Origin of the sequence: Rheinheimera faecalis (assembly GCF_021290965.1) — a bacterium.
Taxonomy (GTDB): Bacteria; Pseudomonadota; Gammaproteobacteria; order Enterobacterales; family Alteromonadaceae; genus Pararheinheimera; species Pararheinheimera faecalis.
Window position 1 is genome coordinate 57,672 of record NZ_JAJOYT010000012.1, and the last position, 57,671, is coordinate 115,342.

General features: G+C 45.9%; 45 protein-coding genes (2 of these 45 cut by a window edge). 30 read left to right on the forward strand and 15 right to left on the reverse strand.

Translation table 11 applies throughout. The features are described 5' to 3' along the window. Positions 1-839 carry the 3' portion of a GlxA family transcriptional regulator gene (locus tag LSG34_RS17075; RefSeq protein ID WP_233010316.1) on the forward strand. It extends 121 nt beyond the left edge of the window, so 839 of the gene's 960 nt are visible here — the last part of the coding sequence; its start codon lies beyond the left edge, outside the window; the stop codon is at positions 837-839. A 130-nt stretch (positions 840-969) separates the two neighbouring features. Then, positions 970-1,260, forward strand: coding sequence for a putative quinol monooxygenase (locus LSG34_RS17080; protein ID WP_233010317.1), 291 nt, complete (start codon positions 970-972; stop codon positions 1,258-1,260). Positions 1,261-1,296: 36 nt separating this feature from the next. Here LSG34_RS17080 and LSG34_RS17085 read toward each other — a convergent pair whose 3' ends face one another. The 6 genes from LSG34_RS17085 to LSG34_RS17110 form a co-directional block, all read right to left on the reverse strand. Next, entirely contained in the window at positions 1,297-2,043 is a 747-nt protein-coding gene (locus LSG34_RS17085) for an SDR family oxidoreductase (protein WP_233010318.1), read from the reverse strand. 22 nt (positions 2,044-2,065) lie between these two features. Beyond that, a complete protein-coding gene (locus LSG34_RS17090; protein WP_233010319.1) occupies positions 2,066-3,610 on the reverse strand; it encodes a methyl-accepting chemotaxis protein in 1,545 nt (514 codons plus the stop codon). 170 nt (positions 3,611-3,780) lie between these two features. Next, the gene (locus LSG34_RS17095) at positions 3,781-4,176 is read right to left on the reverse strand and encodes a rhodanese-like domain-containing protein (protein WP_233010320.1); all 396 of its coding nucleotides are present in this window, start codon (positions 4,174-4,176) and stop codon (positions 3,781-3,783) included. Between the two features lie 130 nt (positions 4,177-4,306). Then, entirely contained in the window at positions 4,307-5,356 is a 1,050-nt protein-coding gene (locus LSG34_RS17100; protein ID WP_233010321.1) for a hypothetical protein, read from the reverse strand. Beyond that, positions 5,356-6,411: a hypothetical protein gene (locus LSG34_RS17105; RefSeq protein ID WP_233010322.1), complete on the reverse strand. Its 1,056-nt coding sequence runs from the start codon at positions 6,409-6,411 to the stop codon at positions 5,356-5,358. The genes LSG34_RS17100 and LSG34_RS17105 overlap by 1 nt, the downstream gene beginning before the upstream one ends. 599 nt (positions 6,412-7,010) lie before the next feature. Next, positions 7,011-8,198, reverse strand: coding sequence for a serine hydrolase domain-containing protein (locus LSG34_RS17110; RefSeq protein ID WP_233010323.1), 1,188 nt, complete (start codon positions 8,196-8,198; stop codon positions 7,011-7,013). Between the two features lie 373 nt (positions 8,199-8,571). Here LSG34_RS17110 and LSG34_RS17115 point away from each other — a divergent pair, with 373 nt between their 5' ends. Continuing rightward, entirely contained in the window at positions 8,572-8,892 is a 321-nt protein-coding gene (locus LSG34_RS17115) for a hypothetical protein (protein WP_233010324.1), read from the forward strand. 235 nt (positions 8,893-9,127) lie between these two features. Here the strand turns inward: LSG34_RS17115 and LSG34_RS17120 are convergent, their stop codons facing one another. Further along, on the reverse strand, positions 9,128-12,322 hold the full coding sequence (locus LSG34_RS17120; RefSeq protein ID WP_233010325.1) for a DEAD/DEAH box helicase: 3,195 nt from the start codon (positions 12,320-12,322) through the stop codon (positions 9,128-9,130). Between the two features lie 311 nt (positions 12,323-12,633). On the opposite strand from LSG34_RS17120, the gene LSG34_RS17125 reads away from it, so the two are divergent. The 12 genes from LSG34_RS17125 to LSG34_RS17180 are packed head-to-tail and all read left to right on the forward strand — an operon-like array spanning position 12,634 to position 28,586. Then, positions 12,634-14,547: a 3-dehydroquinate synthase gene (locus tag LSG34_RS17125; RefSeq protein WP_233010326.1), complete on the forward strand. Its 1,914-nt coding sequence runs from the start codon at positions 12,634-12,636 to the stop codon at positions 14,545-14,547. Next, positions 14,544-15,449: a UbiA family prenyltransferase gene (locus LSG34_RS17130; protein WP_233010327.1), complete on the forward strand. Its 906-nt coding sequence runs from the start codon at positions 14,544-14,546 to the stop codon at positions 15,447-15,449. The genes LSG34_RS17125 and LSG34_RS17130 overlap by 4 nt, the downstream gene beginning before the upstream one ends. Positions 15,450-15,481: 32 nt before the next feature. Next, on the forward strand, positions 15,482-16,276 hold the full coding sequence (locus tag LSG34_RS17135; RefSeq protein ID WP_233010328.1) for an EboA domain-containing protein: 795 nt from the start codon (positions 15,482-15,484) through the stop codon (positions 16,274-16,276). Continuing rightward, positions 16,270-17,166, forward strand: a complete 897-nt coding sequence (locus tag LSG34_RS17140) for a TatD family hydrolase (protein WP_233010329.1) — start codon at positions 16,270-16,272, stop codon at positions 17,164-17,166. Before LSG34_RS17135 ends, LSG34_RS17140 begins: the two co-directional genes overlap by 7 nt. Next, a complete protein-coding gene (eboE, locus tag LSG34_RS17145; RefSeq protein WP_233010330.1) occupies positions 17,163-18,395 on the forward strand; it encodes a metabolite traffic protein EboE in 1,233 nt (410 codons plus the stop codon). The genes LSG34_RS17140 and eboE overlap by 4 nt, the downstream gene beginning before the upstream one ends. After that, on the forward strand, positions 18,385-19,830 hold the full coding sequence (locus LSG34_RS17150; protein ID WP_233010331.1) for an alkaline phosphatase family protein: 1,446 nt from the start codon (positions 18,385-18,387) through the stop codon (positions 19,828-19,830). Before eboE ends, LSG34_RS17150 begins: the two co-directional genes overlap by 11 nt. After that, positions 19,818-20,972, forward strand: coding sequence for a hypothetical protein (locus LSG34_RS17155; RefSeq protein WP_233010332.1), 1,155 nt, complete (start codon positions 19,818-19,820; stop codon positions 20,970-20,972). Before LSG34_RS17150 ends, LSG34_RS17155 begins: the two co-directional genes overlap by 13 nt. A gap of 10 nt (positions 20,973-20,982) precedes the next feature. Further along, complete coding sequence (locus LSG34_RS17160) at positions 20,983-23,349, forward strand: hypothetical protein (RefSeq protein ID WP_233010333.1); 2,367 nt, start codon at positions 20,983-20,985, stop codon at positions 23,347-23,349. A 58-nt stretch (positions 23,350-23,407) separates the two neighbouring features. Further along, positions 23,408-24,370 carry a hypothetical protein gene (locus LSG34_RS17165; protein ID WP_233010334.1) on the forward strand — a complete coding sequence of 321 codons (963 nt, stop codon included), beginning with the start codon at positions 23,408-23,410 and terminating at the stop codon, positions 24,368-24,370. Then, on the forward strand, positions 24,367-25,659 hold the full coding sequence (locus tag LSG34_RS17170) for a hypothetical protein (protein WP_233010335.1): 1,293 nt from the start codon (positions 24,367-24,369) through the stop codon (positions 25,657-25,659). The genes LSG34_RS17165 and LSG34_RS17170 overlap by 4 nt, the downstream gene beginning before the upstream one ends. A gap of 3 nt (positions 25,660-25,662) precedes the next feature. Next, positions 25,663-27,486: a hypothetical protein gene (locus LSG34_RS17175; RefSeq protein WP_233010336.1), complete on the forward strand. Its 1,824-nt coding sequence runs from the start codon at positions 25,663-25,665 to the stop codon at positions 27,484-27,486. A gap of 44 nt (positions 27,487-27,530) precedes the next feature. Then, positions 27,531-28,586 carry a hypothetical protein gene (locus tag LSG34_RS17180; RefSeq protein ID WP_233010337.1) on the forward strand — a complete coding sequence of 352 codons (1,056 nt, stop codon included), beginning with the start codon at positions 27,531-27,533 and terminating at the stop codon, positions 28,584-28,586. Here LSG34_RS17180 and LSG34_RS17185 read toward each other — a convergent pair. Then, entirely contained in the window at positions 28,583-28,900 is a 318-nt protein-coding gene (locus tag LSG34_RS17185; RefSeq protein WP_233010338.1) for a hypothetical protein, read from the reverse strand. The genes LSG34_RS17180 and LSG34_RS17185 overlap by 4 nt on opposite strands. A 270-nt stretch (positions 28,901-29,170) precedes the next feature. Here LSG34_RS17185 and LSG34_RS17190 point away from each other — a divergent pair, with 270 nt between their 5' ends. Together LSG34_RS17190 and LSG34_RS17195 are read left to right on the forward strand one after the other, a co-directional pair. After that, positions 29,171-29,347, forward strand: coding sequence for a DUF1328 family protein (locus LSG34_RS17190; RefSeq protein WP_233010339.1), 177 nt, complete (start codon positions 29,171-29,173; stop codon positions 29,345-29,347). Between the two features lie 29 nt (positions 29,348-29,376). Further along, positions 29,377-29,658 (forward strand): hypothetical protein, encoded by a 282-nt coding sequence (locus LSG34_RS17195; protein ID WP_233010340.1) that lies wholly within the window; start codon positions 29,377-29,379, stop codon positions 29,656-29,658. A 61-nt stretch (positions 29,659-29,719) separates the two neighbouring features. Here the strand turns inward: LSG34_RS17195 and LSG34_RS17200 are convergent, their stop codons facing one another. After that, positions 29,720-31,054 carry a sigma-54 interaction domain-containing protein gene (locus LSG34_RS17200; RefSeq protein ID WP_233010341.1) on the reverse strand — a complete coding sequence of 445 codons (1,335 nt, stop codon included), beginning with the start codon at positions 31,052-31,054 and terminating at the stop codon, positions 29,720-29,722. 138 nt (positions 31,055-31,192) lie between these two features. Here LSG34_RS17200 and LSG34_RS17205 point away from each other — a divergent pair, with 138 nt between their 5' ends. The 4 genes from LSG34_RS17205 (at position 31,193) to LSG34_RS17220 (ending at position 33,919) form a co-directional block, all read left to right on the forward strand. Beyond that, complete coding sequence (locus LSG34_RS17205; protein ID WP_233010342.1) at positions 31,193-31,657, forward strand: hypothetical protein; 465 nt, start codon at positions 31,193-31,195, stop codon at positions 31,655-31,657. Positions 31,658-31,846: 189 nt separating this feature from the next. Then, positions 31,847-32,395 (forward strand): BON domain-containing protein, encoded by a 549-nt coding sequence (locus LSG34_RS17210; RefSeq protein WP_233010343.1) that lies wholly within the window; start codon positions 31,847-31,849, stop codon positions 32,393-32,395. A 156-nt stretch (positions 32,396-32,551) separates the two neighbouring features. After that, positions 32,552-33,019, forward strand: coding sequence for an RrF2 family transcriptional regulator (locus tag LSG34_RS17215; protein ID WP_233010344.1), 468 nt, complete (start codon positions 32,552-32,554; stop codon positions 33,017-33,019). Positions 33,020-33,025: 6 nt separating this feature from the next. After that, positions 33,026-33,919 carry an NAD(P)/FAD-dependent oxidoreductase gene (locus tag LSG34_RS17220; RefSeq protein WP_233010345.1) on the forward strand — a complete coding sequence of 298 codons (894 nt, stop codon included), beginning with the start codon at positions 33,026-33,028 and terminating at the stop codon, positions 33,917-33,919. A 27-nt stretch (positions 33,920-33,946) separates the two neighbouring features. Here LSG34_RS17220 and LSG34_RS17225 read toward each other — a convergent pair whose 3' ends face one another. Then, positions 33,947-34,402: a cupin domain-containing protein gene (locus LSG34_RS17225; protein WP_233010346.1), complete on the reverse strand. Its 456-nt coding sequence runs from the start codon at positions 34,400-34,402 to the stop codon at positions 33,947-33,949. 215 nt (positions 34,403-34,617) lie between these two features. Here LSG34_RS17225 and LSG34_RS17230 point away from each other — a divergent pair, with 215 nt between their 5' ends. Beyond that, on the forward strand, positions 34,618-35,907 hold the full coding sequence (locus LSG34_RS17230; RefSeq protein WP_233010347.1) for a hypothetical protein: 1,290 nt from the start codon (positions 34,618-34,620) through the stop codon (positions 35,905-35,907). Between the two features lie 283 nt (positions 35,908-36,190). Here the strand turns inward: LSG34_RS17230 and LSG34_RS17235 are convergent, their stop codons facing one another. From LSG34_RS17235 to LSG34_RS17250, 4 genes are all read right to left on the reverse strand, one after another. Then, complete coding sequence (locus LSG34_RS17235; RefSeq protein WP_233010348.1) at positions 36,191-37,135, reverse strand: hypothetical protein; 945 nt, start codon at positions 37,133-37,135, stop codon at positions 36,191-36,193. A 350-nt stretch (positions 37,136-37,485) separates the two neighbouring features. Next, on the reverse strand, positions 37,486-38,460 hold the full coding sequence (locus tag LSG34_RS17240) for a hypothetical protein (RefSeq protein ID WP_233010349.1): 975 nt from the start codon (positions 38,458-38,460) through the stop codon (positions 37,486-37,488). Positions 38,461-38,633: 173 nt separating this feature from the next. Continuing rightward, positions 38,634-42,533, reverse strand: coding sequence for a PGAP1-like alpha/beta domain-containing protein (locus LSG34_RS17245; protein ID WP_233010350.1), 3,900 nt, complete (start codon positions 42,531-42,533; stop codon positions 38,634-38,636). Positions 42,534-42,868: 335 nt separating this feature from the next. Then, a complete protein-coding gene (locus tag LSG34_RS17250) occupies positions 42,869-43,072 on the reverse strand; it encodes a hypothetical protein (RefSeq protein WP_233010351.1) in 204 nt (67 codons plus the stop codon). A gap of 474 nt (positions 43,073-43,546) precedes the next feature. Here LSG34_RS17250 and LSG34_RS17255 point away from each other — a divergent pair, with 474 nt between their 5' ends. Then, positions 43,547-46,186 carry an AAA family ATPase gene (locus LSG34_RS17255; protein ID WP_233010352.1) on the forward strand — a complete coding sequence of 880 codons (2,640 nt, stop codon included), beginning with the start codon at positions 43,547-43,549 and terminating at the stop codon, positions 46,184-46,186. A 152-nt stretch (positions 46,187-46,338) separates the two neighbouring features. Beyond that, the gene (locus LSG34_RS17260; RefSeq protein WP_233010353.1) at positions 46,339-50,658 is read left to right on the forward strand and encodes an NACHT domain-containing protein; all 4,320 of its coding nucleotides are present in this window, start codon (positions 46,339-46,341) and stop codon (positions 50,656-50,658) included. Between the two features lie 595 nt (positions 50,659-51,253). On the opposite strand, the gene LSG34_RS20910 is transcribed toward LSG34_RS17260, so the two are convergent. Further along, positions 51,254-51,367, reverse strand: coding sequence for a DUF3703 domain-containing protein (locus LSG34_RS20910; RefSeq protein ID WP_147904863.1), 114 nt, complete (start codon positions 51,365-51,367; stop codon positions 51,254-51,256). Between the two features lie 268 nt (positions 51,368-51,635). Here LSG34_RS20910 and cadR point away from each other — a divergent pair, with 268 nt between their 5' ends. From cadR to LSG34_RS17290, 6 genes are all read left to right on the forward strand, one after another. Then, the gene (gene cadR / locus LSG34_RS17265) at positions 51,636-52,055 is read left to right on the forward strand and encodes a Cd(II)/Pb(II)-responsive transcriptional regulator (protein ID WP_233010354.1); all 420 of its coding nucleotides are present in this window, start codon (positions 51,636-51,638) and stop codon (positions 52,053-52,055) included. Positions 52,056-52,123: 68 nt separating this feature from the next. Beyond that, positions 52,124-53,008: a cation transporter gene (locus tag LSG34_RS17270; protein WP_233010355.1), complete on the forward strand. Its 885-nt coding sequence runs from the start codon at positions 52,124-52,126 to the stop codon at positions 53,006-53,008. 47 nt (positions 53,009-53,055) lie between these two features. Next, on the forward strand, positions 53,056-53,370 hold the full coding sequence (locus tag LSG34_RS17275) for a hypothetical protein (protein WP_233010356.1): 315 nt from the start codon (positions 53,056-53,058) through the stop codon (positions 53,368-53,370). Between the two features lie 51 nt (positions 53,371-53,421). Continuing rightward, positions 53,422-54,699 (forward strand): TolC family protein, encoded by a 1,278-nt coding sequence (locus LSG34_RS17280; RefSeq protein WP_147904819.1) that lies wholly within the window; start codon positions 53,422-53,424, stop codon positions 54,697-54,699. A gap of 4 nt (positions 54,700-54,703) precedes the next feature. Beyond that, positions 54,704-55,948 (forward strand): efflux RND transporter periplasmic adaptor subunit, encoded by a 1,245-nt coding sequence (locus LSG34_RS17285; protein WP_233010357.1) that lies wholly within the window; start codon positions 54,704-54,706, stop codon positions 55,946-55,948. A 9-nt stretch (positions 55,949-55,957) separates the two neighbouring features. Next, positions 55,958-57,671: the 5' portion of an efflux RND transporter permease subunit gene (locus LSG34_RS17290; RefSeq protein WP_233010358.1), read on the forward strand. The gene runs 1,403 nt beyond the window's last position; the window shows 1,714 of its 3,117 coding nt (coding positions 1-1,714); it begins with the start codon at positions 55,958-55,960; its stop codon lies beyond the right edge, outside the window.

The following is a 57,671-nucleotide window of genomic DNA, read 5'->3' on the forward strand; positions in this document are numbered from 1 at the left end:
TGTCTGTGGAAGGGGGAGCAGTCAGAAGCTCCAGCGGGGTAGTCATAGAGACTCAGCCCATAGGCTTTGGCACTTATGACACCTTGGTAATAGCCGGAGCTTTGCTTATTCCAAAAGCCATGCCGGCTTTAGAAGCAAAATTAAACGAAGCGGCCTCTGGTACAAACCGTATTGCCAGTATTTGCAGTGGCGCTTTTGTGCTGGCGAAATCAGGTTTATTGGATGGCAAAAGAGCCACAACCCACTGGGCCTGGGGCAGGCATCTGCAGGATCAGCACCCTGCGGTTTTGGTGGATGAAGATAAAATTTATGTCAAAGATGGTCAGGTCTGGACATCAGCCGGAGCAACAGCCTGTATCGACTTAGCCCTTGCATTAGTAGAGGCCGACTTAGGCGCTGAAGTGACAAAAAGCATAGCGCGCCTGATGGTGGTGCATCATAGACGTACTGGCGGACAGTCTCAGTTTTCGGCTATGACAGAACTGGAACCCAGTTCAGATAGGGTCAGAGATGCGCTTAGATTTGCTAAAGAAAACCTGCAAAAAGATTTAACAGTGGACGATCTAGCAGAGCATGTGCACTGGAGCCCGCGCCATTTCAGCAGAGTCTTTCATAGCCAAACCGGCATGGCACCAGCCAAAGCTATAGAAAAACTAAGGCTGGAAGCAGCCAAATCTTTGATAGAACAAGGCCATTCCTCCATCAGCCGTATTGCAACTATGACAGGCTTCGGCGACGAAGAACGGATGCGCCGCGCTTTTTTGCGCACCTACGGCCAGTCGCCCAAAGCCTTTGTGCATTTGTCACGGCTGCAGCAGGATAATGTGTATTTGTCTTAAGTCTATTATCAAATAATTTTTGAAACTGATTCGGGATATCCGCTCTTTTACTGCTGAATCATACCTTTTATTCTGCTGCCTTAGAAAAACTGTATTAAGCCACTTTCATTAAGCGTTAACGGAGCAAAACATGGTGTATTTACTGGCAGAAATTCAGGCCAAACCAGGCAAAGAACAGATAGTTAAACAGGCGTTGTTGCAGTTGCTTGAACCAACACGCCAGGAAGAAGGGTGTCAGCAGTATGAGTTATTTGCGGATGAGACTGTCACTGGATTATTTTTAATGCAGGAGATCTGGACAACTGAGCAAGCATTGGAAGGACATAACAATACTGCTCATCTGCGCCATTTTGGCGAGTATTGCAAACAACAGGATGCGTTGGCGCATGTCACATTAAGACGACTTGGGTTTGTTGGTTAAGTGAATTCAGGTGGTAAAGCTCAGTCTATATGAGCTTTACCTTCCTCCGGCCAAATCAATAAAAGTGCCAGTAGCATAAGATGCCTGAGCAGATAACAGCCATAAAATCGCTTGTGCAACTTCTTCCGGCTGCCCTCCTCGTTTCATTGGAATGGAGTCTTTGATGCGATCAACCCGACCTGGTTCGCCGCCGCTGGCGTGAATATCTGTGTAGATAAAACCTGGTCTCACAGAATTGACTCTGATGCCTTGATCGGCGACTTCTTTGGATAATCCCAGAGTGAAACTATCCAAAGCACCTTTGGACGCAGCGTAATCAATGTATTCACCCGGTGCACCTAAACGGGAGGCCACAGAAGATACATTTACAATAGCGCCGCCTTTGCCGCCCAACTTTACCGACATCCGCTTCACAGCTTCGCGGGCACATAACATAGGACCAATCACATTGGCAGCAAAGACACGCTGTAAACGGCCTTGATCCATATCCAGCAAGCCGCTTTGCTGTTCCAGAATACCAGCGTTATTCACCAATGCAGTTAAAGGCCCCAACTCCTGATCAACACGTTCAAATAAAGCTTCTATTTGCGCTTCAACAGCAAGGTCAGCCTGCATCGCTATGGCAATGCCGCCTGAAGCCTGAATATCGGCCACAACAGCATTTGCAGCCTGTTGATTATGAAGATAATTTACACATACTGCGTAACCCTGAGTTGCAGCAAGTTTTGCAGTAGCAGCGCCAATACCTCGACTGCCTCCTGTGACTATCAGCACTTTTTTCATTTTATTTCTTTTGATGAGCAGCTCAAACCCGCTTAAAGCCTATTCTAAACCCACCCCAATGCCGGCCTTTGACCATAATGGGCACCGACAAATCATGCAAAATTTCGCCTGTGTCACGTTTATAGGTTTGCAGCAGCATAGGTTGAGTGTTGCTGCCACAGCGGCTGCCGGTGCGGTCGCCAAAGACCCGTTTGGTACGGTTTTGCAGCAAATCTTTTTCGTAATTCCCTGTGAGCGCCTGACTGTATTTTTTATTATGAGTCGGGAAATAGCCCTTACGATCCACACCACCAGCGTACAACACATTGCTATGACGCTCTAAAATAGGCTCCTGGATCAAAGGGAAAAACTGGTCGGTAAAACTGTCGTAGGCAGTATGGAATTTTTGTGGATTGGTATTGGCGATGGCCTGATACTGCTCGGCAAATAACTGTTGTTCAGTCAACTTGCCCTCGCTCAGCGCTTTTTCAAATAAAGCGCCAATAGCAGCTGCTGCTTGTTGAGCTTCTTTAAGTACAGGATTGAAGAAACTTTGCTCAGTAACAGTGCTGAGCTCACGGTAAATACTTTCAGTTTCTACTGATAATTCAATGGCTTGATCGGCCACTGTGCTGCCTTTATGTTCTATCGCTGATAAGGCTTTATTAATACTCTGAATAGACTGGCCCAATTGCTGGCTGGTGTTTTCCAGACCAGTACTAACCTGCTCTATTTGCTCCAGCGCAGCGGACACCTGCCCCACTTCGGTATTGATGCCGTTAAAACCTGCGGCCACACTTTGTAATTCCTGCTGCACATCACCACTTAACAGCACCAACTGCGCCATGACATCAGCGGTTTGTTCGCTCTGGCTACGAATGTCAGCCAACATTTTCGCTATGTCTTTGGTCGCTTCTGAGGTTTTACCTGCTAAAGCCCGCACTTCATCCGCCACTACGGCAAAACCACGGCCCTGTTCACCGGCCCGAGCCGCTTCAATAGCTGCGTTTAACGCTAATAAGTTGGTTTGATTGGCCACGCCTGTGATCACTTCAGTAATACGCTGAATATCGTCGGCACTGCCTTTGAGTTGTTCCAGCCGGGCAGCTGCATCACTGACCGCATTAGCTAACTGGTTGATGTTACCTACACTTTTTTGCAGGCGCTGATCGGCTGCACTGCAGGCATTGGCGGTGTGGGTAATGCTATGGCTGATTTGTTGCAGATTATCTGTCAGTTGACCGCTGGTATCGGCTAAGCCTGTAGCTGCGCTGCCAATTTGGCCGCAGTCGTCGCCGCTGTGTTTGATGTCTTTAATTAACCCATCGATATAAAAGGAAACCTCTGCTGCGCCTATCGCCATTTTTGAAGTGGCTTCGGTAATGTGGTGAGCGCTGTTGGCCAGCGTATTGGATTCTTGCACTGGCTGCACTGTTGGTTGTTGACGCCCTGCCCATAACAAAAAACCACCTACAGCCAGCAGATTGAACAGCACTAACAGCCAGCTGTTGAAGTCCAGCCACAGGTACAACACCTGCGCCGCCAGCCAAAGCACAACAAAAACCACTGCAGCACGTACATTTTCCATAACGACTTCCCATTCGACAAAGGCCAGAGACAAGATGGCAGAAGAAAACATGACAGAGCTGATGACTCTGCGGCATTTCGGTTCTGGCAGTGTTTCTGTTATGCAAGCAACTGTCAAACCATCCACAGGGGAATGCGACTAAAGTCTAGGTCGCTTGGGTATATATGCCATTATTGCCGGATAGGAAAACCGCTGTCCGTCCAGGCCTGCATACCACCTGCTATTGAGTATAAGTCACGAAAGCCCATACGTTGCAGTGACTCCACAGCCAAAGCAGAACGGGCACCGGAGCGGCAAATTAAATACAAAGGTTGAGTGGCCAGTTCCGTTAAAGCTACTACGGCGTCCTTATGCTCAACAACAGCAGGATGCTGCGGCAACTGCATTTCCAGCACACCCCGGGGCATATTTACAGCAGTCGGAATATGGCCAGTGGCAAACTCAGCAGGTTCACGCACATCAATAATACGAGCCTGACTGGTTTGTAATAAAGCAGCCAACTGCTGCACTGTCAGCTCCTGAATTTTGGCTTTGGCTTCGGCCACAAGCTGGGCTCCGGTTTTCATAAAAGCAGTCCTGTGTAGTGAGTTGGATTTACTATATACCGAAATACAGTGGAGGTGGAGTTATGGGTAAAGGTTCAGGTGGCTAGTTGCTCCAAGCTCCCAAAACGAAGACAGGTCCGAGTGTGGAATATCACCGCCCTCCCGCCATCTGCTGTAAAAATTGTAACCGCTGCTTTTCCTCGTCACTTAACACAAAAGGCTCGTCGCTAAGTTGGCCAAAGTTAATAGCCTCCACCACAAAACCTGGCTCTTTGCTGTCGCCGTATCTGTTGGCTTCACCTGGCATGGCGGATCGTAATTCCAATACAAAAGTACCGAGCCAATAAGGACCGCCTTGTTGCTGTAATACCTGTTTAAAAGCCCGCAGTTCGAGCTTGGCTGAACTCTCTGTTAGCTGTTCTTCTGCCGTCAGCACAGCTAGCGGCTGTTTGCTTTCAGTAAATAAATTGGCTCTTAGACGATACATACCGGCTTTTTTTACCTCCAGCTCAACTGGTATCACTAAATCAGCGCCACGCGAACTGCTGCTTCCAATGCCCGTGATAGTGGCAACCGGATAGCTGTAGTCCAGCCCTGTTTGTAGTTGTTGGGTTTTGCCTTGGGCTTCAAACAGCACCACCAGCTCCATAGCTCCATCCCAGTTTTCTGTGGCATCAAACTGATGTGTCCATTCATTGGCATCCGCACCTGCTGTTAAATCGGCCTGCGCCAACACTTTACCGCTTTGTTGTTGACGTAATTCCGCTTTCACATTTTGTGGCGATAAGCCCGCCATTACCAGTTTAAACACCACAGCTTCAGGGTAGCTGAATCGGTATTTGGGCAAGATCAGACTGGCGCTGGCGCCGCCTTCCAGCGGCAAGGCCACAGTGTCAAAGTGATTAGGGTTCAGCAGTTGATGATCAGCCGAAGTTAAAGGCCTTGAATAGGCTGGGTAGCTCAGCTCAGCTGCATACGCCTGCGACAACAAACTAAAACTTTGCTGTAGTTCCTCCTGTTGATACTGATCCATTTGCACTGGCTCGGCAGTTTGCACCACAGCTTTTTGCTGAGGTTCAGCAATAGCATCAGACTGTGGTTTATCCAATACCACAACAGCTGTTTCAGCTTTAGGCCAAAACCAAAAAGCTGCCAGTGCCATCAGCACCAGCAGCAAGGTAAGCAAAACTTTCTTCGGCATTAATCAGCAGCCTGACTGACTAAAGACGACATACTCTGGCGATCTGAGCCTGTCACCAATAAATAGTTAGAGGCAAAGACCCACCAACCTCGTGATTGCTGATAAGTCTGGAACTGCAAAGCCTCTGCATTTAAATAAGTGGCTCTGGCATTAGCAGCTGTCACTTCGCCATCGCGGCTATCTTCAATCAGGCCACTGTGGCTGTAATCATTGCCCATCAGCATGGGGTAGTGATAAGGCATAAAGCCCTTAACGCCACTGCTTTGACTGGCCAGTTTGCCATCAAAAGCCACGTTCGCACTGCAACTGTCAAAAGAGCCGACAGCAGAAGAGCCACAGGTCGAATGACTGGCTACAACGCCGTCGTCAGTACCAGGTAAAAATGGCCCTGTGGCATTTAAAAAGTCAGAGCCAGCGCCAGCAAAACGTAAACGTGGCACCCGGCTGGTTGGGAAGCTTGCCAATTGACGCGCCGTATTGACGCGCAAATCATTCAGCACACCAATGTTGGAAGGTGAAGGCATTTGGCCTAACCATAAAGATAAAGCTGCACGTAAGGCTGCATCTGTCCAGCTACCCCCTCCAGCTACATTGACGGCTAAATCAGCCAATTCCACCCCACCACCTGCTCCTGCAAAGTCAAAGCTGGCGATGATATTCAGTGGCTGTAAGCCGGCGTTTTTCAGCCATAAAGCCTGGTTGTCGATGATATAACGGGTGACCAGATCGCCTGTGGAATGGCTGACGAAAATACAACCGCTGTTGCAGGTGCCAGCACGGGATAACTGCTGCAGTTTTGGCCAGACATAATCTGTGGCAATTTTGCCTGTTATACGTTCTTGTGAAGGCCAGTCAATACGTGCATCGGCGCGGCTTAACCAAAAACCAGCCCAATAGTCGGCGCCGTTACTGCTGACATCAGCGCCTGTTGGTCGCTCAGCTAAATTAGCCGGCTGAAAACCATGCACTAAGACTACAGGATGACCATTTAATGCAGCAGAAAGAGGTAAGCTCAGCAGCGCCAAGCCAGCTGCTGCCATTTTCAGTAGTTTCATTCGTTTGTCCTTGTTCTTGTCTTTGTGAATTTATTGTTTTATTTGCATCATTTCCGTGATGCCAAGTTACAAATCCCAGTACAAGATAGAACAGCTCAATGACAATGCAATGCCGGATTTGCTGTAAATGGCGCAGATGAAGCAGCAAAGCCAGAGTGTTGTGTTTGAATTTTCAGCAACCTTATTTGTTAACAAATAGCTAAAACTTCAGGCTAAAGCAGCAGCCAGACCAGCGGACTTTTTGATTTGAATTGGGCTGGTGTTTAAAGTGATTACTCAAATTATTTTTTGAGTTGGATTAAAAGAACCAGCTTTGCTTAATAGGTCAACTCAATAACTTTATACGCGAGCTGAAGGGCGAAGAAAACGCAACTCAAAGCCAATATAACAGCAACCATGGTTAGTTTTCCCATGTCCATTTTCTTTAATTCGAGAACTAAATCCGTAATTTCAAGCATATAAACCTCCACTATTTGTAAGACACAAAGCCATTTAAACAGCACAACGCTAACTTTATGGATTAAAGCGTTTTGCTCAGTAATGAGCTTCAGAATCGAAAAAACTCAAAGCAGTAAAAATACTGGCTTCTATAGTGCGGGTTAATTATTTGGGGATTTATTCAGAGACACAGCTGATGCCACTATATTCGCCAGTTTAGCGCGCAGGTCGGTGATGGAGGTATCGCGGTTTGGGTGAACTCTGTTGGATAACAGAATGATATAGGTGCGACTTGCCGGGTCTAGCCAGATACTGGTGCCGGTAAAACCTGTATGGCCAAAAGAGCCTGTTGGTAATAAATCACCTTTAGGCGCTGAGTAGCCCGTCTGCATATCCCAACCTAAAGCCCGACTTTGGTTGCCTATCACAACCGGGGTTAATAAACGTTGCACTGCCAGTGGCGACAACACTTTTTGGCCTTTTAACTCACCGCCATTCAGCAGCATTTGGGCAAACAACGCCAGATCGTCCGCTGTACCAAAAACTCCGGCATGACCAGCTACTCCGCCTAAACGCAAGGCTGTTGGGTCATGCACCACTGCATGTAAATAAGGCTGAGCGTAGTTTGGCAGTAGCTTTTGATAATCCGCATCCCCTTTCAAGTTTTCGGTGGGGGCTATACGTTGTATATAAGCGACATCTTGCGAGGGCTTATCCAGAGGCAAATAGCGGCTGTCTTTCATTTCCAACGGCTGAAAAATACGTTGCTCTGCTAATAGATCCAAAGACTGTTTTGTAATTTGCTCAGCCACTAACCCCAATAAAATAAAGCCTATATCTGAATACACAAACTGCTGACCCGGTTTGGTTTTTAACTTAAGCTTTGCCAGCGCGCCGTCTAATCCTGCTTTACCTTGCCAGAATTCACGTCGGTCAAAACCATCAGCTAAACCTGAGCTGTGGGTTAGCAATTGCAGCATAGTGATTTTCTTCACTTCCGCATCGTTAAGCTGCTGCAGGTACTTGCCGACAGGATCAGTTAAGCGCAACTCGCCCTGCTCGACCAGCTGCATTATTAAGGTTGTTGTCACTAAAGGCTTGGTTAGGGAGGCTAAATCAAAAACTGTATCTGGTGTAGTGACAGTCGCTGCAGGTGAATAGGTGATAAAACCAAAAGCCTTACGATATAAAACCTTATCGCCTTGCCCAACCAATACCACAGCACCAGGTAATTGCTTATCTGCAATAGCCTTTTCGAGCAAAGGCGCTATGCGATCATAAGGTTCAGTTGCCACGACAGAGGCACTGATACCACAGAGCAACAGAAACGCTAAGCTTTTGATCATCATCGCCTTTTTCTTCCCTATCTAATATCTATACCCAAATATAGAGCCGACCTCTGACATACCATTACAAAATATCTATTGGAAACAAAAAGATGAGGTAAGAAGGAACATTCATGGCGTTTGGCGCTCTGATCTATCGCCAACAAATATTACCTTTTACTCTTATGCCTGAATCAGCTATTGATAGCAACTGCAATCCAGTAGCAATGATAGCTACTCTTTATCTTCTGCGGGTAAGGCCTATTATTCAGGTATAGGTATGCTCTTTATGGCAATAGAGTATGCAATATCAGATACACCGGAACAGTGAGTGAGGGAGTGATGAAACCTCAACTGGTGTGTTATTAATATCCGCAGGATGATATAGAGGTTTCCTATGACAAGCCGTAATTTAAAATCGATTGTTAAAGGCAGTATCTTTGCTTTACTATTTTTCGCCTTGGGTGTCCTTACTACAGTACTGTATAACATATATGACTACCATCAATGGAGATTGAAATTTAATATTTATCAGGCAATGCATAGATTGGAACAGGTACATAAGGTGTCATCTGATGCTGAGGCATTGCATCAGATGAAAAAAGATGTTGCTTGTGAAGTAGACAATTATGTAATGAGAAATAGGGAATTAGCTTTCCCTGTTGACCAGGAGTTTGTTGATAAAACAAGACTTCAAATCAATGTGTCGTGCGAATAAAGTAGATTGAATTTAGAAGCAGATCCCAGTTAAGAGCATATGGTACACCCTAGCGTACCATGCGCTATAACGGTACCTAATTTACAAGCAAGTCTGTTCTTATGGAGTAAAAAGCCGTGCAAGTTGCGGTCGTGATGAATTAGCAAGTCTTAGAGAAACTTGGTTACTGGCCACCAGCCTGGATTTAGATAATTCGGGCTTGCCCTTGTTACGTTTAATCCTAAACCAGAGCTAATTAGTCCTCGCTAAACAGTGCCAGTAAGTCCTGCGCCTCACCCTGCCAGATATGGCTTTGACCCAGACTGAAAATCTGATCGGCCAGCCCTTGTTTAAACTGCTGTAACTGCTGCACTTTTTCTTCCACAGTTTTGCTGATAATCAGCTTATAGACAAATACCTGCTTATCCTGGCCAATACGATAAGCCCTGTCTGTCGCCTGATTTTCGGCTGCCGGATTCCACCATGGGTCGTAGTGAATGACAGTATCAGCTGCTGTCAGGTTTAAGCCCGTACCACCAGCTTTTAAGCTGATTAAAAATACCGAATTGTCGCCCTGCTGGAATTCGTCTATTTGTTCCTGCCGTTTTTTCGTCTGGCCTGTCAGCTTACTGTAGCTGATATCCATATACTGCAGTTCCTGCTCTATCAGGCTCAGCATGCTGGAGAACTGGCTAAAAATCAGCACTTTACGACCTTCTTCGATCATCTCAGGTAAAGTGTCCCGCAGCCACTGCAACTTAGCATTATTCTGCACCAGCTGCGCCTGCTCTATGGGCAATAACCGCGCATCACAACAGGCCTGGCGTAACTTTAACAGCGCATCCAGATACTCCATCTGGCTGGCGGCAACGCCTTTACGCAAAAACATTTCCCGTACTTTGGTTTCCATAATTAAACGGATACTTTCGTACAAATTGCGCTGATCCGATTCCATATCCAGCAGCTGCAGAATTTCGGTTTTATCCGGTAATTCAGTCGCGACCTGCTTTTTAGTGCGGCGTAACATAAAAGGCGCAATACGCTGACGCAATGCGTGTGCCCTTTCTGCATCGGCTGACTTTTCGATTGGCTTGCGGAACACCTGGGTAAATCGTGCTTCTGTGCCTAATAAACCCGGCAAGACAAAATCAAATAAAGCTTTAAGTTCACCTAAATGGTTTTCCAGTGGTGTGCCTGTTAACGCCAGCTTAAAGTCAGCTTTGACCAGCCGTGCACTTTGCGCCGACTGCGAACCGGCATTTTTAATATGCTGAGCTTCATCAAGCGCCATCAGGCTAAAGTGATGGGTCTGGTAATAAGCTAAATCCCGTACCAACAGCGGATAGCTGGTGACTATTAAGTCGTATTTTTCCAACTGGTCAAACAGCGCCTGACGTTTAGGGCCGTATAGAGTCAGTACTTTCAGTGAAGGTGCAAAACGCGCCGCTTCCTGCGCCCAATTGCCCAATAAACTGGTAGGACAGACGATTAAAGCCGGGTGCTTCAGCAAACCCAATTCTTGCTGATGCAGCAAAAACGCCAGCGTTTGCACAGTTTTACCCAAACCCATATCGTCCGCCAGAATGCCACCCAAACCAAAACGACGTAGAAAGCAAAGCCAGCTTAAACCCTGCTGCTGATAAGGCCGCAACTGAGCTTTTAAAGTGAGCGGCGCTGGGACATCTTCAATACCATCAAAATGATGCAGCTGAGTCACCAACTGCTGCAAACGACCGGCATTTAGATAACGGATTTCTTCGGCACCAGGCCCTGGCAATAAGGCGGCTTTATAGTCCGGCAGTTCGATTTCGCTGGGTGCTTTTTTCAGGTTCAGCAGCTCAACTATGGTGTCGATCAAAGGCTGGATCAGGCTAACTGGCAAAGGCAATTTGCCTTGAGGTAAACTCAGCCACAAGGTTTCATCGGCCGCTGGCAAACCAAAACTACGTAACCACTGAGTGATTAAAGGCAATAAAGGAATTTGCTGACCATCAATTTCGACCTGAATAGCTAAACCAAAACCACCAGTGTGTTTGTCTGTCACTTCCAGATAAGCTTTGGCGTGGATCACCGCCTGATTAAAAGCTTTGTCCTGTTCGATGCGCCAACCTTGTTGTTTTAACTCTGGAATGGCTTGCAATAACGGCTGCCATAACAACGGGTTTTCCGGCCCTTCGCCACAGTCAAAATAAGGTGTTGTAGATTGTTCAACAGGCACAGAACGTAAACCAAACTGCGATAGAGTTTCCAGCGCTTTGATTTCGCTGTCACGGTCGCGGCGGATAAATACCGTCTGGTTATCCAGTTGCAACTGAGTTTGGGATTGCTGTAGATCCAATGGCAATAAATGCGGGCCATACGCCATTTGCAATACAGCCACAGCTTTACTGACTTTGTTTTTTTGCGTCAGTAACTTCAGCTGTAATACAGGCACTGGTTTGCTTTCAATTTTTTGTACCGCACTGTCGTCCGGCACAGGTAAATTCAGCTTAGGGAAAATTTGCTGCAGCCGTTTCATACTGTCCTGCAATACGGCAGCTGGCACAGGCGGCATGCGCATTAATAGCTTCAGTTCACGACCACTAATGTCACTGTCGAGTAAACCCAGCTGATTATTGACTAAATCGAGGTAACAAGGCGGATCAGTAAACACCAGTTCAAGTTCGCGATCTTTCGGCATCAGTTGTAATAACTGCCAGCCAGCTTTGCTTTTTAACCAGCGTAATTGCAGCGGCAAAGTATCACCCCAGAATAACTCCCGGCGCTCTTCATCCAGCACACAGCGGCCTGTTTCCAGCATTTTTAAAAGCAGCTGATAACCCCACTGATCTTCAATTAAGGCCTGACGGCGTAAATCAAAAGCAAAAAACTGTTGTAATAAGCGGTAGTCGTCTTCGGCCAGCCATAAAGGACGGACCTGCCCGGAAAGCTCACTTTGAGCAATAATTTTGCCTTTGCTGTAACTGCCATTTTTAGCTTGTTTCACACGTTTGGGCAGTAGTTGTAAACCTAAGCTACTGGGGCGCAGTTCATACAAAACTGTATCTTCAGTGGTCGTTGCTGCAACTGGAGGATTATATTGCTCAGCTTCGCTAAACCATTGGTTAAGCTGTCGTACTGGCTGTTGCACCGACTTTTGCTGCAATTGGTCCAGTTGATGTTTCAGCTTCAGCAAGGCCGCCAGCACATGTTTGCATCTGTTGCCCTCAGAGCAGGTGCAGGAATCTGTCAGTTGCACCTGACCATCCCGCTCAGAGATAGAAATCAGCTGCTTAAAAGGGCTAAAGCCATCGCCCCAGACCTGACTGCGGATTTGAGAAAAGTCAGGTTCATAATCCAGCTGCACCACTTTCCCTGCCAGAAAATAAGCCCGCGCCTTATGAAAGGTGGCAGGGTGAAACCAGAGCTGTAACTGCTCCGCAGAGACAGGAAAAACAAAATCAGCAGTCATACGCCAAATTTTTTAAAACCAAATGGCGTTCATGCTACCTCAAATTACTGAGCAGCCAAAGCAAAGTCCTTTTACTTTGCGCTGGACGGACAAAATGCTGTTCACACCAAAGTAGAAACGCAAAAACGACACTAAAAATATAACCATAAAAATCAACAACATATCAAATATAAGGAAAATATAAACTTTATAACACCTTTATTTTGACCTGAAAAATGAAACATCGTCTAAGCTCAGAGCGGCTGATAAATACCTGTTATCTAAACAAAAAACCACCAGCAGAATAAAACAAGCACACAAGGGATTGCCGCATGCTTCAGCGCTACAACTCAGAAAAACGGACCACACAGCCTGATTTATCTCCAACTCAGTTCTGGGTTTCAATTTTATTATTTGCCAGTCTGGTGCTCCTCAGCTTTCTGCTGTTTGAACAACAAATTCTGTTCTGGTTTACCGAATTAGGCCAGATGAATACAGACAATCCTTATACCTTGCTTGCATTTGCACTGATCCTGGTGTCGATATTGGCGCTGGATGTATTGTTGCCGGTGCCATCCAGCATGGTGGGTTTGGCCGCTGTCGCTTTGCTGGGGCCTGTAGTGGGCAGTCTGGTGATTTTTTCTGGCCTGACTCTGGGCTGTATTCTGGGTTATCTGCTCGGCGCAGGTTATTTCCGCCTTATAAGCAGGGTCTGGATCAGCCCTGCGGAAAAAAACAAAGCCAGCAAGATGAAGTCTAATCTCGGAGCTACAGCTTTGGTATTGCTCAGAGGTGTGCCAGTACTGGCAGAAACCTCAGTACTTGCAGCTGGTATGCAAGCTTACCCTGTACGGCAATTTTTACTGCTGACTATGCTGGCCAATTGTGGATTGGCAGTAGCTTACGGTTATATAGGCACTGTGCTCTCTGGCAAGGAGGCGTTTTGGCTGATTGTGATATCCGCCATGGTGCTACCCGGATTACTGATGCTGGGTTCATGGTTATGGTCCAAAAGAACAAAGAGTTTAACCCCTCCGACCACTGCTGTAGCGCAGGACTTAACAGCGCAGTTTGAGATCAGCTATCAGTTTCCGGTGATTTTCAGTGAGCAGATTTTTTCCCCCGCTAACCCAACTTTACTCGAATTACTGCATCCACAGTCCACAGTGGCCACTCCCGCCACTAAGGTTTTGCTGTTTGCTGACGCCAGTCTGTTGCAGGCCAATCCGGATTTAGCCAAAGACATTCAGCGCTATTTTGCCTTTCATCAACAGGAATTATTGCTGCTGGCCGAGCCTGTCGCACTAGTTGCAGGTGAACAGGCCAAACAGCAAGCTGTGTTGGACCAGCTGTATCAGCAGTTGCTGCACCATGGCATAGACAGACACAGTTGGGTGTTAGCGCTGGGTGGCGGAGCCACTTTGGATACTGTGGGTTACGCCTGCGCAACCTTTCACCGGGGCATACGTTTAGCGCGGCTCCCAACCACAGTGCTGGCACAAAACGATGCAGGTATTGGGGTTAAAAACGGTATTAACGCCTTTGGCCACAAAAACTTATTAGGCAGCTTCTGCCCTCCTCATGCTGTGATTAATGATTTTTCACTGCTGAAGTTTTTACCCCAGCGGGACCGTATTGCAGGTCTGGCGGAAGCTATCAAAGTAGCGGCTATTAAAGACGCAGAATTTTTCTGCTGGCTGGAACAGCATCAACAGGAACTGCGTTTATTTGCGCCAGAAGCCAGCAAATACGCTATTTATCGCTGTGCACAACTGCATCTGGAAAAAATCACCCAAGGTGGCGATCCATTTGAGCGCGGCAATGGCCGGCCATTGGACTATGGTCACTGGTCAGCTCATAAACTGGAAAATTTATCCCACTACAGAGTGCGGCATGGCGAAGCCGTTGCTATTGGTATGGTTTTGGATGCTTTGTATGCAGTGCAACTGGGCTGGCTCAGTCAAAGCGAAGCGCTGCGGCTGATTCAGTTGATCAGGCAACTTGGATTCAGTTTATGGCAACCTGAACTGGCCGCCACAGACACAGAAGGCATGCCACTGATCCTCGCAGGTCTGGAAGAATTCAGACAACATTTGGGCGGCGAGCTGTCCATCCCACTGCTCACTCATCTTGGTGCTTATCAGAATGTCAGCGAAATTCAGCTGCCGCTGATGCAACAAGCGCTGGCGCAACTGGCAGAGCTTGGACAACAACCAGACACTCAATGGCAGTGGTGCACGTTATGAGTGGCAGCATGAAAGTCTGGCTGGATTTAGGCCGGGTCTCCAACTTGCCCAGTGTCTGGACCAATGTACTGGCGGCAGCCCTGCTGGCAAGTGCGGGGCAAAATTATACGAACTGGGACTGGTCTTTCAGCACAACCACTCTGTTGCCTGGCGCTATGCTGGCGTTATCTCTGATGTATCTGGGCGGCATGCTGCTGAATGATGTGGTGGATGCTGATTGGGACAGGCAACATCAAAATCCACGACCTATTAATCAGGGCCGGATCAGCCAACATCTGGTGCAAAAAGCCGCAATTTTTTGTCTTGCCAGTGCTGTGGCTCTGATCCTTGGACTGGCCTGGTTGAAAGCTGGCACAGCTCATCTGTGGTCAAATCTTGCAGCGGCCTTGTTTTTACTGCTGGTGATTTGTGGCTACAACCTCTGGCATAAAAAATTCCGCCACAGCGTCTGGCTGATGGGCTTGTGTCGTTTTGGCGTCTATCTGGTGGCCGCTACTTTACTGGCAGCTCCTGATCCTCAGCTGTTGCTGGCAGGAGCCGTGTTAGCTGGTTTTATTGCCGGTGTGACCTACCTGGCGCAACAAGAACATCTGAATCAACTGCATCAGCGCTGGCCTGTACTGCTGCTGTTTTCTCCTTTGTTGCTGGCACTACAGCAGCCACAACAACCGTTGTTCTGGGTGTTGCTGCTGTTTTTCAGCCTATGGCTCCTATGGAGCACCAGCCATTATTTAAAAGCAGAGCAGCTTAGAGTCCGCCCTCTGATCGGACTGCTGCTGGCCAGTATTCCACTACTGGATGCTTTGGTACTGGCCAGCATAGGCCAATGGCAGGCCAGTTTGTTTTGTGTCGTTGTTTTCCTGCTGTTGCCACGATTCCAGCTATGGGTAAGGGCCAGTTAAATGCACCAGAGCAACGATAGAGAGCAACTCAGATGCTGATCCTGAACAGCCAACAAACTCAACAGTTGCATGCTGAAGTCAATGCAGAGCTTTCGGTCTCTGCCAGCGATTGGCTACAGCAACAAGTGCAGCACATCACTGCAACACAAGCAAAATCCGAAGCCCTGTTGCTTGCCAGCGCACAAACCAGACGCCAACTTGGCAACTCTTCTGTCCACAGTTTTTTACCGGGTGAATGGACTTTAACTCAGCTAGCCAGAGTGCTGCTGCTGGCGCAGGCCCTGCATACCCATCCTCTGTCTGAACGTGAACAGCTATTCCGGCAGGTATTTCGCAGCTCAGACGATGATGAAAAAATCTGCTGGCTCAAAGCTCTGAGCTTTTTTGATGCCAATGGCTTAGTGCTGGATCTGGCGTTGCAGGCAGGACGCACCAATAACAGCCTGGTGTTTTCCGCTATTGCGCTTAGCAATAATTATCCGGCCCATCATTATGAGCCTCATGCTTTTCATCAGTTGGTACTCAAAGCTTTGTTTATGGATTTGGATATCAGAGCCATAGCAGGACTGAAAGAACGGCTGGATAAGGATTTAAGCCGCTTAGCTTTTGAGCTGGTTGCAGAACGGCTGGCCGCTGGCCGTAACCCACCTGCCACCATAGCTTTTGCCATTCTGTTTGTGCATCTGGACAGCAGACAACGACAACTTATTAGCCAGTTTTTAACCAGTTCAACCCATCAGCATTTCTGGCGCCAGGCCGCGCAACAACAAGGGGTTGACCAGCTCCCACTTTTTCAATTTACCCAACAAGGACCAGATTTATGCTGAAGTTTTTCGATCCTCATATCCATATGGTATCCAGAACCACAGATGACTATCAGAATATGGCTGCAGCTGGTATTACCGGTGTGATTGAACCCGCCTTCTGGCAAGGCCAGGCGCGCACTTCTGTCGGCAGTTTTATTGATTATTTTGACACCCTGCTCGGCTGGGAAAGATTCCGTGCCAGCCAGTTTGGTATTCATCACTTTTGCACTATGGGTTTAAATCCTAAAGAAGCCAACGACTTATCGCTGGCGGAAGAAGTGCTGGCATTGTTGCCCCGTTATCTGCAAAAAGACGGTGTACTGGCCGTAGGTGAAATAGGTTATGACGACATTACCCCCGAAGAAGACAGATTTTTAGCAGCCCAGCTGGAGCTGGCCAGAATTCATAATCTGCCTGTGTTGGTGCATACCCCACACCGAGACAAAATTGGCGGCACCAAACGTACGCTGGCGGTGATCCGCGAAGTGGGTATAGCTGAACATATGGTGGTGATTGACCACCTCAACGAGCTGACCTTACCGCTGGTGCTCGACACCAACTGCTGGCGTGGTCACTCCATTTATCCCAATACCAAAATGTCTGAGCAACGTATGGTGGCGTTGCTGAAGCAATATGGTACAGAACAAATGATCGTCAACAGCGCCGCCGACTGGGGGATCAGCGATCCACTGAAAGTACCAAAAACCGGGCAGGCCATGCTGGACGCGGGTTTTACAGAGCAGCAGGTTGAACTGGTGCTGTTTCACAATCCAGTGGATTTTTTTGCACAAAGTGGCCGGCTGGATAAACAGCTGGTCAGCAGTCCTTTGCGTATTGACCAAAGTCAGCAATGGCAGGAGAACTCCGCGCTGCGTGGCCAGGAACCCATCATAGAAAGAACAAACAAATGAGTGGACAGGCTTCCTCGTTCTGGCAGCCCGGCGAACTGGGTTATTGCAGCAATGTGCATGCTGGCGAAAGCCTGACTGAAGTCATTGCCAACTTCAGCCGTTTTATCGCGCTTGTGCGGCAGCAACAACAACTGGAGCAGCTGGATTCAGGTTTGTGGCTCAGTGCAGCAGCTGCCGCTGAATTACAGCAACCCGCGGCATTGTTGTTGTTTCAACAGCAACTTAAGCAGCATGCCATTCGATTAACCTCACTCAATGGTTTTCCTTTTGGCAACTTTCATCAGGCGAAAGTAAAAACCAGTGCTTATTTGCCGGATTGGTCTGAACCAGAGCGTCTGCACTACAGCAAACAACTAGCTGCTATTCTGGCCAGTTGCCTGCCGGATGACTGCGAGCGAGGTGTTATTTCCACTGTGCCTTTGGGTTATCAGGCACACTGGACTGCAGAAAAACAGCAACAGGCAGAGCAACAGTTGCTGCAACTGACCCACTATCTGGCTGAATTAAAAGCCACTACAGGCAAACACATTTTGTTTTGCCTGGAAATGGAGCCTGATTGTGTGCTGCAGACAACAGCTCAAAGCCTGGAGTTTTTCCGTCATTGGCAACAGCTTGACCCCAATCAAGAGTTTTTAGGCTTATGTTTTGATGTCTGTCATCAGGCCGTATTGCATGAAAACTGCTACCAGTCACTGACAAAACTGCATGGCTCTGGTATTCCAATCGGCAAAATTCAGCTGTCCAGTGCGCTGGTGTTGAAACTGGACAAACTGAACTGGGCCAGACGCTCAGAAGTGCTGGCATTGCTGGCCGATTTTGCCGAATCCACTTATCTGCATCAGGCCAAAGCTTTGTCAGCTGAAGGCCAGTTACAACACTGGGCCGACTTACCTGAAGCCTTGTGGCGGCCTGATCAATGGCTGGAACAGTACAAAGAATTGAGGGTGCATTTTCATTTGCCGCTGTTTCATCAGCAATTGCTGTTGCCCGAACTTTGTGGCACCCAAGCCGCGTTACAACAATGTTTTGATTTTCTGCGGGATCACAAAGACTGCCATCCAGTGCTGGAAGTGGAGACTTACAGCTGGAACGTATTACCCCAAGCCTTAAGGCCTGATGGAGATGCAGCTTTAATTGCTGGCATAGCGCAGGAGCTGAGTTGGGTCTGGCAACAACTGCAACAACGCCAATTGCTGCAACTGCCTAAAGGACTCAGCCATGTCAGCTAAACCCAATCGGCTATCGCGCCAACCTTTAATAGTGGTTAATGTTGTGGCCTTAACTCCGGCTTTGCTGGGGGAACATAGCCCAAGGCTGAATCAGCTGATAGCACAAGGCGAGAGTTGTGCTTTAGAAGGCGTATTTCCGGCGCTGACCACCACAGCTCAGGCCAGTATGCTGACAGGTTTGCCGCCTGCCAAGCACGGCATAGTAGGCAACGGCTGGTATTTTCGCGATCAGGCTGAAGTGCGCTTCTGGTTACAACCGAACAGCCTGATGCAAGGTGAAAAAGTCTGGCAGGAACTGAAAAAGAACATCCCGGATTTTCGCTGCTCACAACTGTTCTGGTGGTACAACATGTACGCCGATATCAGCGCAGCCATTACACCAAGGCCCCACTATCCGGCTGATGGCCGTAAGGTGTTTGGCCTCTATTCAGAACCCGCTTCTTTGCAGCAGTTTGTCGAAAAAAAGCATGGAGCCTTTCCATTCCAGCACTTTTGGGGACCCGCAGCTGGTATAGCCTCAAGTCGCTGGATAGTGGACTGTGCCATCAGTGAATTTTCGTTAAACCAGCCAGATTTACAGCTGGTATACCTGCCCCATCTGGATTACAACCTGCAACGACTGGGCCCTGATGATCCTTCAATTAAGGAGGATGTGCGGGCAATAGACACCGAAATAGGCCGGTTGATCGACTTTGCACAAAGTCAGGGGGCGGCTTTGATGCTGCTGTCTGAATACGGCATAGAGCCAGTGCAACAATCTGTATCACTGAACCGTATATTACGGGCTGAAGGCCTGTTGCAGGTGCGCCAGTCTTTGCACTGGGAATTATTAGATCCGGGGGCCAGCCAGGCTTTTGCCGTAGCCGACCATCAGATTGCTCATATTTACCTGAAATCCCCCAGGGACGCTGGAAAAGTAAAAGCTTTGCTGGAGCAAGTACCCGGAGTTGAGCGGGTATTGGATCAATCGGAACAGCAGGAACTGCAAATAGGCCATAGCCGTAGCGGTGATCTGATCGCGGTCGCTCAGGCTGGTTACTGGTTTGATTATTACTATTGGTTTGACGACAACAAAGCGCCAGACTTTGCCCGCACTGTCGATATTCACCGCAAACCAGGTTATGACCCGCTGGAACTCTTTATTGACCCTGATATTCGGTTTCCAAAACTGCGGGTACTGCAGCGTTTGTTGAAGAAAAAGCTGGGGTTTCGTATCTATATGGACCTGATCCCACTGGACACCAGTCTGGTCAAAGGCAGCCATGGCCGCCCTGCCAGCTCTGCCTTTACAGGCCCTATGTTGATCCAGAGTAACAAAACCGGCCTTGCGGCCAGCCTACCTATGACAGCAGTAAAACAACTGATCCTACAGCATTTTTTAGGATGCCCTCGCGAACAAAAAAAGCCATCTAAGGAGATTTTATGTGGAGAATAGTAGCTATTTTTCTGCTGGCATTAGCGCCCGCTGCTTGTCAGGCTCAAAGCCAGCAAAGCCGTTTTGACTGCAATAATTTTTTTAACTACGGCACTTCAGCTTCTGCGACTTTGCAGCAATTTAATACCAGCCCTGAAACCATGGCCTGGAACTGGTTTACCTGCCTGAACCAGCCCGCTGACGCTTATGGTCTGAACAGAGTCTGGGAGTTACTCAAACCTACAGATCAGGTGTATTTACCCAATGGTGCTGTGCCTTTGCCTTATGACCAAAGAGAACCTACACCAGCTGCAGTGCTGGCTCAGGCCAACACTTTAGGCATGGACCCACGCAAAGTGTTCCATAACCTCGACAGTATCCAACAGGTGGACGGTTTAGTGCTGGAAATGGGTGGCGCTGTGCCGCCGGAGCAGCAAGGGCGGCCAGTACGTTTTCAGTTATTGATGGGCAGTGATACCTTTAACTACATCAACGCGCAGAAGGTATACAACGTCAACGGCCAGGCGGCTTTGACCAGTGATCTGAATTTCCCTAACACCGCATGGGAGCTGAAAACCTCCTGGATCTGGATTGGCACCAATCAGACCTTTATGAACCTGTTGCAGTCGGACGGTTACTACACAGTGCAGGCCTATTATCTGCAAAATGGCGTGTATCAGGTGGGTTATGCCGCCTTAAGTGGTATGCATGTGATCAATAAGCTGACACCGGATTGGGTCTGGACCAGCTTCGAGAATATTAATAACAGCAAATACACTGTCACCAACGCTATTCCGCCAACCCCTATGCATAACACAACGGGCCCCACGCCCGCAGCTGTGCCGGTTAATACCGCTTTTCAGACGAACCCGGTTTACCTGCCTTTAGCCAAATACGAATTGATCGGCGTGCAGCATCAGTTTAATCAGCAACCTGTGTTGCTGGCGAACTCTCAGCTGGAATCAGCATTCCAGAGTCAGTCCTCCTGCATCGCCTGTCATAGCACAGCAGCTTACTCCAAAACCAAAGGCTACTTTAACTTCGCGCTGGCTCAGCAAGGCGGCATTGTTTATCCCACCACAGCCTTACCGGATTCAGCTTTTGTTGGCTACAACAAGCTGGATTTTGTCTGGTCACTAAAACGCGCCCAATGGCAACGTTAAGGAGAACATCATGAGCGTATTAAATTTCCCGCGTATTTATGTCAATGGCCATATGTTCTGGAATCCGCCAACAGCTAATAACAACGACGTATTGCCTTTGTACGATGCGGTAAAAATGCAGATGAACTGGCCTTTTCTGGAGCCGCTAGGCATTACCGAAGCCAATGCCAGCACCACATTAATGCCCTGGACCATAGCACCTTTACCTCTGGCTCAGGTACCGGATTATGTGCTGCAGGTGCCGGGCAACGGCAACTCAGCGGCCTATCCGATGATCCCTGCCGAATGGGATTTATTTGGCGACAATGCCTGTGGCACTGTGAATTATCAGCAAATTCAGTCAACTGTAGTAGGTGGTGAACTACAGGCTAATAGTTATATTACGCAGGATGCGTTAGTCAGCAAAAGTTACCAGTTGCTGGGCAACCCTTTTGGCAGCACCAATCCAACACCAGCCCGTTTTGTCGATGTCAGCCCATGGCAGAATACTTTCACCGCTTTGTATTTTGACAAACTGGTACTGGGTGACAGTAGCTGTGGCCTGACACTAAACCGGCAACACCGTATGCTGGACAGATTTCTGAATTTTAACTGGGCTTTTACCTTTGGTGGTTTAAATTATGTCACCACCACCTGGCAAAGCAGTTTCCCGAAAGAAAACCTGCAGTGGGCACTTGGCGATTCCAACTTATTGGCACAGTTGCAACAGCAGATGGAGCAACAAAACGCTGCAGGATTAATGTTCCGCTTCTCTACCTACCTGACCTTTTACGACAGAAACGGTATTTTTAATAACTACCCACATGTAGATACCCGTGACAACACGCCGCAGGCTCTTGCTACTCTGCAGGCTATGTATCAAAAAGGTTTAGACAATACCACCCAGATTTTCTTTAACCCCGCTTACAGCAGAACAGCTGGCACACTGGGATTATGGTTTAGTGATGAATATCCAACAGCTCCAGCTGGCCGGCGTTTAGTACCAATGAATGCTGTTCCGGTACAAAAAAATGCAACCAGCGACACTATTAAGGCTACTTTAGGCGTGATTTCGGCAGAACAACATGGTTCTGTGCTGTCACTTGATTTAGGTAATGCCTTCCCGTTTTATCCCGTAGATAAAACAGCACCTGTTCCGGTAGCAGCCAAATTTGATGCTGGCACTTACCAACTTGGTACATCAAATAATGGACCTTTTACCCCTGTAGCCAATTTAAGTTATGACCAATACAACCAGGCCGCCTTTGATCTCAGATCAGGCTTAGTGGACATTGAACTGACCATCAGCCAGCAGCAACAACTGCAAAGCGGAACACTGGAACTCAGGCTGGCAACGGACGGCACTGTAGCTGCCACTCAACAAATGTGGACAGCAGAGGTCATTGAAAGTGCTGGCTTTATTGACGTCGGTGATACTTATACGTTGAATATTATGGTGCAGTACGATGGTTTGCCTGCTCCTGCAGGTACAGTGTTATGGGTGGCCGAATACGGCAATGCCTTTATGCTCACCACCAGCAACTATTTTCTGGCGTTTAGTAACAATGCCAACTTCCCTTTGTACTTAAATTATCCTGGTAATCCCGGCAATAACAGCTCCACCACTCCAGAGTTTGGTACTCAAAGCGGGCAACAATCCTCTTTGCAACAGCAAGGCAGCGGCCGTACTTTATCGGCGCTGACCACAAATACTGATCAGGCTAACCCAGTGCCGGTGATGTATCAGGATTATCTGAAAACTCCGGCCGGCGTCTCGTTAGCACCTTGCCTGCAATTTACCAACCCTATTGCTATGCAAGGTGTGCTTAGCGAACCGACCAGCACAGTCAATTATTCTGTGACTCAAATCCAGACCGATGCCAATGGCATAGCCCAGTTGACAGTGAAAGCTATAGCTCCGGGTTTTCCAACACTGCGTTTTTTCGTCCAGGAGACTCAGCAACAGCCGGTTATTCCATTTAGTTTCAGCTTTGCCGATGCCTACACCGACTTTCTGGCGCCCCTTCGGGTCTTACCGCAGGAACCTCAAATGGAGCAGGATTTTGTCACTTACTGGAACAGTATTTACCAGCAACAAAATGCCAGTCAGCTGATTTGGGAGAACTTTATTTACCCACAAATTCTGCAGCCCTTTTATTACCTCTATCCCATTATGAGCAAATACATGCCATTAAATTCGCTGCAGCGGGTTGAAGGCGCCATTGATCAGCTGATTGTACTGGTCAGTAAGGACTATCAGGAAGAAAGCACCCTGGCGATGCCTATCACGCGGGATTTACCACAAAGCCGCAGGGCTGTACTGGAGTTGTGGGCACAAAAGCTGGTGAAGCTGAACTATCCGCCTATGCCTTTGAGTTTAAGTGATTTTAACAGCTAACCACCAAAAAACAGGGCAGCGGAGCTGTAGCCCTGATGAAAAACAAAAGGAAATGATGATGGGCAAATTAATAATGCAAAAGGTGCTGTCCGGCATGCTGCTGTTGATGCTGTTCAGCCAACCGGCACAAGCCGACGATGACGACGTATTTTTCAGTATGGGCGTGCATAACACTTATGGTTGCAACGCCGCAAACGACAACTGTATAGCACCAAGGGCTTCTACAGACCCCAGCGATCCGTACTTCCCTTCCATGTGGGTCAGTGACTGGACCATGTACAGAGTGACACAAAACTACCAGACCAACCCGCCGCCATACAGCAGCCCACCTTCGACTTTAAAACCTGCAGATTACACTGTGTCCTACGGTAAAAGTTATTACGACACCAACTACATCCCAAAAGATGGCGATGGTTATGGCGCCATGATGGAGTATTACGAAAAATACTGTCTGCCTATTTTTCCTATCGCAGACAATAACTACAGCTGCTCTTTTGTCTCTTTAGGCAACAAAGCCTATTTTCTGACGTACCCACAGGACAGGCCTAAAGATATGCCTGCCTGCTGCCTGTTTTCACCGCTGAATCATCCACCACGGCAGAATTTTATTCAGCATTTGCCCTACAGCGCTTCTCGTAGTCAGAATTTAAATGGCTCAGTGCAGGCTTATGCGCTGGATGTGCCCTCACCCGGTGGCCCGATTTTATTTGGTTATGCTTTTAATAAAAACGCGACTTCTGACAAACCAGGTTTACCGCCTTATCGTCACCCACAGTCTTTTTATTTTTCCGGTGATACCAGTGTTGCCAATGCCCCTATCGTCAGCCAGAACTACAGCAACTTTCGGGTCGAAAAACCAGATCCGGCAGTCACCTGGGATCAGGTGGCCCAAATGTGTCCTGCTGATCCTCCGGCTTGTCAGTTGTTTAACCCACCTTCTTCAAAAAACAGCGTGGGTGAGGCGCAGTGGAACCAACTTAGCCCAACACCAGTTCCAGCACTGAAGGAAAAATCAAAATGAAGCTGCTGACTTTTAGTCTGACTTGCATGCTGTTCTTCAGCAGTTTTAATTCAATAGCTCAGGACCAGCCGAAAAAATCCGGTTTACTCTGGAACTGGTCCTGTCAGTTTCCTACTTCTGTACCTGCAGCATCTGCCAGCCAGCAAGAGTTTGATTTATACAGCTGGCAAATGTTTATAGCCTTAAACTGGCCAGCTCAGGCAGGTCAGCGCGGGCAACCGGATTGCACTCAAGTAATAGGGGATGCAGGCCCTGTGGTCTGGCAAACCTATAAAGATGTTGAAGAGATCTTTTTGCCAGATGCTGCCAATCCAGGCCCCTGGAATAGCCCTTTAACCACAGAACAACTTAGCAGCATTAATATTGCGGCGCTGAAAAATACCAATGTAGTTCAGGCTGTGGATCAAGCCGTAGGTGGCTGGTTGATTGATCAGCGGGGTAACCCGACTTATTACGAAATCTCCGCCAACGAAACCTCTTACAACTACATAGTCAGCAACAACTTTTACAATGCAGATGTAGTGTCCAAAGCCAACAATATCAACTTTCCAAACTTCGCCACTGAAGTCAAAGCCAGCTGGCGTATGCTGACATCCAGCGATGACAGCAGCCGATATCTGACGATGCAGGCTCAGGTTGCTGAATTTAATGCGCAGGGCCAGCCAACAGGCGGCAGCAACAGCGCAACTCTGGGTTTAGTGGGGTTGCATATCATCACCAAAGCCGCTGGTTATCCGCAGTGGATTTGGTCCACTTTTGAGCAAGTCGACAACGTCCCGCCTAAAGTGCAACAAAATGGTCAATGGGTGAATAATCCACAACAAGGCGTGTTTTATTCGTTTTTTGACGCCTCAATACCAGCAGCGGCCCTGAATCAATCGCCTTGCAACTGGCAACAACAAGGCACCCAACTGGTCTGTGTGCCAAAAACCGGCATAACCTTCCAGACTCCAAACCCGTTAGACAGAGTCACGCCTTTGGCTGCAAACACTCAGCAAATCAATTCAGCTGTGCAGCTGACATTGAGCGACACTCTATATAAATACTACCAACTGGTGACGACCCAGCGCCCTCTGATGCCGGATAACCCCAGCAATCCCCTGGGCCAGCCTACGCCGGCATTATCAGCCAATGTCACTATGGAAAGTTATATCCAGCCCAACAGCAGCTGTATGAATTGTCATTCGATGGCGACTCCGGTCAACAGTGCGATGAAGTCCGACTTTTCCTATTTATTTAAATTTGCCCAGGCTCCGGCCAGCAGCAAGACAAGCCACGCCAAGGAGTAACAAATGAGTATTTTAAATGGCCCACGATTAAACTTTTGGGGTGGCATTCGCACTGATGTCAGTGTGCCGAATAATTCAGCCACCATCCCGTACAACGGTAGCAAATTACAGCTGTTTGACCTGACTACCTCAACGCTGGCACCACAAGCGTCCTCTTATACAGATGATGAACTGAACGATATGATCAATGCACCAAATGGCACTTACTACACCGCAGGCGGCTGGAATCATTACGGCCAGCATGTGGTCGATATGCAAAATGCACTGATTAGTTCACAGGGCACTCCAGGTAATATCAGCACCAGCGGTGATTTAATTGGTCAGCCTGTTTACCTGCTGGGTTCTGTTGATCCTGTCACTGGTCAGGGTCCCTTTTCCGGTCCTATGATGGTGGATTTAGATCCAACCAGCGGTATCACTACACAAATTTTTGTCGGTGGTTTGCAGATTGGTTCTTCCTCTGCCCCCCAGTTGTTAATACGTTACAACTCAGTGTGCAACAGCCTGGATGTGGCCCAGCGTCTGTTGGCGGGCGAAACTGATGCGCCGGGTTCATCTTTGTTCAGCGGCACCTTTCAACTGACATTTCCTCTGAGCAGTATTGTCAGTTACAACAGCAACAGCCCTATACTCAAAGCCATTATTGAAGCGCCTGGGGCCACGGGCATAGTGCTGCGTTTTGTGATGTTTGAAATGTGCCCGACCATGACCACAGCTGAGCTGAATGCTAATTATGCGTCAGGGCAGGATACCCCTAACCCCAGCATAGGCAGGGTCATTGGCACCATAGCCCCGGCTTTTGCTGATGAGCCATTAAGCTGCCCTGCAGGGCGCCAGTTGATCAACAGCGGCAGCAAAGAGTTTCCAGGCACTGGTGGTACAGGTTATGCCAGTCTGATCAGCGACACTATGCTTAGCATTGATATGGTTAATATCATTCCAAAAGATGGTTTCAGGGCAGTACGGGACGACATCACCAGCCCTATTGGGCCTAATGTAAATTATGGCACTGTGGCTGTTGCAGCAGGAGACACCAGCCTGGCGACTTTGGATCCAGCCAGCCCGCAACTGCTGACTTATTATCAGTATGGCGGCATTGTCGATTTGCCCTTAACATCAACTCAGTTAGCTGCGGTTCAAACCAATGCCCTGACTATTACAGCGCCAAATACAGTGAACAGCAGTATTTTAAATGCGCCTGAGCAAGCCTGGCGGGTGTATAGCGATCAGCGCAATATCTATCTGGATGACTACGATGGTAGCCTGACTGTGACTTTACAACTGCGTTATTTAGGCCAGCCAGTGAGCAGCGATACAGAGATTCAAATTGCAGCTACACCCCCAGGAACTTATATTGCGCCAAAATACTGGAGTTTTATCAACTTTCCGTCCAGCGTCACAGTTCCTGCCAATCAGCCTTCGGTCAGCTTTACCGCCTCAGCTGTAGCTGGCAGCTCGGCTGTGGCTGGTTTTGAAAGCCTGAACTATCAGGTGAATGGAGGGCAGTTTTTCACCAACTTCCGCAAATACAGCCAGACTGATTTTGGTATAGCTGCAGGCACTACCATTACCTGGGAGCTGATGTATCCCAATGTGCTGAGGTTCCATTATCTGGCCTTTCCGGCTATGTCCCGCTACATACCATTAAATCAGCCGGATGCCATTATGGGTGCCAAAAACTCGATTCTGGCCCGCACCTCTGATGCCTATAAAGGCACCACTTTGTGTATGCCTGTAGTGCGGTCTATGTCCCCTAGTCAGGTGGCTTTGTTAACAGCTTATCTGACGGGTCAACCATGGCAACCTAATCCAGCTGTTATTTGGTAATTGAATGTACAGGGGCCTGCTGGTCCCTGATTTCAGGAGTATCTATGCCTATTCCGTTTCAAGTGCAGTCTCAGCCTGCGATGGCTAAATGCAATGCTGTCATTGTTGCTGATGGCTTGTTGAACCCCAGAGGGCTTTGCCAAAAACCAGATGGTAGTGTGCTGCTGGTGGAAGCCGGCGCTGGTGATGCCACAACCCCTTTTAGCGGACGTTTAGTGCAGTTAAAACCTGATCCGCTGCGTGTGGGTTATTACCTGCAACCCGAAGTAATGATCAGCGGGTTTCGTTCCATGAATATGCAGACCCGTATGTTCAGAGATGAAATTATGGGTTTATCGGATATTGCCTTTGGCAATGGTCGTTATCTACTCAGCCAGACCGACTACGTGGAAGGCTCAAAAATTCTCGATATGGCCAGCATGCCGCCAGAGCCAGTATTTCGCAGCAGGGGCAATCTGAACTCTCTTTGTTTTCACCCTAAACGCAATTCCTGGTTAGCGGTAAAACCTGATACCAATCAACTGTTAGAGTTTATTGACGGTCAACCGGAACAGGTACTGGCAGAATTACCTGCTTTGGCTTTGGGTCAGGAAGCAGTACCTGTGACCTTAGTTTATGAAGCGAAAACAGAAGCTGTCTTGATCAGTCTGTTCTCAGGAGAGCTACGCCAGTCTGCCCATAAGCAAGGCATAGACTTTGCTGACAAAGCCGGACAAGTGGTCCGTGTTTATCCTGCTACAGGCCGCATTGAAACTGTCTTAACAGGACTGAATTTGCCAACAGGTTTAGCCTTAACGGCGCAGGAAAAACTGTTAGTACTGGAGCTCTGTCAGCAGGTATTGCAACCTTTGATGCCAGAGTGGTCAGGAGAAATGTTGCATGGTGGTTTTCAGCGATTTTCCGGCCGGTTATTAAGTTGTGATTTAAATACAGGTGAAGTACTGGTACTGGCGACAAAGCTGGATACGCCATCCAACTTATGTCTGGTACCAGGCGGAGTGCTGATCAGTGAAGGTATGGGGTTACCAGGGCGCTCGATACCAGGTCCTGAGAACAAAGCTCAGGCTTTAACCGGAATGCTGCGTTTAGTACAGTTTTAATCATCCGCAGATAAAGTCGTTAACACCACATGCTTTTTAATGTCTTTAATTAAAATGCCGCATTTAAACAATTGCTTATGGATCTGTTTTTGAAAATACAGATCCAGCTTTTGCTCCAGTGCAGCGGCAAGAGCTGTTTCGGAATTAAACTGGCAACGCACCAGTAAAGAACCCGGAAAATTTTCAAACTCCATACTAAACCAGCAGCCAACAAAATCCGCATACAAAGCCGCAGCGGCCTGCTCAACAGCTTCCAGCGATTTCAGCACATTGGCTTGTTGTTTTACTTGCACCACACTTAATTTTTTTGCCATTGCTAACCCGCACTTATGCTCTTTATAGGCTGGATTATGCCATGGTTTAAGCGACACAGCAGCGGGCTTTAGCTTCACAACTATGCAACTGTTACTGCTTTGCCTGTAAATTTTACCGTTGAGTGATTAAAAGTTAAGACAGCCTGCGTTCATAAAACATGTATAAAATAAGCGATAACAATAACTTAAAGTGTAAACCCTGATATTGGCATGATGCTGGCTTAGTGTACAAAGTACGTTCAACTAGTGCAGAAGCACTGAGGAGCAATTATGTTAGGCTGGGCTTTAACCTTTCTTATTGTGGCCATAGTGGCCGGTATTCTGGGTTTTGGTGGTATTGCAGGCGCTGCAGCAGGTATAGCGAAAATTATCTTTATGATTTTTGTCGTATTACTGGTAATTTCATTGTTAGCGAATGCGCTACGCGGCAAAACCCCTAAATTATAATTGGCCCCAAGTGGCCGAAGGAGAATGGAATGAAAACTCAAAGCTCATTATTCAAACTGGCGTTGGCTGTGATGCTGGCAACTTCTGTTGCAGCATGTAGCGAAAGCGATGCAGAAAAAGCTGAAGACAAAATGGAAGAACTGAAAGTTCAGGTTGAAGATAAAGCTGAACAAGCCGGCGAGAAACTGGAAGAAGCTGCTGATAAAACTGCAGATGCTATGGAAGACGCTGCAGACCAAACCGCAGCAAAAGCGAAAGAGCTGTGCGAAGCTGCCAAGGAAAAGGCTGACGCTAAAGATACAGATTGTTAATTTTATGAGGCGGGGGTTTATCCCCGCCTTACATCTGTCTGATGGGTAGTCATCAGAAGCCTCAACTTTCCTGCTGGTACTTTTCCAGTTTGTTGTAGAGTGTTTTTACACTGATCCCTAACTGCTGTGCTGTATCCGTTTTATTACCACTATTTCGTTCCAAAGCTGCAAAAATGGCGGCTTTTTCCAACTCATCCAACGGCATCTCAGCCGGAATATCAGTGGCCAAAGCAGTTGGAGTGGCAACTTCAAGCAACAAATGTTCGGGTTCAATCAGTTTGTCCGCCAGAATAAAAGCCCGCTCAACCGCATGTTTCAGTTCACGCACATTGCCAGGCCAGGAATGCAACTTAATCACGGACAAAGCCGCATCAGACAATTGCTTTTGTTGTTTTTCACGGGCATTACAATAAGCAAGAAAATGATAAGCTAAACCTGCAATATCCCCTTCCCGCTCGCGCAAAGCTGGCACTTTGACCGGAAACTGCGATAGCCTGAAATACAAATCTTCCCGAAAAACACCATCAGCCACAGCCTGCAACGGATCGCGGTTCGTCGCTGCTATCACTCTGACATTGGCCATACAAACTTTATTACTCCCCACAGGCCTGTATTCACCGCTCTCCAGTACCCGCAGTAACTTCACCTGCTGTTCCAGCGGCATTTCTGTCACTTCATCCAAAAATAAAGTGCCCTGTTCGGCCTGGGCAAACACGCCCTGATGATCCCGCAAGGCGCCAGTAAAGGAGCCTTTGACATGACCAAAGAGTTCACTGTCGATCAGTTCGGAGCTTAACGCGCCACAGTTGATAGCAATAAAAGGTTGATCAGCCCTGTGGCTGGCTAAATGCAGGGTGTTAGCAACCAGCTCTTTGCCTGCGCCACTTTCACCGACAATAAAAACGTTAGCTTCAGTCACTGCGACTTTACGTACTGTTTTATAGAGCCTGAGCATGGCTGCAGAGGAGCCGACCAATAACCCAAACTGATCCAGATCACTGCTTTGTACTTTACGTTTTACCGCAACAGTTGATAGTTGTTGATAAAAATCCTGCACTGCATCCAACACTGAACCCATATCGAGCGGCTGACGGAAATGGTAACCGGCACCACAACGCATTAGCTGGTCCAGGGCCAGATCCGGTATACCTTTACTCACCAAAATAAAGTCGATTTCGGCCAGCATATTGCTTTGTTGTAGCAATTCGTACTGGGCTGGGTCTGTATTGTCAATTTCAATAAAGGCTAAGTCACAGCGTTGTCTGAGCAATTGCTCCACCCAGCATTCATCCGGCTGACTTTTACAAATCACAAAACGCCGGACAATATCTGACTGCAGTAATTGGGCGGTTAATTCCGGGTCCTGCACGTGCAGGAACAATAAAGGCTGGGTCATAAATACTTTCCGTAGTTTAAGACTGTAAATTTAACAGGGGTCCTGAGTAAAACTTACCGATCGGCGCTCAGCTTCCTGGAGAGAAAAATCAAAAATACCTATACATCATAAACTTACATTCTGGTACATGAATTGATTATGAATCTGCATGGTTTTTATTTGCCATGGAGTACCAAAGTGATGACACAACCATTTTTAAGTAAAGCCCCAACTGTACAAACTACGCAGCTTTTAGCGGCATTAAGCTGTTTATTTAGCCGTGCCAAAACTTTTTACCAGCATAGTGCAGAAACTGCTGCCCCCGGCAATCTGCGCCGACAATTTGCAGCGCTGGCAGAACTGCATCAACAGATCTTATACCTGTTACCACCTCGCAGCAGTAAAACTGCAGATGAAATAGAAGCTTTGGCTGAGCTAAGCCGTTGGTACAACGATAAGCCGAACCAGCCATCGCTACACAGGATACAACAACAACTGGCAAAACAGCTGCAGCTGCAAAAAGCCATGATCCGAAACTGTGATCTGGGTCCACATCAGATGACTTTATTGCATTTTACCGCCAGTGTGCAAATTGCTGCTGATCAGTTAGCAAATCGCCATTGAGCTGATGCCCATAAATGCAGCAAAAGCTGTTCAGCTAAGTATGAAAATTTTACCGATCAGCAAGACAAATTTACAAACATAAAATTAACATCAAATGAATCATAAAATATAGTACTTATAAATCAATATCTTAATTTTTGGCATCAAACTGGCAATACCCTAGGTGTCATTAACAAAAGGAGCGACATAATGAAACGCACAACATTAGCAGTGATGATCACTTTAACTTTGGCTTCAGTGTCAGCCATGGCGGCCAATGACTGGAAAGATGCAACTAAAGATGCCTGGATAGACGGCAAAGCTGAAACCACCTTGTTACTCAATGGTAACCTGAACTCTTTTGCCATAGACACTCACGTGAAAAATGGTGTTGTCACCTTAACAGGTGAAGTGGAGAGTGATGTGGATAAAGCCCTGGCTGCCGAGCTGGTTGAAGGCCTGGAAGGTGTCACCTCAGTAGAAAACAAACTGATGGTGAAAAATGACGGCAAGGGCAATACAGACCCAAAACATACCAGCGCCTTGAAGGATGCAAAAATCGCAACAGTGGTGAAAACCAGCTTGCTGTTTGAACCTGAAACCAGTGGCACCAGTATTGATGTAGATGTGAGTAACAGTGTAGTGACACTGAGCGGTGTGGTTGATTCCGATGCGGAAAAAGATCTGGCCGTCGCCAAAGCCAAAAACACCAAAGATGTGGTGAACGTGGTCGATAAGCTCACAGTATCAAAAGGCTAAGCCCTTAACACCCAACACCAAAGCCGGTCTCCATTGACCGGCTTTTTTATTTCAGCGATACAATTTAGCTTTTTTCTATCGCTCTGCTGCTACAGCACGGCGCCTTTCACAAATCAGAGCTTGATCATTTCCACATCATGTAATAATGTAAGTTACATGAAAAGTGATAATAAACTCTCGTCCATTTTGCATGTCATTCTGCATCTGGCTGAACATAATCAAGCAATGACCTCAGAGACGCTTGCGCTTTATCTGAAAACGAATCCTGTTGTGATCCGTCGCATGATGGCTGGCTTACGCCAGGCTGGATTAGTGGTTTCAGTCAAAGGCCATGGCGGTGGTTGGACTATGGCAAAACCTCTGACAGCCATTAGCTTGCAGGATGTGTATCAGGCACTTGGTGCACCACGATTATTTGCTCAGGGCTATAGGCAGGAAGCGCCACAATGCCTTATCGAACAAGCAGTGAATGCTTCACTGGATTCAGCTTTTGCTGAAGCAGAGCAACAACTGCTACAAAAATTTGGCAGCGTTAATCTTGCTGATATAGCCGCTGATTTTGAACTCAGACGCCAACAGCATCTGGCGACTCTGGCCAGTCTACAACAACCCCAGGAAGAGTAAGCTGATATGGATCTTGATGTGATTATCGTAGGAGGCAGCTACGCCGGTATGGCCGCCGCTTTGCAGTTAGTACGTGCCCGCAGATCAGTGTTGATCATAGACGCAGGCAGCAGACGCAACAGATTTGCTGATAGTTCGCACGGCTTTTTAACTCAGGACGGTAACAGCCCTCAAGCTATCGCTGCCACAGCCAAAGCTCAGTTGTTGGCTTATCCGACAGTACAATGGCTGGAGGATTCCGCTATCAGTGCCAGCAAAACTCAGGCTGGTTTTCAGGTCAATACAGTGCAACAAAGCTATCAGGCCAAACGTCTGCTGCTGGCCACTGGTGTGACCGATCAGCTTCCTGAAATTCCTGGCCTGGCAGAGCGCTGGGGCAAAAGTATTTTTCATTGCCCTTATTGTCATGGCTACGAGCTGGATCAAGGCCCAATTGGAGTATTAGCAGCCAGCCCACTCGCCTTACACCATGCGCTGATGTTGCCAGACTGGGGGCCAACCACTTTATTCACTAATGAATGTTTTGAGCCTGACGCCGAACAAAAAGCGCAGCTGCTTGCCCGGGGTGTGGTGATTGAACCTGGCAAAGTACTGCAGATTTCAGGTAAAGCTGATGTACAGCTAACAACGGGCAAGACACTGCAGATGGCGGGCCTTTTTACCCAGCCTACCACCACAGTCAACAGCCCATTAGCAGAGCAGTTAGGTTGCCAGTTTGAACAAGGCCCAATGGGAGCTTTTATTCAAACCAGCGCCAGCAAAGAAACCACAGTACCGGGCGTATTTGCCTGTGGTGATAACGCCCGTATGGCAGGATCAGTGGCTATTGCCATAGGAGATGGTTCGCTGGCCGGAGCCATGGCTCATCAGTCTCTGCTCTTTGGCACTATCAGCCACTAAGATTTATACATCATTCCCAACAGCTGCTCAGGGCTTAGCCTTTGCAGCTGGGTCGACAGGAACTGGCACACCTTTGCTATGCCATTTCATCACGACAAACTTCAGCGGCTTTTTGCCTGTATTGCGGATACCATGCGAATCCCAGGGCGCTGCATATAAAATATCGCCAGCCTTAGCAGGAATATCTTTGTCTTTCAGCGACCAGACGCCTTCGCCTTCCACCACCATCAGATACTCTTCTTCGGCATGAATATGAGGTGGATGAATTTCTTTACCAGGCTCAATCACAGCCACACCAGTCAGCGCGTCCTGGGTACCAAAAGTAGGTTTAGTAAAGTAGCTATAAAACACATAACCATCACCCTTCTCGGCTTTGGCTTCTGATTGCTGCATAATTTGCGAAGGCTGATCCTGCTCTGCAGCTACTGTACTCAAGCAAGTCAAAGCCAATCCGGCCACTAGTCCCAACTTTAATTTGAACATCCTTACTTCCTCCTGCTGAATTATCTTGCCTTTACACTGCCCTGAAACGAAGACAAGGTCAAACAGCTATTGGTCTGATCTGTGGAGCAATTATCGAACAAATAGAATTTCAGAGTGCTACTGCATTGTTGCAAAACTCATCATTTGACAAGAATCGATAAATGCTGTTCCTATATGTGCGTCGCGTGCAATTTACATAGAAATGGAGCCTTCATTTGTTAAAAGATCTTTTTGCGTCGTGGGTTAATGAGAATAAAGTACGAATTACAAGTCCGGTCTTGGGAGCATTTATTGGTGCTTGGGTGCTATTAAACTGGCAGCAGTTTTTCCTGCTGTTTTGGGGAAACGGTAGTATTGAAGAACGACTGGCAAGCTTTAATTCTATTGTCACTCTGTCAAATTGTGATATTTGGCTATGGCCTCTGCTTCTCGCCTTTGTTTACGCCTTTGGCTTGCCTTACTTAAATGCATTAACTCATAGGCTCGCCGGACACGCAGAGAAAATACGCCATAAAGTAGTTATTGACATAAATATCGAAAAAGCTAAACAAAAAGCTCAGCTTAATGAAGAGATTTACAAGGCCAACCCAAGTAATCCTTATTTGGGGAGAAAGCTTGAGAGCGAATTAAAGCAACAGGAGGCAATGGCTGAAAAAGCCAAAGCTGATGCGGAAGCGGCAGCAGCTGCAGCTAAACAAGCCATAGCGAATGAAGAGAAGGAGACTGCTCAAGCTAAGCTTGTCAATGCTCAAGCAGAAGAAACGCAGAGAAAGGAAGATCGTGAAAAGTTAGCCCATGAAAGAGCAAAAGCAAAACATCACCAAGAGCTAGTTAATTCAAGATTTCCGCTTATTTATCAATTCCTAACACCACTCTCAGAGTCTTTAACTGAAGCTAAATGTCACGCAACACTATCCCTAATTACAGAAGCTATATCGCAATGTTTTGGGTTTGAGGATGTTGAGGATATGTTTTCAGATGAGAAATTTACATTGTCTACGCTTGAAAATTTAGCCTGTGTTGCTTATGACGAAGAAAGCTTTATAAGCGAACTAGATGATCTTGCACAAAAGCACGGCGCAGAACTTGGCGGCGAAGAGCTATTTAATCATCTAATTCAAGCTTTTGAAACAGCAGACATTTGCAAGCTAACGTCGAAGAGTTACATTGACGATTATGCAGCAGACTATATTGACGATAGCTCTAATCTTTATGAATTGTTAGATGGAGATGCGGTTTCAAGTGTAATGGCTGACACTAACGCATACTTCGATGAAATAGAGGATGCCCATATAAAAACAGCCGGATTAGAAAAGGATGGATCTATAGTTGTCCATGCATCCGCAACTATTAATGGTACAAATCATGAGGACAAACCATTCTCAGGCGATTCAATCAATGTAAACTTTGAACTTACATTTAGCGCTGTTATCGGGCTTAATGGATACGAAAAACCAACTATTGAAAACATCCGTGCTGCTTTGAACGACTATTCGGAAAATTAACTTTATTTCAATGCGAGACAATTCAGGTTATTTTTTCAGTAACGATCGATATCCACGATATGGTCATGTATAACAATTCTCTGAGTGACTCATTATAAGTACCAGATTATGCTTTAAAGCCGTAAGTGCCAGGTAATAACGCTGAATCACCTCAAGTGCAATTTCATCGGCGGTATTCTTATTATAAGAATAGGCTGTATGCTGCTATATACAGCGCTCTGGCTACATGCTAGATATTAAATTGTAACCAACAAAGTTTGGTCATACCTCACTGTTGAAAGCCCTATTTCTCTAATGATTTGAATTCAAACGCAGTCTTAAAATCTTTAGTAATATGCTCAACCCATTTCTTGTAATTCTGCATTTCCCTACTCCCAAACCTTTCTTTTTTAAAGCGAGCTCTAATCATCAGGTTTACCGACATATAGGATGTATTGCTAAAGTTACCATCCATGAAGTTCATGATGTTTTCGGGTGGGAAGTGGCTTACGTTGTAATTTATTTCAGTCGAAAACTGTAGTTCAAGAAAGGGATTCTCTATAAATAAAATATTGTCTTTTACTTTTACCACAGTGTCTGGAGGTAAAGTTAAACCTTTAGCCATTGAGTGATGTTTGTTAAATGTAAATGAAGTAAGACCTAATATTTTGTCTAATTCATTTTTCGTTATAAAGATGTTTTTACCTGCATGTTCACCAGAGGCATTAAACGAATAACGTTCCGACCCTCTGAAAGTTTTCTTATTTTTGAAAATTTCCCAATCCGGATTTTTAGATAGCATTTCGCCAATAATACCTATGTGCAGAAACTTGGATATATCTTTGATTGCTGCATTCGATTGTTCTCTGGACTCAATACTAAATGAGAAAAAATTTTCATCTTCCATGTTCTTGTTATTTAAGGCCCCCACTTTGAAATATTTATTTAGATTAATCTCTTTTGATACTTCTTCTCTATTAAAGACAAAGAACGCAGACTTTTGAATGCTTAATGAATGAATATCAGCAATCATGTTGTGAAGAGTGATCTCTATTGGTATGACCTCTGCTGTGATTTCATCTTTTAATGAAAGGACAGTATTCAAGGTGAACATTAAAAATGCAGCACACAGAGCGGTAAATGAGAATACAATATCTTTCGCGTTTAAATTATTTAAAACAACGGCAAAAAACAATAGGACTAACGCTATCAATGTAAATATAAAAACAAAAAGAAATGATGCACTCATAAATGTTCCCCCTATTTTATATTGCACTTCCTATATGCAGAATGAAGTTAGTTCGTAATATTAGCAGTATATTCTAGCCAAAATACTGTTCGCACAATTCCAAATTTGTCTTGCTGTAATTAAGTCCTGTAAAACTGTTTAGGACCAATAAAGTTTGTACACTAACGAAAGTTTGGAACAATAAATATTGTACACTAAATGCAACTTACTTTCACATAAATTCATTCTTTTGAGGTCTTGTTGCTTACCGTATAGCGCTATGGATTAGTGAATGCAATAAGTGCCTTAAATCGCCTTTTTCAGGCTGCCGTAATGCATTACTAAAAATTTTCTAACACCTGCATCAACATCTATACACAACTGTATTCTGATGCAAAATCACAAGGATTTCTTGCGTACCAATTTAGATCGCTATCCAGATTGACGATTTGAATTGGCTTTATTGGACAATAATCAGTTTTTGCCCAGACGCTGCACTTAGAGCAATTAACACCTCTTTTTTTAATAAGTTTTTCACTGAAAGAATTGACCTCATTGATACCATATTTATGGTTGATAATCTCTGCTCTCTTTTCAAGAAACATTACAAACTCTTCTCTATATTTTGACTGGAAATCCAAATAGTGAAAATTAAGTTCATATTTGCTCAGTTCCTTTTTCTTACCATTTGGGTGATAAAACCTTACGTAATGGCTCCCTGGGAAACAGCCACTTATAGGGCTACTGGCAACCTTAAAAAACTCATCTAATATACAAGGCATAACATAGTAAGCTGATGACGCAGACTCCTGCCTAGTCAAAAACTCCGTATTTTTCTTACTATTCTGTTCGGAATCAATATCTAAGCCGCAAAGAACAAAACGTAATTGCTTCAGAGCATTAGTACGATTAGCTGCACTTAATATACTCAAATCAGAACCATGAATTTTACACCCTTCCCCATATAACCAATCAGCTTTGAAATATCCAAAACCAATACTTTCAATCGACTCCTTGATGCATGAAGAACAGTAAGCAATCGCTAGTTGACCCTTTTTACTCAAAGATCGAGATTGTCCTTGCAATATATAATTAGCTTCAACAACATATTTTATTGGATTTTCAAAAGGGTCCGCTTTCTTAGCACAAAATCCAGATAATTTCAGAAATTCAACCAACTTTTTATCAGGTATCGCTTTATTCCTAAAATTAATTCCCTTCGGAAAAAATGGTCTTTTATTCCAAAAACCATTACAACCAACAACTGCAGAAAAATCAGATTGTCCGTATGAATATAAACACCGGTAAATCCAACTTTGAAGCGATTCATCTATGACAAAATTCATAACTAATGAACCTTTTCTACTACAAAAATTTTACCCACCTGAATCGTATCGACCAGATTTCATATATAACCTACATTTCAAATTTTAATTTTACTGATTGATATACATTTTCATTTAAAGAAGTCTCACAGTATTCTTTACTTACAGTTTAGATTCGGCCGAGATTAATTAAATCAATTTCTAAGAATGGAATACTCGACCTCTCGCTTTCTTTCATGGTCTATTTGAGCGTTGATATTCTCAATAAAGTTGCTTGCCCAGTACGAAACCTTACCATTATGATGATTGGTGAGCAAAGCTATGATTTGTCTGTCAACCTCAAGATAAGGGATTAGCGACCCAGTCCAAGATCTACTATAAAAGTGAGCAGATATTTCGCTCTTAAATGCTTCGGATTCTCCGTATATTTCTAGCAACCTTATTAATAGTGGATTTACGAGCCTATCGTCACCATCCCCTATAATTAGCTTTGTAGCACGAGCGACTATTAGAAGTGCCACTTCATCCTCGCACCAATGTATAACATCTTGGATATTTAAGAGATTAAATATACTTTTATCTTGAGATTCAGCATGTCCTCGACTACCTAGCAAATCGATAAGGCGATAGGGTTTAAGTGTTTTTTCATCTGTAAATCTATTTGATACTTCTCTCCATATTGACGACGGGTATAACTCGATGGCTGCGTAAAATGCTGGCGCTAGATAGTCCAATAGGGCTGAGTATTCAACATCTGAATTCGATACTTGTTCAATTAGCCGATTGCATAAGCTCATTGCGAAATCTTCATTTTCGGTCTTCAATAATCGTACAACCGCTTGGTGCCAATGATACATATCTACGTGGGCACCTCTAGAATTAACATCAAAGGACAAGCTGAGTACTATCGAGCGTAGAACAGGGTTTATATGATTAGAATCAATATCACTCCTTCCATGCAAATACATTTCTATGCTCTGTAGAGCAACCCAAGCACCAGTATTATCTATGTGACTCAATGCTTTACAGAATTCCGCGATTTCCATCTCATTTAGGTGATCTGTAGCTCCGCCGTAAGATAAAACAACGGCCTCACTAGTTTCAAGAACATTTGATTTCATTAGTTCGACCATATGCTTTAGGTGGCCAACACTAAATTTTCCAGTCTTTAAAGCGTCAGGGTAATAAATGAAAAGAGTAGGCTGCTGACTGATTTGGTCTAAGACTTTAAGCCAAAGCTCCTGTGAGATTATGTATAATCCATTCATGATGCCAGAAAAGAACTGTATATTTCGAACATCATTTTTTGCTAGAAATTCGAGGACTTCATTTATCAATGAAACTGCATCTTCGGAACTCAACTCCTGAATAAGCTGCTTACCAAATATCCAACTCTGTCGCTGAATGGGAAAAGTAAGGAGTAGTTCTAAATGCTGTATAACGTTTGATAGCTTGTGTTTCAAATCGCAAGCAAGCTTTTTAGCTTCCACTGCTGCTACATCTATATAATGTCCGTCATCCCCTTTTACATGCTCTCGAGATGGGTCCAAGACTAGAAGTTTAATTTGCTCCTCTACATTTTGAGCATCAGGACTCAGTAACTGCTTCCATGCTTCAATATGTGAGATTTGTTCGTCATCCATACCTTCACGATTATATAAAAGTACATGGTTTATAGATTGCATTGCAGAAGGCCAGTATTTTCCATCGACTTTGATAACATCTCTAAGAAAATTATCTAATTGTTCATACTGCTTGTATTGAATCAAGCCTCGGATATTAGGACCAAAAGCATCCTTAACAAGTCTGTTCAATTTTCCTCTATTTAGTATTTTCAAAAGTAAATCAAATAACCTGCCCCAGTAATTATAAAGCTCGTTCCAGGTTTCCGGCATCCATTCCTTTAACTCCTCCTTGGTACCTTGGCGCTCAGCGCCAATTGTCCTGGTCCCCCCCCTAATGTTAATCGCTGACTCAATTGCTGCGATAATGACTTTATCCACATTTACTGAATTCAAGTTAAAACAGTTATCAAGTAAGGTTATGCGTTGAGAAAAACTAGCGCCTGTGCCAGATAATTGCCATCTGAACATTTGACAGAATTGCCCTGTAGCATTATTCGAATAAGTTTCATTTTCGAATTGTGCTAGTTTAAATAAACACCATGCGGCCTTGTTGAAACAATCAGCATGGAAAACTAACATCTCAAGAGCCCAAACCAAGTTTCTTCTCGCGTCTCCCAATATGCTCTCAATACCTGCATCTCCTATTAAAGTAAAAACGCGATACAAAAGAGCGCTGGTTTCGTGAGGGTTTACTTCGACCAAAGCGCGGAACAGTCTAGAACCCTTACCAGAAAGTAACAGTTCCGCTTGGGCGAAAGGGCGATCAGATTCGCAAAAGTTTTTTACAAAGTCTTGGACTTTAATTGATGAATCCAAAAAAGTGATTTGTTTGCAGAAACTATCTATTAAAGTCTCAGGTAGTGAATTAACCAATTCAGATTGTCTTTCGAAGAGACTACTGTTCCACCACTGCATAGCCAAATTCAGAGCGAGCGGTTTTGGGGCTACTCTCGCGAACCTTCCGCTACGATTTATCAACTCTTTCTGTGAGAAGTTAGTTATAACACTGTCAAAATCAATATCATTCGCTTTTGAAATTTTTTTCAGTAGCAGTTTGTCATGATTATTTTCTTCATGAAGTTCCTTTTCGCATTGAAAGTAATCAAACAAAGACATTACCTTTAATAATTCTCTATGGCTGTCAATCAACTGATTGTCGCCATTTATCAGTTTTTCAACTAGTCCATCCTCCGTAAACTCTGAGCTTAGCTCACCTGTTTGTTTTATATTTTCAACGAGCATATCCACTAAAAGAGGAAAACCTTCAACAAACCTAGCGAGTCGATAAACAAATGTGTCGTCCGACTCAGGTAATCGCTGCTTAATCAAATGGATAATCTGCTCTTCGGCTAGTCGGTCAAGCTTTATGTGGGAGTGAGAGTTGACTTTATCGTGGTAAAAGTCGACCGTGACAATCTTTGTAACGTTGTTGTTACCACAGATTCTAATTAGCTGGTTATGCAGTCCAACGCTGCAGTTTTCGATCACAATAAGCGCGTTAAAGTTATCATCGACAACAGATGTAACAGTATCTAGAACGTTACCCTCGCCCAATGACGCGTTATATATTAAGACTAACTCTTCAGGGTATTGCTCTTTCTCGATGTACTCTACAATTAGCCTAGATTTCCCCAAACCTGATAATCCCGAAAGTCGAACTAAAGGTTGGTTACTGGAAAAATGTGAGATTAGCGATTTTAATGCTGATTCCCTTTTTATGTCTTCTACGTATGACAGATGATGATGTCTGTCATGCCTTCTCCAAGCACTGTAAGTTCTAGATGTATTATTTAAGTATTTTTTAACTCTAGGGGAAGACTTTAAAAACTTGACAAGTTCTAAGACAACAATAGAATCTTTATTTTCAGGCTTTGCTATAAGTGAGTGATTAACGTTAGGCACAGTAATAGTGTCTTGATAATTATGCCTAGAACTCATTGCTGGAACAACATCATCATCGCTTGCAACTAAGTTAAGTACGCGAATCTTAGACTCTAATCCTTCTTTTTCCCAACGCATGTTTATTTCGTTAAGTTCATCTGAAAATCCCTTCAAAACCTTAAGATGTTTATTCCTTGGGTTCAAAGGTGAACCTAAGTTGGCAAGAAAAGAACCCGAGTGAGGAACATCCAGAAAACACAATTTGGTAATATTGTGTCTTATCGAACTTAAATTTAGCTGTTGGAGAATTTTTTTAGCGACTATGCCACCATTGCTGTGACCAACTAAGACAACCTCGTCAGTTTCGAAATTGGCACATCTGTGCCTCAAGCGGGTGATAGCGCTCTCAGCAATATTTAAATGACTTGGTCCATGCTTCCAAAACATCCATTTAGGTGGAGACGTATATGTAATGAAATCGACTGTATAAGTGCCACCTAAATGCTCTGAAATCAACTTCGGAAAGTTCCCCCAGGTTTCTTCTGAATCAGCCGAGTATCCATGTATCAGAAATAAGTATTTAGCCATTAGTTGCATCCATGAATTCAAATAAGATACTTAATAGATTTATAGCAATGTACCATGATTTTTTTTTTTACTTCTACATCTCACTGTCTTGAAAACATTTACTCTTTTGAGAGTTAGTTCAGAATAGTTATCGTTTCTGGCATTGATTGTTTGCAGTTAGCCATAATGTTCTAAAAAAGATGCATTACCAGTAGTTTTGATGGTTAATGGAGAATACTAGTGGCACGATCGGTAGACATATCCGACTTTTGGCACTAAATAGACCGTCAGATCTGATCAAGCCCTATAATGAAAAGTGTCAGATGAAATTGAGACCAAATATTCATCTAAAATCCTTATTCAACTTCATCTTCTAAATATCCAACAGCTTTAACAAACTCAGTTTCCGTAATCACTGACGCCTCACTCAATAGGTGCTCTGTGATTTGCTTCAATGCATGAAGCTTTTCTGCATAATGAAACTCAGATTCAACAGCTGCCTGACCTTTTGTTTTTCGAACAAACGCAGCGGCCTCTTCCAGCTCTCGGGCTTTTTGCATGCAGAGTAATCTTGCACCGATACTAAATCGTGGAACTGAGAGCAGTACGTGAATGGATTGGTCCATGGCGCTGACTTCGTTTCGTTCTTGACTTCGTATAAGAATGGACCTGATTGGGTGATTACTCAAGATATACTAAATGGAAGAAAAGCGTGCGTGTAAGCTATTTATTTAGGCCAAGCGACATATTTTCAACAAACTCCATACTAAGCTCTCATGTCTGCCTTGCAATCCAGGTACTCATGATTTGGAAATATCATCGACGATTTTGTATTAATTACGAGGAAACTTCATTTAAAGTTAGGGCTACTCCCGAAAAGGAAAGGATTTCAACTTACATGTAACTAATATAGGGTTACATGCTGCTATGTGTGCTAAATATACTAAGCTTTGATAATTAATTAGAGGTCTGACACTGTTAAAGTCTCAGTGTCAACGCTATAAATAATAGATGAAAAGACAAGGACGTAGTATATGAATGTTCCACAAAGCAACATTGAAACACAACAAACTCAAGTACCAGATAGTTTTGAAACTTGGATTGGTGAGCGTCCGAAATGGTTACAGTCTGCGGCTAGACTACTGATTGATAGTAAGCGAATGCCTAACGATGCGGAAATTTCTGATCTTGCTGAACTCTGTATAAAAGAGGCGTCTGGTGAACAAAGTGGGTTCACTCAGATTATTCCTGGTGCTCTGGCGAATGCTTCACAGCGAGCTCCACTTCGGATCAATCAAATTACAAGTGTTATCGGGGTGAATGCCATCAGGGATGGAGCCTCATTATCCTTCGGTAACACCCACCTTGCAGTAGTCTATGGAGCAAATGGTACGGGAAAAACTGGATTTTCTCGCATGTTAAAGGATGCATGTGGATCAAAAGCCAAAGACGAAATCCTTGGTAATGTATTCTCATCAACTGTAGTGCCTGCTTCTGCGCAGATAGATATTTCAATAAATAATATCTCACAATCTATACCTTGGTCTCTTACTAGAAGTCCTTTTGCTATTCTGCGGCACGTTCATGTTTTTGATACAAAAACTGCATCGATGTATATGGGGAAGACTGAAGCGTCTTACGAGCCTAGTCGTATGCGATTTGTTTCCTCCCTTATAAAAGTCTGTGATCTTGTATCAAGCTATATCAGCCAGAAGAAAAATTTATTAACTTCTAAACTCCCCCTGTTTCCAGCAGATCTTGGTGCTACTTCTTCAGCAACTTGGCTAAGAACATTAAAATCAACGACAAAGCGGCAAGCTATTGAGCTTAAATGTCAATTCTCGAAAGAATTAGATGATGAGCGGATCAGTACTGAGGCTGCATTAGCTCAAAAAGATATTGCTGGACGTATTCAGACAATTAACCAGGATAAGCAAGCTCTACAACGAGTTAAAAGCAGTATTGACACCTTAAAATCTGGCCTTGCAGATACTGCTTTTTTAGCTTTTATCGCAGCAAAGAATGACGCAAATACTAAGCGTAATATTGCAACTGAAGAGGCAAAGAAAGTTTTTGCGAATGTTGCACTGGATGGGATTGGGCAAAGTACGTGGATGGCAATGTGGAAACAAGCAACGTTGTTTTCCGAGCAACATGCTTACCCTGATGCGAAGTTTCCATATGTGGGAGATGATGCTCGATGTGTCCTTTGCCAACAGATACTTCAATCCGATGGAATAGATCGCATGAGTCACTTCCAGTCCTATGTGCAAAGCGGGCTTGAATCAGAAGCAAAAGCGGCTGAAAAGTTAAAGGATGAATTATATAAGCAGATACCGACGTTACCAACGGAGCAAGATTGGATCGTTCATATGAACCTGATCAAGGTGTCGGAGGAAACAGCAAAACACCATTACGTATTGTTGACCGCTAGACGTCAATCTATTGAAGGAGCGACCAGTGTTGATAACGTCCCCAAGTTTGAATGGAGTGACATAGATAGTGCCTACTTAACGATAATGTCGAGTCTGGATGTAGAGGCAAAAACACTCAGTGTCTTGCAGCAAGATGGCCAACGACAAGCTCTACAATTGAGAGTGAATGAAATAAGAGCTATGCAATGGTTATATCAAAATATGGTCTCAATACTTGATGAGCAAACAAGGTTGACGCAGGTTTCAATTTTGGATGTTGCGATTAAGCTTGCTAGCACAAGCCAACTAACCAAGAAAAATAATGAGCTTGCGGAAACAGAAATAGAGAAGGGCTATGAAGGTCGTTTTGCGGATGAATTGAAGAGGCTTGGGGGGAACAGGCTCCCTGTTAAGCCTGTTAGCAAAAAAGAGGGAAAAGGCAGAATAACTTTTGGTCTTGAGCTTGTCGGAAGTAACACCTCTATAAAAGCTGAAAGAATCTTGAGTGAAGGTGAAACCAGAATTGTCGCGCTTGCGGCATTTTTGGCTGATATCACTGGTTCTGGGCAAAAATATCCATTCATATTTGATGATCCAATATCTTCTCTTGACCAAGACTTTGAAGAAAGGGTTGTTGCTCGTCTGGTTGAATTATCGAAAGAACGTCAGGTTATAGTGTTTACGCATAGACTATCATTGCTTTCTCTCGTGGAATCGACAGTCAAAAAACTGAGGGATCAAGCGCAAGAACAAAAACTCACTGCTCCTGTTACTTTGACCGTTGAAACACTCAGAAAGCTCAATGCCTCAGCTGGTGTTGTTGCGAAGCTAAGTCTACGAGACTCAAAACCTATGAAGGCATCTGCCCGTATCAAAGATGAATTCATACCTCAGTTGAAGAATCACATTGCTATTGGCGATGCTGAAACCTTTGAACGAGAGGCGAGACAGGTTTGTAGTGAGATAAGAATCTTAGTAGAACGGTGCGTTGAAAGTATTTTGTTAAATGAAGTTTTAGTCCGGTTCAGAAGAGATGTCCAAACCAAGGGAAGATTACTTGCTTTGACCAAAATTGAAAAAAGTGATTGTGATTTTCTGGATGACCTCATGACTCGCTATTCTGTATTTGAGCACTCTCAGGCTGATGATTTACCAGCTCCGTTTCCTGACCTCTCAATAATTGAACAAGATACTCATGATCTGATCATGTGGATTGGCACATTTGAGAAGCGCCAGTCTAGAAAAGAAGTATCTGTATAGGTTATAACCAGCTACATATTTCAAGCTAGTTGTCACCATTTTACTTTCTTTTTTGAAAGCATCTATTGGAACACCAGCTTAACCACGGGAGAATAACTGATTAAAAATAGAGAATACGTGAATGCAGATTGCACTAAAATTGGGATGTTTACATGCTTACAGTCATAGGTAGGACTTTCCAAAATGTTCCTGATAGGAAAATTAATGATTCCGAACAGTCACCTTTATTTAATGGAGTTAGCTGGGAAAGGGGGTCATCATGGGAATCCTTGCTAGAGTCGAAACGCATCCTGATAATTTCAGAGGCCGGTGTAGGTAAAACCTATGAGTGTCGCGCACAAGCGAAGCGTCTATGGTCTGAAGGTGAACCTGCATTTTTTCTCGAATTAGCCGCTTTAGCAACGGAAGACGTGGACAATCTGCTGGACTATAACGAAGGAGCCCGACTAAAAGCTTGGCTTTCATCACAATCCGAGATTGCGACTTTTTTTCTTGATTCCGTCGATGAGCTGAAATTAACAAAAGGCACCTTTAACCAGGCTCTCAAAAGACTTAATAAATGTATTCAAAATCAGCTTCATAGAGTAAGGATTATTATTACAACTCGACCGATCCCTTACGATGAACAGCTGATCCGTGAGACTCTTCCTGTTCCAAAAGCTCAGTCTTCGATTTCGAATGAAGTTACTTTCGCATTGTCTGCGATGGGCGAGCATGCCAAATTAGAAGATTACAACAGTAAGAACAAAGCTCCCGACTGGCGCCGTGTTGAACTTATTCCCTTATCAGACGAGCAGATTATTCAATTTGCGAGGACTCAAGGTGTAAGTGATCCGGAGCAACTCCTCAAAGACTTAGAGCGTCGTAATGCTCAAGAATTTGCGCGTAGACCTCAGGATTTAATGGAGCTATGTGTGGACTGGCGTGAACATAAACGTATCCGGACACACCTTGAGCAAGTTACTACCAATATCCGAGTAAAGCTACTTCCCGCGCAAGATAGAGATGAACCTGCAGAATTATCAGTCGATAAGGCAATCGAAGGTGCAAGCCGACTCGCACTTGCAGTTCAAATGACGCGTCGCCTCACTATTCGTCACAGCGCTGCATCTGACGGTGTCGTTGGCGAGGCAGCTCTCGACCCTGCTGTTGTACTCTCTGACTGGCTGCCCTACGAAATAAAAGCACTGCTAGAGCGACCGATTTTTGGTTTCGCTTCATATGGTCGTGTACGTTTCCATCATCGCTCTGTGGCAGAATTTCTAGCCTCTCAGAGGTTAGTTTCGCTTCGTAAGCAAGGCATGCCATTTCGAGCTCTAAAAAGGCTTCTTTTTGCAGAAACCAAAGGGAAGATTATTGTCCGACCTTCGAAACGTTCTGTCGCTGGATGGCTGGCTCTTCAAGAACAAGGGATTTTTGAGTTATTACGAGACAATGAACCTGCAGTACTCCTGAACGAGGGAGATCCTGAGTCCTTAACGCAAGCACAGAGAAATCAAGTACTTCACGCTTTTGCCGACCGTTACGGCCCTGGTGGATGGAGATGTCTTCAGATACCTTCAATTCAGGTCCACCGCTTTGCAACCATTGAGCTTGCTGATCACATAAATCAAATTTGGCTCAATGGTGTAGAAAACCCTGACGTAAGGGAGATTCTTCTCAACCTTATAGAAGTTGGCAGGATCAAATCTTGTGCTGACTTAGTATTCAACGTCATTAATGACCCTAAATCCTCTGATGTTGAGCGTTTAAGCGCTCTCGATGCTTTAGTCGCCCTTGATTACCATAGGCTAGGTGAGATATCTGAAAGCATTTTATGTAATGGTAATCTTTGGTCTGATAGGTTTGCACGTGGTGCTTTATTGCGCCTTTTCCCAAGCTACATGTCGGTTGAACAGCTTTGTAACACTTTGAGATTGCTAAAGAGCGAAACTCGAAGTGTGGGCGATCTTGGATGGCACTTGGTTCGATTAATAGCAGCTTCAAAACTATGTAGTGATGACCTTGAGAAGCTTCGTAATAACCTTGTTGAGTTAGTTTCTGAAGGACTAGGAATGCAACTGGAAAGGTCTCAGATGACAAGTGTTCGATCACATTTAAGTGGAGTACTGGCCGCAACTTGCGAACGTGGTCTTGATATCTCCCAAGATGATAAGTGGTTATATGCAAGCTTGCTTGCACTACGGTTGGACAATCAAAGCTACTACGAAGGCGAGTCCATTAAGAATCTTAATGCACGCCTTAGTAACCTGAATGCGGAAGGCAATGAGCGCCTTTTTTGGGTTATGGATTCACTATGTCAAAAAGTGAACAAAACTAATGACCCATTGGCACGTTTTATAGAGGTAACTGATTTCAGAGGGCCAGTTCACCTAAGACTTGATAGAGATTTGAGTTGGGTAAAAAACACTCTTGGTGATAAAACCAGAGCAACAGATGAACGGGCTATGCTGTTGGAGGCTGCTATTCGTTTATACCCAGAGCATATTGATAAAAAAGAGCACAATGAAGAGCTTCGACAGCTAGTTGCAGATTTCCCGCCGTTTGAGCACAAATTAGGCGAATGGTTGAAACCATCAAAACATGAAAGAGACCATCGCGCATGGGAAAAGAAGCGAGCGGAACAAAAACAACAAGATGAACGAAGAAAAGCAAAAAATCACGCCAGCTGGGTTATATTTTGGCGAGAAGTTGCTAACCATCCTGAAAGAGCTTTTTCTTCTGAACAAGCTTTCAATACAGCTTGGAACTTATGGAGAGCAATGAGTGATCGGGGGGCTGATAGTCGAACTTCAGGATGGAATCGTCGCTTTCTGGAAGAACTATTTAATGCCGAAACGGCCAATCGTTTGCGCCTTACCTTGATGAATGTATGGCGTAATGAGCATCCATCATTTCCGAGCGAAAGACCTGCTAACGAACAGAATACCCATTTGATTAGATGGCAGTTAGGACTGGCATCAATTTACGCTGAAGCAGAAGATCTTAATTGGGCAGCTAAACTGACAAATACCGAGGCTAGGTTAGCTGCACGGTATGTGCAGATTGAATTAAATGGTTTCCCACTTTGGATAGATGCCCTTGTGGAATCTCACCCTCATGCCGTGGACGATACTCTCGGAAATGAGCTGACTTGGGAGCTCAATCAGTCACCCGGACAGCATGGCTATTCAAGTCTACTTCAAGGGATTACTGGAGCCTCAGAAAAAGTAGTGAGGCTGTTTCTACCGAGGCTTGTCTTATGGTTGGACGCTGAGTCGGAGCTTATTTACGGTCAAGATGATTCTGTAGGAATGTTATATCGAGTTCGTCAAATCACCCAAGTCATTTTAAAGCATGGAGATTCAGGGCAAAAAGAGAAGCTCCAAAATAGGGCACTTAAAAGGCTTGCTCAAAACGAGTCTTATCCAATTCAACTCGTTTGGATGTCAGTATTGCTGCAATTAAACCCTAGCATTGGTATCGACATATTAGAAAGGCTGATGAAGAACATTGAGCCAACTGAGCGTTCAGACGCCGTTAAATGGTTCGCCAGTCTATTTGGTGGTAGTTATAACTCAATAAATTTAAGTGACGAACGCTTTACTCCAAATTTGTTACTGCGTTTACTTCGTCTTGCCTACCATCATGTTCGTATAGAACACGATGCTTATCATGAAGGGAGCTATTCACCAGATACTCGAGACGATGCAGAGCAGGCTCGTAATAAAATTGTCACAGCACTGTTTAGTTCAAAGGGAGATGAAGGCTTGGCTGCTAAGCTTGAAATGGCTGCAGATCCTCTTTGCGTGCATTTTAAAGCTCGGATTTTGGCCGTCGCAGAAGAGAACTGGGCACAAGAGATTGATGCAGATACATTTGATGAGGCTCAAGCAGTAGCACTTGATCGCAAAGGCGAAGCTCCCGCCATGACTAATGAAGCAATGTTTGCAATTTTGAAGGACAGGTTATATGACCTCGATGAAGTTCTTCTGCGTGATACTTCACCGCGCGAAACGTGGGCAACAATATCAGTTGAGAGAGCCATGCGAAGAGAAATCGCGCGCGAGCTAAGTTATCTTTCGAACTCGCTTTACACAGTAGACCAGGAAGCAGCAACGGCTGATGAAAAAGAAACAGATATACGTCTACGTTCTACTTTTTCGAAACATGAGGCGGTAATAGAACTCAAGCTTGCAGACGATCGCTCTGCAAATGATTTACTAGATACAATTGAAAATCAACTTGTTAAAAAATATATGTCTGCAAGCAACAGTAAAGCAGGAGCTTTGCTAGTGACCATAGCTAAAGACCGTAAATGGGACCATCCGGTTGAAGGTCACAAAATTAAATTGGAAGAGTTACTGTCGTTGTTGACTAAAGAAGCTGAAAGAGTCCAAATGGCACTAGGTGGAGACATATTAGTTACGGTACACCTTCTTGATTTACGTCCTAGGTTATCTGTGGAGCCTAAAAAGAAGCTTAAGCACTAGTAATGGCTAACTCCACTTTCAGTGAAAAGCAGTGAGCCGACAGTTGAGCTAATACTGTGCTTTTCTCCTTCATCAGAGGAACAATACTACCTAATTAAGATCTGAGTGCCATTAAGCTCGACTTGTAGAGCCTAATTAGGCGTAGTAGCTCGTATCTGATCTGACACAATAGCCGAGAGGTTTCAAGCTGCCCTGACAGTCAGTTATGAGAAAAAAGCAGCTGTTTAGAGCAGGCGCTCTCGAAAAAAACAAATGTCTGCTTTGCCTTATTTGTGGACATTCGTTTTTTCGTGAGCTCTGAGATTCTCTTCCAAATTAGTTGGCTAAATTCAGTTGGCCACCGCCCCCAATTGAAGTCAACGTTGAGCAGGTGTTGTAGTTCACAAACCAGTGCCAACTGACTGGATCAGATTCAGTTTCTCGACTAACGCTAATTGCTAGCACGATCTATTCTTACGAAATTGAGCTTGATTTATCCTGATCGGCTTAACATGCTTGCAAGCGAAAAAACGAGCTTTGACTTTTGGGTCGTCGTGGCAAGTGAATCAGGAATAGCTCAAGTGCATTTACGCGCGCAGGGTGAGGACTACGAGCCCTACTTTTTACCTACAGGCGTTAAAATTTCTCTGAGTTCTTCCGGAATGGACATCGGCTTAAAGGCACTGACGTTCGACCGCCCCGTATTGCCAGATGGCAGGCGCTCAAAGATATGTCCAAAAGGTGTTTACAACAACCGATAGTTTTGCCCGGCCATTTCGCGCCAGTCTGCCGTGCGAAGGGCCTACCAGAGCATCTTCAAGTAACTCCACATGACAGCTGACCGAGAATATGGGCAAACTCCATATATGCAAAACGTCTCTCATAGGCAAGCAAGACCTTTGGTTCCATCACTATCCCTGATCAATTAAAATGCAGTTTCAGCTGTCTGCATTATGATACATTACTGGTTAAAGTAACTTTAGAGTTGGTGAAAGGCAATGAAAATTGGTGAACTGGCGGCGCTGGCCGGATGTGAAACAGAAACCATCCGATTTTATGAAAAGCAGGGATTGTTAGCCGCTCCTGCAAGGACCGCCTCCGGATATCGGACCTATCAGCAGCGCCATCTCGAAAATTTGCAATTTATCCGGCATTGCCGTGCCTTTGATATGAGTCTGTCATTGGTCCGACAACTCCTGAAGTTTCGTGTAGATCCCAGCCAACCTTGTGGGCAGGTCAATACGCTGATCGATGAGCAATTGGGGCATTTAGACACGCAATTAACCCAACTTCATCAATTAAAAGCGGATTTGCAGGCGTTACGGACGCTCTGCCAGAATGACCATCAGGTCAAAGACTGTGAGATCCTGAAAAATCTGGTGCATCCATGTACCAGTGATTGTGTACAACATCGGTGAAAAAACTGTTGACCTTAAAGTGGCTTTATAGTTTTTAATAGAGATATCTTGTTCAAAGTGAGGCCACCATGTCAGATTGCCAATGTAAAGCTCAGGTGCAAGTCTCTGAAAATGCTCAGTTGCCTGAGTGTTCTGCATCAGATTTGCACCACAAAACCCGTTACCACATTCGCAAGATGGACTGTCCCTCAGAAGAAAATCTGATCCGGATGGCGCTTGGCGCGTTGCCACAGGTGCAGCAGTTGCAATTTTTCCTGCAAGACCGGCAGCTTGATGTGGTGCATCAAGGCAGTCCGGACGCCATCACCCAACGCTTGGAAGCATTAAATTTAGGTGCTGTACTGCAAAGCTCAGCGCCGTTTCAGGCCGACCCAACTGCGTCAGCTGATAACAGCAAAGCTGATGCTGACGAACGTAAGCTATTACTGCGATTATTGACGATTAATGCCGTGATGTTCGTCACAGAACTTATTGTCGGAGTCTGGGCACAATCCACCGGCCTTATTGCCGACTCGTTAGATATGCTGGCCGATGCCGCCGTCTACAGCGTTGCCTTGTTGGCTGTTGGCCTTAGCGCCACCAAAAAAGTCAGGGCTGCCCATCTTTCAGGTTGGTTGCAGGCGTTGCTTGCAGCCGGTGTGTTGTTCGAAGTAGCACGACGGTTTTGGGCTGGCACTGAACCCATGTCGACGCTGATGATTGTGATGGCGAGTGTGGCACTTATAGCAAACACTTTATGCCTTTATCTCATCTCACAGTCACGCAGTGACGGTGCACACATGAAAGCGACCAAAATATTTTCGACCAATGATGTTCTGGCGAACCTCGGGGTGATTGTTGCCGGTGGATTAGTTGCCTGGACGGGATCGGGCTATCCGGATTTAGTGATTGGCGGTATCATTGGGATAATTGTCCTTGATGGTGCAAGACGTATATTAGCGCTACGCGCTTAACATAAAGGTTTGCTGTGTCTCACTATTCCCGATGGATATTGTGGTTTATGCTCACGATTATGCTTAATCATGCTTTTGTAGCCTGTGACAGCATCGTCGTGCATTTGCCTACAGAACATCATAATCTGATTTCTTTCGGGGATAATGCTGCGCACCAACACAATGAACATCAAATGATGCACGCCAATGAGGCCGTCAATGATATGGACGACCCACATGAGGTCCATGCACATGTGCTGTGTTTTGTCGCTTATATGACAAGCGCATCGGCAGAGTCCGTTGTTCAGACCATCGTCCCGTTTTCCCATGCTGAAGCCTTCAGCATGACGTATGCCCCTGCAGTGCCCCCGCCAAATGTCTGAGATCATCGTTTTTAGTTAATAACTTGATTTTACATTTGATGGAGAATTTCTATGTCTCGCCCTTATTGCAAAGGCGCTGTTGCCTTGGCATTGCTGTGTGTCGCATCTTTTTCGGTGACGGCGCAAGAGCTTGCGATCACTACAGCGTTAGAAAGAACGTTAACGAGCAGTCCACAACTGCAACTTTATCCCTATCAGCTTCGGATTGATGAAGCGAAAACCTTACAGGCTGGTCTTAAACCAAACCCTGAGCTTGGTGTTTCTGTGGAGAACGTCCTTGGAAATGGCAGCCTCAGTGGCGTTAAAAGCGCAGAGCTCACGCTGACATTGAGTCAGCTTATTGAACTCGGCGACAAGCGTCAGCGCCGCCTGGAGAGCGCAAGTGCAGGTAAAGCACTGACACAGGCCCAATACGAACTCGACCGGGTGGATGTTCTGGCCAAAACCATGACCGACTATTTGGATGTGTTGGAATTGCAAACGGTACGCAGCTGGACCGCTGAACGCCTGGTGATGGAGCAAAACGCACTGCAGGTTGCGACAGAGCGGTCACGGGCAGGACTGGTCACTGACGCTGATGTATTGCGGCTGAAAAGTCGGGTGCTCAAAAGCCAGATGGATTTAAAAGCGCTCAAAGCCGAACTGCAGGTTGCAGTACGCCAGTTAGCCGCCAATTGGTCCAATGAACCGGATTTCGATACGGTGCAGGGGCAGTTGGCAGTGTTGCCGATGCTGCCATCGCTCAATGAGATGCTGGCAGCGCTTGATAGCTCGCCACAACTTGGGTTCTATCTGACACAGGAGCGTTTGGCGGGCACGCTGCAAAATCTGGCGATCGCCAATGGCCAAACCGATCTTACGGTCGGGGCTGGGGTGCGCCGTAACGAGCAGCTGAATGAGAATGCGTTTGTGCTCAGTGTCAGCATGCCTTTGGCACTTTCAAACCCTAATGCCGGTGAGATTGAGGCAGCGAGGGTGACTTCAGAGCGATCGGCGCATCAGTTAAAGCTAAGTCGTCAGCAATTGCAGCTCTCAACGGGCCGGTTATATCAGCAATTAACCCTGCTTTCAGAGCAAATTCATGATCAGCAACAGGCCATTCTTCCGGCGGCGGAGTCGGTGGTGCAAAGCACACTTAAAGGGTATGAGACCGGCATCTTTGATATGACGGATTTGCTCTCTGCCCATGAAGATTTGCTTAGCGCCAAACGCAACATGATTGACGCTCAGGCCCAGTTTCACCGTCAGTTAGTCGAACTCGAACGTCTGGTGGGAATGCCTTTAGTGGTCAACGGACCCGCTGCATTACCATCCCGCATGAAGGAATAACAATATGATGAATTACATCCGTTTTATATCAACGGCTTTACTATTGACGGCATTCACAGGGTTTTGTGGCCCGTTACAAGCCAGCGAAGAGCATGATCATGCTGACGAACACGCGCAAACCGAAGAGAAAAAAGGTCCCAATGGCGGGCATTTACTGGAAAAAGGCTCGCTGACACTGGAAGTGGTCCTCAGTGAAAACGGCGGCAAACCAGAGTTTCGTTTATTTACATCTGATAATGGAGAGCCTCTGGCCCCCGGGACTTACCAGGCCGGACTGACACTGGAGCGTCTGGGAGGTCGTCGGGATGTGCTGACTTTGCGCCCACGTGGTGACATGCTGGTCAGTCAGGAGCCGGTCGCAGAGCCGCATTCATTTGAAGTGGAAGTTGCACTCAGTGCCAAAGGTCAAAATCATACCTGGCACTTTGAGTCCTACGAGGGACGCACCGAACTTGAAGCGGATGTGGCAAAAGAGTCCGGTTTAATCAGCGAGCCTGTGACTTCAGGTCGTATTCGCACTCAGGCGCATTTGTTTGGTGTGGTATCGGTGATCCCTGAGCAGCAAAGCAGGCTCAGTGCGGTCTATCCGGGCGTCGTGCAAAGTGTGGCGGTGCGGATTGGCGACAAGGTCAAAGCAGGTCAGGTTGTGGCCACGGTACAAAACGCAGCGACATTAAAAAATTACAGCATTAAGGCGTTGTCGGACGGTGAAGTTACTAACCGGTTTGTGAATCCCGGAGAAAAGGTATCGGACCAGGCGTTAGTGGAGATCAGTGATTTATCCACCGTGTATGTCGAAATGTCGGCCTTTCCGGGGGATACCGCCAAAATGGCGCGGGGCAATCCGGTGGTCGTGCGTGATGTTCATGGTGAAGAGCAAACTTCCAGCCAGATTGAATATATTGCGCCACAAATGACCGGTGGCCATATCGCCAGAGCCCGTGCAGTTGTGCGTAATGACAACGGGTACTGGCGTCCGGGTATGCACGTGAAAGCCGATGTGGAAGTGGCCTCGGTGGAAGCGCGCCAAATCGTGAAGAAATCAGCCCTGCAGGAATTTAACGGTGAGACCGTTGTGTTCATCCGGGTTGGTGATATTTATGAAGTGCGAATGCCGGAATTTGGTGCCAGTGACGACAGCTTTATCGAGGTGTTGTCAGGTCTGGAAGAACAAGTTGAGGTAGTCACCCAGAATAGTTTTTTAATCAAAGCCGACATCCTGAAGTCTGGCGCCAGCCATGAACACTAGGAGCCAACCATGATCCAGAATATATTGCGACTATCGCTCAGTCGCCCGTGGATGATGATGGTCTTCGGACTGCTGATCCTCGGCGTGGGCGTTTGGCAGACAGTACGACTGCCGGTTGATGCGGTTCCCGACATTACCAATGTGCAGATCCAAATCAATACGGCTGCGCCTGGTTATTCCCCGCTTGAATCTGAGCAGCGCATCACCTATCCGGTCGAAACCGCGATGGCGGGTCTGCCACAGCTGGAATACACCCGCTCGTTATCCCGCTATGGTTTGTCTCAGGTGACCGTCGTCTTTGAAGAAGGCACCGATATTTATTGGGCCAGACAGCAAGTGGCCGAGCGGTTACAGATGGCCCGTCAGGATATTCCACCAGGTATTGAGCCGGAAATGGGGCCTATTGTCTCGGGGCTTGGCGAGATTTTTTCCTATACCGTTAAAGCCACCGGCGAGGCACTGAATGCAGATGGCAAGCCTTATACCGCTGAAGATCTGCGGACCATTCAGGATTGGGTGATAAAACCCCAGCTGCTGAAAGTCAAAGGCGTGACGGAAATCAATACTATTGGTGGTTTTGTCCGCGAATATCAGGTGGCCCCTGATCTGGTCAAATTGCTGGCGTTTAAGTTGACGCTGGATGATCTTGCCGATGCCTTAGAGCGCAACAATGCCAATATCGGTGCAGGCTACATTGAACGCAATGGGGAACAATGGTTGATCCGCTCACCAGGTCAGCTGCAATCCATTGCCGAGATTGAAGAGCTGGTCGTGACAAAACGCGATGATGCCCCGGTCCGGGTCAAAGACGTCGCGCAGGTGGCTATCGGCAAACAGCTTCGCACCGGCGCTGCGACGCAGGACGGACAGGAAGTGGTCCTTGGCACGGTGATGATGTTGCTTGGCCAAAACAGCCGAACCGTGTCACAGGATGTTGCCCAGAAGCTTGCAGATATTAATCAGCGGTTACCCAAAGGCGTGCAAACGGAAATCAGCTACAACCGGGAAGTGTTGGTTGATAAAACCATCGATACGGTGAAGCGCAATCTGTTTGAAGGCGCGGTGCTGGTGATTGTCGTGCTGTTTTTATTTTTGGGTAACATCCGCGCCGCTATTATCACGGCACTGGTGATCCCCTTGAGTATGCTGTTTGCTATCTCTGGCATGGCAGCTAATAAAATGAGCGGTAATCTGATGAGTCTTGGCGCGATTGACTTTGGCCTGATTGTCGATGGTGCGGTGATCGTGGTTGAAAACTGTCTTCGCCGCTTAGGCATGGCCCAGCATCATCATGGCCGGTTACTGACGCTGTCTGAACGGCTGGAGATTGTCTATCACGCCACGAAAGAGGTGATCACGCCCGCAATGTTTGGTGTCTTTATCATCATGCTGGTGTATCTGCCGATTTTTGCGCTCAGTGGTGTCGAGGGCAAAATGTTCGAGCCAATGGCTTTCACGGTGATTGCGGCATTATTGGGAGCCATGATCCTGGCCCTGACCTTTGTGCCAGCGGCCATCGGTTTGTTTGTCAGTGGTCCTATCTCTGAGAAAGAAAACCGTCTGATGGTTGCCGTGCGTCGCACATACCATCCGATGCTGAAATTTGCATTGGGTCAGCCGTTGCTTGTTGCCATTACAGCCCTGCTTCTGGTCGGTGGCTCTGTGTGGCAGGCCTCCAGAATGGGCAGTGAGTTTTTACCCCAGCTCGATGAAGGGGATATTG

Coding starts and splice junctions, on each gene's coding strand:
- LSG34_RS17080 (WP_233010317.1), top strand. CDS start 970: ATGGTGTATTTACTGGCAGAAATTCAGGCCAAACCAGGCAAAGAACAG.
- LSG34_RS17085 (WP_233010318.1), bottom strand. CDS start 2,043: ATGAAAAAAGTGCTGATAGTCACAGGAGGCAGTCGAGGTATTGGCGCT.
- LSG34_RS17090 (WP_233010319.1), bottom strand. CDS start 3,610: ATGGAAAATGTACGTGCTGCAGTGGTTTTTGTTGTGCTTTGGCTGGCG.
- LSG34_RS17095 (WP_233010320.1), bottom strand. CDS start 4,176: ATGAAAACCGGAGCCCAGCTTGTGGCCGAAGCCAAAGCCAAAATTCAG.
- LSG34_RS17100 (WP_233010321.1), bottom strand. CDS start 5,356: ATGCCGAAGAAAGTTTTGCTTACCTTGCTGCTGGTGCTGATGGCACTG.
- LSG34_RS17105 (WP_233010322.1), bottom strand. CDS start 6,411: ATGAAACTACTGAAAATGGCAGCAGCTGGCTTGGCGCTGCTGAGCTTA.
- LSG34_RS17110 (WP_233010323.1), bottom strand. CDS start 8,198: ATGATGATCAAAAGCTTAGCGTTTCTGTTGCTCTGTGGTATCAGTGCC.
- LSG34_RS17115 (WP_233010324.1), top strand. CDS start 8,572: ATGACAAGCCGTAATTTAAAATCGATTGTTAAAGGCAGTATCTTTGCT.
- LSG34_RS17120 (WP_233010325.1), bottom strand. CDS start 12,322: ATGACTGCTGATTTTGTTTTTCCTGTCTCTGCGGAGCAGTTACAGCTC.
- LSG34_RS17125 (WP_233010326.1), top strand. CDS start 12,634: ATGCTTCAGCGCTACAACTCAGAAAAACGGACCACACAGCCTGATTTA.
- LSG34_RS17130 (WP_233010327.1), top strand. CDS start 14,544: ATGAGTGGCAGCATGAAAGTCTGGCTGGATTTAGGCCGGGTCTCCAAC.
- LSG34_RS17135 (WP_233010328.1), top strand. CDS start 15,482: ATGCTGATCCTGAACAGCCAACAAACTCAACAGTTGCATGCTGAAGTC.
- LSG34_RS17140 (WP_233010329.1), top strand. CDS start 16,270: ATGCTGAAGTTTTTCGATCCTCATATCCATATGGTATCCAGAACCACA.
- eboE (WP_233010330.1), top strand. CDS start 17,163: ATGAGTGGACAGGCTTCCTCGTTCTGGCAGCCCGGCGAACTGGGTTAT.
- LSG34_RS17150 (WP_233010331.1), top strand. CDS start 18,385: ATGTCAGCTAAACCCAATCGGCTATCGCGCCAACCTTTAATAGTGGTT.
- LSG34_RS17155 (WP_233010332.1), top strand. CDS start 19,818: ATGTGGAGAATAGTAGCTATTTTTCTGCTGGCATTAGCGCCCGCTGCT.
- LSG34_RS17160 (WP_233010333.1), top strand. CDS start 20,983: ATGAGCGTATTAAATTTCCCGCGTATTTATGTCAATGGCCATATGTTC.
- LSG34_RS17165 (WP_233010334.1), top strand. CDS start 23,408: ATGGGCAAATTAATAATGCAAAAGGTGCTGTCCGGCATGCTGCTGTTG.
- LSG34_RS17170 (WP_233010335.1), top strand. CDS start 24,367: ATGAAGCTGCTGACTTTTAGTCTGACTTGCATGCTGTTCTTCAGCAGT.
- LSG34_RS17175 (WP_233010336.1), top strand. CDS start 25,663: ATGAGTATTTTAAATGGCCCACGATTAAACTTTTGGGGTGGCATTCGC.
- LSG34_RS17180 (WP_233010337.1), top strand. CDS start 27,531: ATGCCTATTCCGTTTCAAGTGCAGTCTCAGCCTGCGATGGCTAAATGC.
- LSG34_RS17185 (WP_233010338.1), bottom strand. CDS start 28,900: ATGGCAAAAAAATTAAGTGTGGTGCAAGTAAAACAACAAGCCAATGTG.
- LSG34_RS17190 (WP_233010339.1), top strand. CDS start 29,171: ATGTTAGGCTGGGCTTTAACCTTTCTTATTGTGGCCATAGTGGCCGGT.
- LSG34_RS17195 (WP_233010340.1), top strand. CDS start 29,377: ATGAAAACTCAAAGCTCATTATTCAAACTGGCGTTGGCTGTGATGCTG.
- LSG34_RS17200 (WP_233010341.1), bottom strand. CDS start 31,054: ATGACCCAGCCTTTATTGTTCCTGCACGTGCAGGACCCGGAATTAACC.
- LSG34_RS17205 (WP_233010342.1), top strand. CDS start 31,193: ATGAATCTGCATGGTTTTTATTTGCCATGGAGTACCAAAGTGATGACA.
- LSG34_RS17210 (WP_233010343.1), top strand. CDS start 31,847: ATGAAACGCACAACATTAGCAGTGATGATCACTTTAACTTTGGCTTCA.
- LSG34_RS17215 (WP_233010344.1), top strand. CDS start 32,552: ATGAAAAGTGATAATAAACTCTCGTCCATTTTGCATGTCATTCTGCAT.
- LSG34_RS17220 (WP_233010345.1), top strand. CDS start 33,026: ATGGATCTTGATGTGATTATCGTAGGAGGCAGCTACGCCGGTATGGCC.
- LSG34_RS17225 (WP_233010346.1), bottom strand. CDS start 34,402: ATGTTCAAATTAAAGTTGGGACTAGTGGCCGGATTGGCTTTGACTTGC.
- LSG34_RS17235 (WP_233010348.1), bottom strand. CDS start 37,135: ATGAGTGCATCATTTCTTTTTGTTTTTATATTTACATTGATAGCGTTA.
- LSG34_RS17240 (WP_233010349.1), bottom strand. CDS start 38,460: ATGAATTTTGTCATAGATGAATCGCTTCAAAGTTGGATTTACCGGTGT.
- LSG34_RS17245 (WP_233010350.1), bottom strand. CDS start 42,533: ATGGCTAAATACTTATTTCTGATACATGGATACTCGGCTGATTCAGAA.
- LSG34_RS17250 (WP_233010351.1), bottom strand. CDS start 43,072: ATGCAAAAAGCCCGAGAGCTGGAAGAGGCCGCTGCGTTTGTTCGAAAA.
- LSG34_RS17255 (WP_233010352.1), top strand. CDS start 43,547: ATGAATGTTCCACAAAGCAACATTGAAACACAACAAACTCAAGTACCA.
- LSG34_RS17260 (WP_233010353.1), top strand. CDS start 46,339: ATGCTTACAGTCATAGGTAGGACTTTCCAAAATGTTCCTGATAGGAAA.
- cadR (WP_233010354.1), top strand. CDS start 51,636: ATGAAAATTGGTGAACTGGCGGCGCTGGCCGGATGTGAAACAGAAACC.
- LSG34_RS17270 (WP_233010355.1), top strand. CDS start 52,124: ATGTCAGATTGCCAATGTAAAGCTCAGGTGCAAGTCTCTGAAAATGCT.
- LSG34_RS17275 (WP_233010356.1), top strand. CDS start 53,056: ATGCTCACGATTATGCTTAATCATGCTTTTGTAGCCTGTGACAGCATC.
- LSG34_RS17280 (WP_147904819.1), top strand. CDS start 53,422: ATGTCTCGCCCTTATTGCAAAGGCGCTGTTGCCTTGGCATTGCTGTGT.
- LSG34_RS17285 (WP_233010357.1), top strand. CDS start 54,704: ATGATGAATTACATCCGTTTTATATCAACGGCTTTACTATTGACGGCA.